At 48.8% G+C, this 56,100-nt stretch carries 58 protein-coding genes (2 of these 58 only partly in view); 36 read left to right on the top strand and 22 right to left on the bottom strand.

What is annotated here, in order from left to right:
• Window positions 1-112, bottom strand: the beginning of a protein-coding gene (locus ACZ520_RS09715) for a hypothetical protein (RefSeq protein ID WP_464125235.1). The gene continues 857 nt to the left of window position 1, outside the view; only the first 112 of its 969 coding nucleotides appear in the window; its start codon is at window positions 110-112; the stop codon falls past the left edge of the window.
• A 73-nt stretch (window positions 113-185) separates the two neighbouring features.
• On the opposite strand from ACZ520_RS09715, the gene ACZ520_RS09710 reads away from it, so the two are divergent.
• The 3 genes from ACZ520_RS09710 (at window position 186) to ACZ520_RS09700 (ending at window position 3,458) form a co-directional block, all read left to right on the top strand.
• A complete protein-coding gene (locus ACZ520_RS09710; protein ID WP_088565198.1) occupies window positions 186-920 on the top strand; it encodes a PilZ domain-containing protein in 735 nt (244 codons plus the stop codon).
• A 63-nt stretch (window positions 921-983) separates the two neighbouring features.
• The gene (locus tag ACZ520_RS09705) at window positions 984-2,810 is read left to right on the top strand and encodes a hypothetical protein (RefSeq protein WP_374033130.1); all 1,827 of its coding nucleotides are present in this window, start codon (window positions 984-986) and stop codon (window positions 2,808-2,810) included.
• A gap of 78 nt (window positions 2,811-2,888) precedes the next feature.
• Complete coding sequence (locus ACZ520_RS09700) at window positions 2,889-3,458, top strand: RDD family protein (RefSeq protein WP_232469298.1); 570 nt, start codon at window positions 2,889-2,891, stop codon at window positions 3,456-3,458.
• On the opposite strand, the gene ACZ520_RS09695 is transcribed toward ACZ520_RS09700, so the two are convergent.
• The gene (locus tag ACZ520_RS09695; protein WP_464125232.1) at window positions 3,435-4,601 is read right to left on the bottom strand and encodes a class I SAM-dependent RNA methyltransferase; all 1,167 of its coding nucleotides are present in this window, start codon (window positions 4,599-4,601) and stop codon (window positions 3,435-3,437) included. The genes ACZ520_RS09700 and ACZ520_RS09695 overlap by 24 nt on opposite strands.
• A 65-nt stretch (window positions 4,602-4,666) precedes the next feature.
• Between ACZ520_RS09695 and ACZ520_RS09690 the strand changes: the two genes are divergently transcribed.
• Window positions 4,667-5,104 (top strand): hypothetical protein, encoded by a 438-nt coding sequence (locus ACZ520_RS09690; RefSeq protein WP_416480598.1) that lies wholly within the window; start codon window positions 4,667-4,669, stop codon window positions 5,102-5,104.
• Here the strand turns inward: ACZ520_RS09690 and ACZ520_RS09685 are convergent.
• Complete coding sequence (locus tag ACZ520_RS09685) at window positions 5,101-5,733, bottom strand: hypothetical protein (RefSeq protein ID WP_464125230.1); 633 nt, start codon at window positions 5,731-5,733, stop codon at window positions 5,101-5,103. The two genes, ACZ520_RS09690 and ACZ520_RS09685, sit on opposite strands and share 4 nt — an antisense overlap.
• Window positions 5,734-5,796: 63 nt before the next feature.
• Here ACZ520_RS09685 and ACZ520_RS09680 point away from each other — a divergent pair, with 63 nt between their 5' ends.
• A complete protein-coding gene (locus tag ACZ520_RS09680) occupies window positions 5,797-8,721 on the top strand; it encodes a M28 family peptidase (protein ID WP_464125228.1) in 2,925 nt (974 codons plus the stop codon).
• Between the two features lie 128 nt (window positions 8,722-8,849).
• Here ACZ520_RS09680 and ACZ520_RS09675 read toward each other — a convergent pair whose 3' ends face one another.
• The gene (locus ACZ520_RS09675) at window positions 8,850-9,551 is read right to left on the bottom strand and encodes a hypothetical protein (RefSeq protein WP_088565204.1); all 702 of its coding nucleotides are present in this window, start codon (window positions 9,549-9,551) and stop codon (window positions 8,850-8,852) included.
• Between the two features lie 151 nt (window positions 9,552-9,702).
• On the opposite strand from ACZ520_RS09675, the gene ACZ520_RS09670 reads away from it, so the two are divergent.
• The 5 genes from ACZ520_RS09670 (at window position 9,703) to ACZ520_RS09650 (ending at window position 13,281) form a co-directional block, all read left to right on the top strand.
• Window positions 9,703-10,101 carry a hypothetical protein gene (locus ACZ520_RS09670; RefSeq protein ID WP_374030279.1) on the top strand — a complete coding sequence of 133 codons (399 nt, stop codon included), beginning with the start codon at window positions 9,703-9,705 and terminating at the stop codon, window positions 10,099-10,101.
• Between the two features lie 48 nt (window positions 10,102-10,149).
• Entirely contained in the window at window positions 10,150-11,055 is a 906-nt protein-coding gene (locus ACZ520_RS09665; protein ID WP_464125225.1) for an alpha/beta hydrolase-fold protein, read from the top strand.
• A gap of 5 nt (window positions 11,056-11,060) precedes the next feature.
• Window positions 11,061-11,372: a KH domain-containing protein gene (locus tag ACZ520_RS09660; protein WP_015091142.1), complete on the top strand. Its 312-nt coding sequence runs from the start codon at window positions 11,061-11,063 to the stop codon at window positions 11,370-11,372.
• Window positions 11,373-11,438: 66 nt separating this feature from the next.
• The gene (locus ACZ520_RS09655; RefSeq protein WP_464125223.1) at window positions 11,439-12,407 is read left to right on the top strand and encodes a phosphotransferase enzyme family protein; all 969 of its coding nucleotides are present in this window, start codon (window positions 11,439-11,441) and stop codon (window positions 12,405-12,407) included.
• A 28-nt stretch (window positions 12,408-12,435) separates the two neighbouring features.
• Entirely contained in the window at window positions 12,436-13,281 is an 846-nt protein-coding gene (locus tag ACZ520_RS09650; RefSeq protein ID WP_464125221.1) for a D-alanyl-D-alanine carboxypeptidase family protein, read from the top strand.
• Here the strand turns inward: ACZ520_RS09650 and ACZ520_RS09645 are convergent.
• Window positions 13,278-13,847 carry a hypothetical protein gene (locus ACZ520_RS09645; RefSeq protein WP_464125219.1) on the bottom strand — a complete coding sequence of 190 codons (570 nt, stop codon included), beginning with the start codon at window positions 13,845-13,847 and terminating at the stop codon, window positions 13,278-13,280. The two genes, ACZ520_RS09650 and ACZ520_RS09645, sit on opposite strands and share 4 nt — an antisense overlap.
• Window positions 13,848-14,011: 164 nt before the next feature.
• On the opposite strand from ACZ520_RS09645, the gene ACZ520_RS09640 reads away from it, so the two are divergent.
• Both ACZ520_RS09640 and ACZ520_RS09635 read left to right on the top strand, forming a co-directional pair.
• Window positions 14,012-14,698, top strand: a complete 687-nt coding sequence (locus ACZ520_RS09640; RefSeq protein ID WP_464125217.1) for a YjjG family noncanonical pyrimidine nucleotidase — start codon at window positions 14,012-14,014, stop codon at window positions 14,696-14,698.
• A gap of 147 nt (window positions 14,699-14,845) precedes the next feature.
• Window positions 14,846-15,565 carry a substrate-binding periplasmic protein gene (locus ACZ520_RS09635; RefSeq protein WP_464125215.1) on the top strand — a complete coding sequence of 240 codons (720 nt, stop codon included), beginning with the start codon at window positions 14,846-14,848 and terminating at the stop codon, window positions 15,563-15,565.
• A gap of 46 nt (window positions 15,566-15,611) precedes the next feature.
• Here the strand turns inward: ACZ520_RS09635 and ACZ520_RS09630 are convergent, their stop codons facing one another.
• A complete protein-coding gene (locus ACZ520_RS09630) occupies window positions 15,612-16,196 on the bottom strand; it encodes a hypothetical protein (protein ID WP_464125213.1) in 585 nt (194 codons plus the stop codon).
• Window positions 16,197-16,417: 221 nt separating this feature from the next.
• Complete coding sequence (locus tag ACZ520_RS09625; RefSeq protein WP_374033120.1) at window positions 16,418-17,776, bottom strand: MBL fold metallo-hydrolase RNA specificity domain-containing protein; 1,359 nt, start codon at window positions 17,774-17,776, stop codon at window positions 16,418-16,420.
• A gap of 135 nt (window positions 17,777-17,911) precedes the next feature.
• On the opposite strand from ACZ520_RS09625, the gene ACZ520_RS09620 reads away from it, so the two are divergent.
• Both ACZ520_RS09620 and ACZ520_RS09615 read left to right on the top strand, forming a co-directional pair.
• Window positions 17,912-18,688, top strand: coding sequence for an NADAR family protein (locus tag ACZ520_RS09620; RefSeq protein WP_464125210.1), 777 nt, complete (start codon window positions 17,912-17,914; stop codon window positions 18,686-18,688).
• A gap of 2 nt (window positions 18,689-18,690) precedes the next feature.
• Window positions 18,691-19,875, top strand: a complete 1,185-nt coding sequence (locus ACZ520_RS09615; RefSeq protein ID WP_464125208.1) for an aminotransferase class V-fold PLP-dependent enzyme — start codon at window positions 18,691-18,693, stop codon at window positions 19,873-19,875.
• Here the strand turns inward: ACZ520_RS09615 and ACZ520_RS09610 are convergent.
• Window positions 19,872-20,876, bottom strand: a complete 1,005-nt coding sequence (locus ACZ520_RS09610; RefSeq protein ID WP_464128411.1) for an NADP-dependent oxidoreductase — start codon at window positions 20,874-20,876, stop codon at window positions 19,872-19,874. The two genes, ACZ520_RS09615 and ACZ520_RS09610, sit on opposite strands and share 4 nt — an antisense overlap.
• Window positions 20,877-21,109: 233 nt before the next feature.
• Here ACZ520_RS09610 and ACZ520_RS09605 point away from each other — a divergent pair, with 233 nt between their 5' ends.
• Window positions 21,110-23,419, top strand: a complete 2,310-nt coding sequence (locus ACZ520_RS09605) for a Fic family protein (RefSeq protein ID WP_464125206.1) — start codon at window positions 21,110-21,112, stop codon at window positions 23,417-23,419.
• On the opposite strand, the gene ACZ520_RS09600 is transcribed toward ACZ520_RS09605, so the two are convergent.
• The 6 genes from ACZ520_RS09600 to ACZ520_RS09575 all read right to left on the bottom strand — a co-directional run bounded on the left by ACZ520_RS09600 (window position 23,397) and on the right by ACZ520_RS09575 (window position 29,513).
• The gene (locus ACZ520_RS09600) at window positions 23,397-23,777 is read right to left on the bottom strand and encodes a hypothetical protein (protein ID WP_088565215.1); all 381 of its coding nucleotides are present in this window, start codon (window positions 23,775-23,777) and stop codon (window positions 23,397-23,399) included. The genes ACZ520_RS09605 and ACZ520_RS09600 overlap by 23 nt on opposite strands.
• 9 nt (window positions 23,778-23,786) lie before the next feature.
• On the bottom strand, window positions 23,787-24,935 hold the full coding sequence (locus ACZ520_RS09595) for an outer membrane protein assembly factor BamB family protein (RefSeq protein WP_464125204.1): 1,149 nt from the start codon (window positions 24,933-24,935) through the stop codon (window positions 23,787-23,789).
• Between the two features lie 12 nt (window positions 24,936-24,947).
• Window positions 24,948-25,754, bottom strand: a complete 807-nt coding sequence (locus ACZ520_RS09590; RefSeq protein WP_374033115.1) for a tetratricopeptide repeat protein — start codon at window positions 25,752-25,754, stop codon at window positions 24,948-24,950.
• A 134-nt stretch (window positions 25,755-25,888) separates the two neighbouring features.
• Entirely contained in the window at window positions 25,889-27,019 is a 1,131-nt protein-coding gene (locus tag ACZ520_RS09585; protein ID WP_088565218.1) for a Glu/Leu/Phe/Val family dehydrogenase, read from the bottom strand.
• 113 nt (window positions 27,020-27,132) lie between these two features.
• A complete protein-coding gene (gene argS / locus ACZ520_RS09580; RefSeq protein WP_088565219.1) occupies window positions 27,133-28,875 on the bottom strand; it encodes an arginine--tRNA ligase in 1,743 nt (580 codons plus the stop codon).
• Complete coding sequence (locus ACZ520_RS09575) at window positions 28,872-29,513, bottom strand: hypothetical protein (protein WP_416480606.1); 642 nt, start codon at window positions 29,511-29,513, stop codon at window positions 28,872-28,874. The genes argS and ACZ520_RS09575 overlap by 4 nt, the downstream gene beginning before the upstream one ends.
• Before the next feature lie 398 nt (window positions 29,514-29,911).
• On the opposite strand from ACZ520_RS09575, the gene ACZ520_RS09570 reads away from it, so the two are divergent.
• Window positions 29,912-30,379, top strand: a complete 468-nt coding sequence (locus tag ACZ520_RS09570) for a tyrosine-type recombinase/integrase (protein ID WP_374033112.1) — start codon at window positions 29,912-29,914, stop codon at window positions 30,377-30,379.
• On the opposite strand, the gene ACZ520_RS09565 is transcribed toward ACZ520_RS09570, so the two are convergent.
• The gene (locus ACZ520_RS09565) at window positions 30,380-30,712 is read right to left on the bottom strand and encodes a hypothetical protein (protein WP_088565221.1); all 333 of its coding nucleotides are present in this window, start codon (window positions 30,710-30,712) and stop codon (window positions 30,380-30,382) included.
• A gap of 192 nt (window positions 30,713-30,904) precedes the next feature.
• On the opposite strand from ACZ520_RS09565, the gene ACZ520_RS09560 reads away from it, so the two are divergent.
• Genes ACZ520_RS09560 through ACZ520_RS09545 form a run of 4 tightly spaced genes read left to right on the top strand, consistent with a single transcriptional unit; the run spans window position 30,905 to window position 33,951 of the window.
• A complete protein-coding gene (locus tag ACZ520_RS09560; RefSeq protein ID WP_088565222.1) occupies window positions 30,905-31,516 on the top strand; it encodes a 2OG-Fe(II) oxygenase family protein in 612 nt (203 codons plus the stop codon).
• A 1-nt stretch (window position 31,517) separates the two neighbouring features.
• Complete coding sequence (locus ACZ520_RS09555) at window positions 31,518-32,264, top strand: ABC transporter ATP-binding protein (protein ID WP_464125199.1); 747 nt, start codon at window positions 31,518-31,520, stop codon at window positions 32,262-32,264.
• The gene (locus ACZ520_RS09550; RefSeq protein ID WP_417869160.1) at window positions 32,261-33,022 is read left to right on the top strand and encodes an ABC transporter permease; all 762 of its coding nucleotides are present in this window, start codon (window positions 32,261-32,263) and stop codon (window positions 33,020-33,022) included. The genes ACZ520_RS09555 and ACZ520_RS09550 overlap by 4 nt, the downstream gene beginning before the upstream one ends.
• Window positions 33,019-33,951, top strand: a complete 933-nt coding sequence (locus ACZ520_RS09545; RefSeq protein ID WP_464125196.1) for an ABC transporter substrate-binding protein — start codon at window positions 33,019-33,021, stop codon at window positions 33,949-33,951. The genes ACZ520_RS09550 and ACZ520_RS09545 overlap by 4 nt, the downstream gene beginning before the upstream one ends.
• A 42-nt stretch (window positions 33,952-33,993) precedes the next feature.
• Here ACZ520_RS09545 and ACZ520_RS09540 read toward each other — a convergent pair whose 3' ends face one another.
• Window positions 33,994-34,857: an alpha/beta fold hydrolase gene (locus ACZ520_RS09540; protein WP_416480610.1), complete on the bottom strand. Its 864-nt coding sequence runs from the start codon at window positions 34,855-34,857 to the stop codon at window positions 33,994-33,996.
• Window positions 34,858-35,030: 173 nt separating this feature from the next.
• Here ACZ520_RS09540 and ACZ520_RS09535 point away from each other — a divergent pair, with 173 nt between their 5' ends.
• The 10 genes from ACZ520_RS09535 (at window position 35,031) to ACZ520_RS09490 (ending at window position 42,852) form a co-directional block, all read left to right on the top strand.
• Window positions 35,031-35,588, top strand: a complete 558-nt coding sequence (locus tag ACZ520_RS09535) for a YceD family protein (protein WP_374030258.1) — start codon at window positions 35,031-35,033, stop codon at window positions 35,586-35,588.
• A gap of 72 nt (window positions 35,589-35,660) precedes the next feature.
• Complete coding sequence (rpmF, locus tag ACZ520_RS09530) at window positions 35,661-35,846, top strand: 50S ribosomal protein L32 (protein WP_011164465.1); 186 nt, start codon at window positions 35,661-35,663, stop codon at window positions 35,844-35,846.
• A 30-nt stretch (window positions 35,847-35,876) separates the two neighbouring features.
• Entirely contained in the window at window positions 35,877-36,872 is a 996-nt protein-coding gene (locus tag ACZ520_RS09525) for a beta-ketoacyl-ACP synthase III (RefSeq protein WP_464125193.1), read from the top strand.
• Window positions 36,873-36,875: 3 nt separating this feature from the next.
• The gene (fabD, locus tag ACZ520_RS09520; protein ID WP_416480611.1) at window positions 36,876-37,850 is read left to right on the top strand and encodes an ACP S-malonyltransferase; all 975 of its coding nucleotides are present in this window, start codon (window positions 36,876-36,878) and stop codon (window positions 37,848-37,850) included.
• A gap of 78 nt (window positions 37,851-37,928) precedes the next feature.
• On the top strand, window positions 37,929-38,678 hold the full coding sequence (gene fabG, locus ACZ520_RS09515; protein ID WP_041583536.1) for a 3-oxoacyl-[acyl-carrier-protein] reductase: 750 nt from the start codon (window positions 37,929-37,931) through the stop codon (window positions 38,676-38,678).
• Window positions 38,679-38,794: 116 nt separating this feature from the next.
• Window positions 38,795-39,031 carry an acyl carrier protein gene (acpP, locus tag ACZ520_RS09510; RefSeq protein ID WP_011164461.1) on the top strand — a complete coding sequence of 79 codons (237 nt, stop codon included), beginning with the start codon at window positions 38,795-38,797 and terminating at the stop codon, window positions 39,029-39,031.
• A 6-nt stretch (window positions 39,032-39,037) separates the two neighbouring features.
• Complete coding sequence (gene fabF, locus ACZ520_RS09505; RefSeq protein WP_088565230.1) at window positions 39,038-40,309, top strand: beta-ketoacyl-ACP synthase II; 1,272 nt, start codon at window positions 39,038-39,040, stop codon at window positions 40,307-40,309.
• A gap of 3 nt (window positions 40,310-40,312) precedes the next feature.
• Complete coding sequence (locus ACZ520_RS09500; protein WP_374030253.1) at window positions 40,313-40,789, top strand: RpiB/LacA/LacB family sugar-phosphate isomerase; 477 nt, start codon at window positions 40,313-40,315, stop codon at window positions 40,787-40,789.
• A gap of 98 nt (window positions 40,790-40,887) precedes the next feature.
• Window positions 40,888-42,135: a serine hydroxymethyltransferase gene (glyA, locus tag ACZ520_RS09495; protein WP_416480613.1), complete on the top strand. Its 1,248-nt coding sequence runs from the start codon at window positions 40,888-40,890 to the stop codon at window positions 42,133-42,135.
• A gap of 150 nt (window positions 42,136-42,285) precedes the next feature.
• On the top strand, window positions 42,286-42,852 hold the full coding sequence (locus ACZ520_RS09490; RefSeq protein ID WP_416480614.1) for a M23 family metallopeptidase: 567 nt from the start codon (window positions 42,286-42,288) through the stop codon (window positions 42,850-42,852).
• 139 nt (window positions 42,853-42,991) lie between these two features.
• On the opposite strand, the gene ACZ520_RS09485 is transcribed toward ACZ520_RS09490, so the two are convergent.
• Window positions 42,992-43,969, bottom strand: coding sequence for a hypothetical protein (locus tag ACZ520_RS09485; RefSeq protein WP_088565234.1), 978 nt, complete (start codon window positions 43,967-43,969; stop codon window positions 42,992-42,994).
• A 428-nt stretch (window positions 43,970-44,397) separates the two neighbouring features.
• On the opposite strand from ACZ520_RS09485, the gene ACZ520_RS09480 reads away from it, so the two are divergent.
• Window positions 44,398-44,688: a hypothetical protein gene (locus tag ACZ520_RS09480; protein ID WP_088565235.1), complete on the top strand. Its 291-nt coding sequence runs from the start codon at window positions 44,398-44,400 to the stop codon at window positions 44,686-44,688.
• A gap of 16 nt (window positions 44,689-44,704) precedes the next feature.
• On the opposite strand, the gene ACZ520_RS09475 is transcribed toward ACZ520_RS09480, so the two are convergent.
• Window positions 44,705-45,313, bottom strand: coding sequence for a hypothetical protein (locus ACZ520_RS09475; protein WP_088565236.1), 609 nt, complete (start codon window positions 45,311-45,313; stop codon window positions 44,705-44,707).
• 217 nt (window positions 45,314-45,530) lie between these two features.
• Between ACZ520_RS09475 and ACZ520_RS09470 the strand changes: the two genes are divergently transcribed.
• Window positions 45,531-46,448 carry a bestrophin family protein gene (locus ACZ520_RS09470; protein WP_464125188.1) on the top strand — a complete coding sequence of 306 codons (918 nt, stop codon included), beginning with the start codon at window positions 45,531-45,533 and terminating at the stop codon, window positions 46,446-46,448.
• 60 nt (window positions 46,449-46,508) lie between these two features.
• Here ACZ520_RS09470 and ACZ520_RS09465 read toward each other — a convergent pair whose 3' ends face one another.
• Complete coding sequence (locus ACZ520_RS09465; protein WP_088565238.1) at window positions 46,509-47,099, bottom strand: YceI family protein; 591 nt, start codon at window positions 47,097-47,099, stop codon at window positions 46,509-46,511.
• 437 nt (window positions 47,100-47,536) lie between these two features.
• Here ACZ520_RS09465 and ACZ520_RS09460 point away from each other — a divergent pair, with 437 nt between their 5' ends.
• Window positions 47,537-48,676 carry a patatin-like phospholipase family protein gene (locus tag ACZ520_RS09460; protein WP_416480615.1) on the top strand — a complete coding sequence of 380 codons (1,140 nt, stop codon included), beginning with the start codon at window positions 47,537-47,539 and terminating at the stop codon, window positions 48,674-48,676.
• On the opposite strand, the gene ACZ520_RS09455 is transcribed toward ACZ520_RS09460, so the two are convergent.
• Complete coding sequence (locus ACZ520_RS09455) at window positions 48,673-50,538, bottom strand: potassium transporter Kup (RefSeq protein WP_464125185.1); 1,866 nt, start codon at window positions 50,536-50,538, stop codon at window positions 48,673-48,675. The genes ACZ520_RS09460 and ACZ520_RS09455 overlap by 4 nt on opposite strands.
• A gap of 306 nt (window positions 50,539-50,844) precedes the next feature.
• Window positions 50,845-51,426, bottom strand: coding sequence for an NADPH-dependent FMN reductase (locus ACZ520_RS09450; RefSeq protein WP_464125183.1), 582 nt, complete (start codon window positions 51,424-51,426; stop codon window positions 50,845-50,847).
• 75 nt (window positions 51,427-51,501) lie between these two features.
• On the opposite strand from ACZ520_RS09450, the gene ACZ520_RS09445 reads away from it, so the two are divergent.
• Window positions 51,502-52,185 (top strand): PilZ domain-containing protein, encoded by a 684-nt coding sequence (locus tag ACZ520_RS09445; RefSeq protein WP_464125181.1) that lies wholly within the window; start codon window positions 51,502-51,504, stop codon window positions 52,183-52,185.
• Window positions 52,186-52,247: 62 nt separating this feature from the next.
• Window positions 52,248-53,558, top strand: a complete 1,311-nt coding sequence (locus ACZ520_RS09440; protein ID WP_464125179.1) for a hypothetical protein — start codon at window positions 52,248-52,250, stop codon at window positions 53,556-53,558.
• 2 nt (window positions 53,559-53,560) lie between these two features.
• Here ACZ520_RS09440 and ACZ520_RS09435 read toward each other — a convergent pair whose 3' ends face one another.
• Window positions 53,561-54,970, bottom strand: coding sequence for a hypothetical protein (locus ACZ520_RS09435; protein WP_464125177.1), 1,410 nt, complete (start codon window positions 54,968-54,970; stop codon window positions 53,561-53,563).
• Window positions 54,971-55,300: 330 nt separating this feature from the next.
• On the opposite strand from ACZ520_RS09435, the gene ACZ520_RS09430 reads away from it, so the two are divergent.
• Window positions 55,301-56,100, top strand: the beginning of a protein-coding gene (locus ACZ520_RS09430; protein ID WP_464125175.1) for an outer membrane lipoprotein-sorting protein. The gene runs 2,107 nt beyond the window's last position; the window shows 800 of its 2,907 coding nt (coding positions 1-800); the start codon lies at window positions 55,301-55,303; the stop codon falls past the right edge of the window.

The following is a 56,100-nucleotide window of genomic DNA, read 5'->3' as shown; positions in this document are numbered from 1 at the left end:
AAGCCAGATTTTCCACCAGGGAGTCCGAGATTTTTCGGGTCGGAGTGGCAAAGCTTTGGGTTGATAAAAGGGACACCAATAAAATGAGTATTTGTTTTGCTGTTTTTGTCATAACTAAGGTCCAGAGATCGCAAGAAGTGATGCCCCGTCAAGTTGCTTTCGTTTAACATACTGGAGGGGGTTTCATGGGGGAAGAACAGTTGAAAAGGCCAACGGGAATGTACCTGATGGCGATTCTTTTTATTCTGGCTCCATTGGGAAATCTTCTGATCAGTTTTGTAAGCTCTGAATTTGTCAATTCGCAAAGCGGGTTTCTTTCTTTCGCGCAATCTGTTTCGAATCTTGATTGGATGTGGCTGGGTCTTTTGTTTCTGACCGGGGTTTTGTTGTTGCGCGCGCATAAGGCCACATGGACTCTGGCGATTGGCTCGTTGATGCTGGTGCTTTTTATCAATCTCTATCGTTGGGGCAATGGCGAGTTTTCAGACAGCGGCCTGTTCGTTCATGGACAGCTTTTCATGTCCTGCCTGATCACGGCTTTTGTTTTGTTGCTGGCTTTTTACTTCCGTTTTCCTTATCTGGATCGACGCGCGCAGTGGTTGTTCCCGGCGGCGGCTCGTTATGAGTTCCGCACTCCCGTGAATGTGGTGGCTCAGGATATTTTTGAAGGGGTTACTGAGTCCATTTCCGCCAGCGGGGCGAGGGTTCGTTTGCAGCGGGATCTTGAGGGGTCCCAAGGATTGCGGTTTGTGGATGTGATCTTTCCCGACATTCGTAATATGAAGGTCAAAAGTCGAGTCGTGGAATATCGCGATAACGTGCTTCGCCTGAAGTTTAAAGAACTTACAGAGCGGGACCGGTTATATTTGCAGGAGTGGTTGCGGTCTCAGATTGAGACAGGAACAGAAAAGTTAAGTTAAGTCCGGGTTCTTTTTAAGTTTTTTAGAATGTGTACCGAAAAGACTCAAAAGCATGAGGTCGTTATGAGATGGAAGTTGAAACCGAAGTCATTGATGAAAAGTCTTGCAGCCAGCGCATCTGCATTCACGATGTGTATGGCGCCAGTCGCACAGGGTGCGGCGGCACAGGATCAGAAGAAGCTGATCAATCAATACCTGAAAGAAACAGGGCTCACGACAAAGAAAATGACCGTCGGTGAATTCTACCGCATGGTTCGCCACGTTTATCCTCACAAACTGCAAAAGCAGATGGATCAATGGGTGGAGTTGAATCGTCATGAAATGATGCCGGCGGTGGAAGCATCCACTTACAAAGGCGCAGACGGTAAAGAACAAGTGCGTTTGACTTTGACTCATGCTGGTCAGACTTCCACTTTGACTTTCACTGGTGATGACGAAAATCCACTGAAGGTCAACGGCGTCAACTTCAAGCGCAAAGAGCTGATGAATTATAACAACTTCAACGCCATCGCCGGTAAAATGGTGAAGCTGGATCCGGTTGTTGCCAAGTCCCTGAAAACGGGCAAACAAAAGCCTCTAAGCAAAAACTTCGTTTTGACTTACAAAGAATACACGCGTCTGACTCCGCGTCAGAAAGCAGAGTACTTTGTGCGTATGCGTGCGGCTCTTGAATCCGCTCAGAAAGTTTATACTAAAATCTATGGTGTTCAGGCGTTGAATGAACTCAATAAACGTCATGAGTGGGCGGCTTCATTCTTCTTTGGGGAAGAGGCTGAAGCAGCAAGTCTTGTTGGTAAGCCATGTATCGTGGCGGGTTATCTGTCCATTTATGGCGAGAACAATTCCTGCGGCGGCAGCAAGCAGGGTGCGGTCGATCTGAAGAACAAAATGGAAGTCAACAGCGCAACGTGCTTGAATAACGGTGTTTCCTGTAACCCGATGGTTTATGGTTTCAGCGCGAACGGCGCTCCTCACTGTGTGTCTCGTTCTGAAGTGAAGTATGCAACCCGCGTTTGCAATAGCAAATCCCCGTTGCGTACAAATGATCCTAAAGCCGAAGGCGAAGATAAAAAGCGCATTATTGAATCCTATCTTAAGAAAGTTGAGAAGCAGGATATCAATCTGGTGTTGAATGAAGAAGGTAAGATCTCTCAAGAGCAGTACAATCAGATCTCTGCTTATCTGGGAGGCCTGCAAAACTTCATCAACTCTGCAGTTGCAGAGTGTGGTCAGTTGCCATTGCAAAAAATTGCACAGCAGCGTGATGACCAGGCGTCAGCTTGTAACGAGATCAAAACCCGTGCGTTCTCCCTGCAGTCTTTCGTGGTGTCTCCAGAGCCGCCACCTCCTCCAGGTCCGATCGCGGGTGATTGTTCTGTTGAAAAACCAGGTTCCGTTCCGGGTGAAGGCGGCAAAGGCTGCGTATGTCCTGAGGGAACTAAAGAAAGTGAACCAAGTGAAAGTGAATCCCGTCCAAGCTGTCTAGTGATCGAAGCTGGTGGCGAGGGTGATCTGCCAGGTGGTAAAACAGAAGTCGGCAAAGACGACAGCTGTGGCTTCTGGTGCCGTAATAAAAACTGGATCATTCCAGTCGGTATCGGTTTGCTGGCCCTGGGTGCTTTCTGGTGGTTGTTCAGCAAGAAGTCCAAATCCGACTCCAAGTCTCCAGAGTACGTGCCACCAGCACCTGCTCCAGAACCAGAGCCGACGGCGACAACAACTGTGACGACACCTCCGGTGGTCGATCCTCCGCCAACGGCTCCTTGCCCGGCTCCGAACCAGTTGATCAACAACGTGTGTGTGCCGGTCGTGGTGGTGCCTCCGCCGACTCCGGATTCCGAGGGCGGAACAACTACTGACACCTCCATCCGTGCGGGTGGGGTTCGTTAGGAAACTTAAAAAGTGAATATCGACAAGCATCAAGAGAAAAACAATCCACAGCGGGCTCCCCAGAAAAGGGAAGCCCCTGTGCCGTTAAGGGGTCCAGCCCCGCGTCGTCGAGGTCCGGTGACTCCGGCTCCGTCACGCGTGAACGGCTTGTTCAAGGATCGTCGAGATCTGAATTTTGAGCAGGGAACCGGTTTTCATGGCGGGCCATCGGCGCGTCGCAAGGGTTACAAACTTGCGCTGTGGTCGTGGCTGGCGTCTTTCATTGATGCTTTGATTCTGATTGCTGTCAGTTGCGTGTTCATGCTGATGTTTTCCATGATCGTGAAAACGCCGGTCGGTTCGTTGATGAATCGTATGTTCCACAGCCAGCATCAGCTGACTTTCTTTGCTGAAGTTTTTGTGATGTTTGCCTGGGTGTACATGATCACGATCCGCAGCCTGATGGGTTCCACCATTGGTGAGTGGGCGTGTGATCTGCGTTTGGGGCAACCTCATGAGCGTCTGCAAATCAGTTATATCTTCCGTGTGGCTTTGCGCAGTTCCTTGATTTTAATCACTGGGATTGTGACCTTGCCGTTGCTTTCGCTATTGGCCGGGAAAGATCTGGCCGGTGCGCTTTCAGGCTTACGCCTTTTCTCTTTGAAGTAATCCCAGAACCTCATAGTGATCCGTCTGCGGGAATTGGTCGACGATAAAGACCTCCTGCATGCGGTATCCGCATTCCTGCAGGGTCACCAGATCCCGGGCCATGGATTCAGGATAACAGGACATATAAATAAAGAACTCGGGCCGCTGTTCAGGCGCAAGGTTTTGTAGCGGATTCAAAAAGCCCATCAAACCTGATCTTGGCGGATTTGCCAGCACCCCGTCGAACTGGGAAAAGTCCTGCGTCAGTTTTTTCTGGAAGTCCCCGCGATAAATCGTCACGCGATCTTTCAGGTGTGACAGGCTTGCAGGAAGCTCGTTTAAAGAGCGCTCCAGGCCTTGCAGTGACAGGTCGTCGATTTCACACGCCAGAATACTCTCTGCCCCCGCCAAAGCCGGGAAGGTCAGATTGCCGATGCCAGAGCCGAACTCGATCAGGCGCTGAGCTTTGTACCGTTTCACCCAATCATAAATCACATCACAGATGACCTTGTTCGCCTTGTGGCTGGGCTGAGTGAAGCTCGCCACCTGACAATACAGGTTCACCGGTGTGTCGTTCATCCAGGACTGGAACCACACATGATGTTCAGGATCGCGCAGCTTAAATTCATTTCCAGTCCAAACCGGAACTTTGCGGCGCTGGCCGATTTCAACGAAAGACTGCTGTTGTAGGGAGTGCAGGATGCTTTGTTCATCCAGCAGGGTTTTGATGTCGATATTGGCCAAATCAATCCACACTCCGCGCTGTCCGGCCGGTCCGACGCGAAGTCGGAAGGATCCGCGCTTAAAAGGCCACTGAATCTTTCTAAAGTCCGAGAGCCATTCTTGCAATGCGGGGCTCAACTGGGCGCAGACTTCGATATCGAGAATTTCATGACGATCCGTGCGGTAAAGTCCCAAGCGGCCGTCCTGAAGGCTGAAATCCAGTCGGTCCCGCAGATGGGCGGGGCCGGCGGAAAGAACTTTGAGGGGCTGTGGAAACGCCACCGATGCCGCCGTAAACAAGCCTGAAAGGTCGTTTATTTTGTTTTGAGCCTGGTCACCATAAGGCACGCCGATATGCTGACAGCCGCCACAGTCCGGGGCGTAGGGACAAGGCACAGTGGTCAGTTTGTCAAAGGTTTCGAATTTCTGAAAGTTCGGCATTGAGTGCTTGCCCCGGCAATTTCGCTGTTATAAGAAAAACCTATCTTATCAAAACTAATGGGGGAATGGTGAGAATTTTATTGCTTGCTGGCATGATCATCTTTGCGGGAGTTTCCTCCTTTGCTGCCAACAACAACCCTTGGATGCGCGCTTGCCGTATTGAGGCGGGGCAGTTCTGGGTTCTAAAAGCCGGTTCGGAGGAATACTCCATGTGTTTCTTCGGCGAATCCGCAGTGGGGGCTGAAGCCCTTTTCCAGTTTAAATCCAAATCAGCGACTCCAGAGGCCGTTGTGGCCTATAAGAACCGCAATGCCTCTTCGGCTCGCGGCGGGATCTGTGGATCTTTTGATGCGGAAGTTCTGCAAGGCAAGGATACGGACGGTCAGACGTTCAACGTCTGCAAGTTTTCTGATGGTTCTTTGATTGAGGAAACCACGCTGTGGCTGGGCCCTGGCGCCGGTACAACTCAGGGCTTGGACAAAGCTCTTTCAAGCACTTACTAGTTTTTTACTGATTCAGACGGGCGCAGGGAATAGATACAAGAACTTGCGTCCTTGATCACACCATCTTCCAGGTGCAGATCCTTCTTCGTAAAACCCAATGTCACATGCGGATAGTACAGATCAGGATTGAAGTCTTCGGCTTTACCGCCTTTTTGCGTGTAAAGAACGTGCACGGCTTTTCTGATCTGGAACAGGCGGTCTGATTCCACCACGGCGTAATAGGTGGCATCCTCATTCACTGCCCCTTTGCCCACACACAGCAGGTGATAAGAGCTTTTATTCATGTCCATGCGTTCAGCCAGGGCGTTGATCTCTTTCATCGAGATTTTCTTTTTCAACTTGGTGAACTCGACAGGTGAAATCACGGTGATGTGCGCTTCGCCGCGATGCTGAAGCTGCACGTTCTGGTTTTTTTCCACATCAACGCGCATTTTTTCAAAGGCCGCATAAGGCAAATCCAAAGACAGATAGGACTTTTCTTTTTTATGCTCAACCGAGGCGATGCCGCGCGTGGCTTTCGGCTTCAGCTCTTCTTCAGAATAGCTCAGGCTTGAAAGTTTATACGGTGATGAGGTGGCGCAGGCGGTCAGTGAAAGTGAGATGAGAGCCAAGTGAAACGTGCGGCGCATGAGTTTCTCTTTTCTTCGCTTGGGTTTGACTTAAGATGGTCCTGCTTTTAGCCTACACAGACTATGAAAAAAGTGAAAGTTCTTCTTACAAGTGCCTGCATTTTCTCGCTAATTTCCGGCCTGGTGGCGTGCCAGATGAAGGACACCAAGTCCGCTGTTTCCAAATCTGAGACTGCCGCCACGGGTGCCTTTTCCAATGAGCCGCACACTCTGTTGGGTGAAGCCCGTCAATTGACCTTCACAGGCCCTAAGTCAGGGGAGGGTTATTTCAGTCCTGACGGCAAAAAGATGATCTTTCAAAGTGAGCGCGAGCCGGGGAATCCCTTCTATCAGATGTACATTCTGGACCTGATCAGTGGTGACACGACACGGGTTTCGCCGGGGCATGGGAAAACCACCTGCGGCTGGATTCATCCGTCCATGAAGAAGGTTCTGTATTCGTCCACTCATCTGGATCCGGAAACGAAAAAGAAAACCCAGGAAGAATACGACAACCGCAAAAAAGCCGTTAAAGCCCGCTATTCCTGGAGCTTTGATGATAACTACGACATCTTCAGTTCTGATCTGAATGGCAAAAGCATCCAGCGCCTGACCCGCGAAAAAGGCTATGACGCTGAAGGGTCTTATTCTCCGGATGGACAATGGATTGCCTTTGCTTCCAACCGTGCCGGTTACACGGAAAAACTGGAAGGGGAGGATAAAAAACTTTTTGAGCAGGACCCTTCCTATATGATGGACATTTACATCATGAAGGCTGATGGCACCGAGGTGAAGCGCCTGACGGATTCCAAAGGTTATGATGGCGGTCCGTTCTTCAGTGCGGATGGCAAGAAAATCACCTGGCGTCGATTCTCTCCGAATGGTTCCACGGCGGAAATCTTCACCATGAATGTCGATGGCTCTGACCAGAAACAAGTTACAAAATTAAAGTCCATGTCCTGGGCTCCTTATTTCCATCCATCAGGGGATTACATCATCTTTGGTTCCAGCGTTCTGGGTTATCACAACTTTGAACTTTTCATTGTCGATGCGGAAGGCAAGAAAGCGCCGGTGCGGGTAACCTCGGATGAGGGCTTTGACGGACTTCCGGTGTTCACTCCGGATGGCAACAGCCTGTCCTGGACTCACCGAAATGAAAAAGGGGATTCGCAGATCTTTATCGCGAAATGGGATGATGCTCAGGCCAGAAAGCTTTTGGGTCTTTCGGCGCAGGATCCGGGGGCGGGGTCTTTGACTCCGGAAGTGAAAGTCGAAGACATCAAAAAATGGGTTTACTATCTGGCCTCCTCCGAGCTTCAGGGCCGCGGCACAGGCACGGGCGAGGAAAAGATTTACACCGCAAAGCTCGCGCAGCTCTTAAAGTCCTGGGGTTTGACAGGCGCAGGTCCCAATGGATCTTTCTTTGAAACCTTCGAATTTACTTCAGGTGTGGGTCTGGGTGCTGCGAACTCACTTGAAGTGGTGGGTTCATTTAAAAAGAAATACACTGTTTCCAAGGATTTTGAACCGGTGTCATTCTCTAAAACCGGAGACTTTCGTGAAGCACCGGTGGTGTTTGCGGGTTATGGTATTAAAGCTCCGGCCAGCGACAAAGAAGCTGAATACAACTCTTACAAAGGTCTGGATGTTAAAGGCAAGTGGGTGATGGTGCTGTCGGATTTGCCGGCGAACGTGTCGCCGCAACGTCGTCATTACCTGAATCTGTATTCTCGTTTGCAGCACAAAGTGACCGTGGCGAAAAACGAAGGGGCTGTTGGTATTATTGTGACCAACGGACCAGAGAGCGGTTTGCCGGAAAAGTTCGGCAAGATCAAATTCGAAGGCTCTTTGTCTGAAAGCACGCTGGGGGTTTTGCGCCTGTCGACATCAGCCGCTCAGGAAATGATTCGTTATGCAGGTCAGGATCTGATCAAGCTGCAAATGAAACTGGATAAAGGCGAAATGCTTGAGGGTTTTGTGATTCCTTCGGCGTATATCAAGGCGCAGGTGGATTTGCAGTTCCAGAAAGCTCAAGGCATCAATGTCGTTGCGAAACTGGCTGTCGTCGGTGCTGATTCTGCGGTGATGATCGGCGCCCATGGGGATCACCTGGGACACGGTCAATTCGGCAGCAGCCTGGCTAAAACCGGCGAAGCTGGTAAAGCCCATGTGGGTGCTGATGACAATGCCTCAGGGGTCGCCGGTGTGATGGAGCTTGCGCATTACTATGCGAACCTGAAGGCTTCCAAGCCCGGTCTGCTGAAAAAGAATATCTATTTCGGCATCTGGTCCGGCGAGGAATTGGGAAATCTGGGATCGTCTCATTTCACCAAAAACATGGCGAAACATAATATTACCGCCTATATCAACATGGACATGATCGGTCGATTCAAAGATCGCGTCTTTGTTCAGGGTTTGGGATCTGCTGACAACTGGACCCGTCTGGCTGAGGAAGTGGGCGTGCGCAGTGCGGTTCCGATGATTGTTCAAGAAGACCCCTATCTGCCGACAGATTCTTTGGCGTTCTATCTGGCTGGAGTTCCCACGGCGAACTTCTTCACCGGGTCCCACGCTGAATACCACAGTCCTCGCGACATTCCTGAAATGGTAAACTATGAAGGTGTTGCCCGTGTTCTGACGGCCGTAAGAAGCCTGACGGATCTTTTGGTCGATTCCAAACTTCCGATGGTCAAATATGTGAAAGTGGCCGGTGCCCAGAACCGCCTGGAAGGCCGCAGCTTCCGCGTTTACCTGGGCACAGTTCCGGATTATTCCCAGGAAGGTGTCAAAGGGGTGCGTATCTCGGGGGCGTCCAAAGACAGCCCTGCTGAAAAAGCCGGATTGAAAGACAAGGATATCATCACCGAGTTCGGTGGAACCAAGATTGAAAACCTGTATGACTATGTTTACACGCTTCAATCGGTGAAACCCAATCAAGAGACCATTATGAAGATTCTTCGTGATGGCAAACCACTGGAGCTGAAGATCACTCCGAAGCTGAAAGAATAGATAATAAAAAAAAGCCAGTCAGGATTCCCGGACTGGCTTTTTAGTTTTTAAAGCGCAGCGATTTAGCGCTTCAAGCGGAGCGATTTAGCGCTTCAAGCGGAGCGATTTAGCGCTTCAAGCGGAGCGATTTAGAAAGTCAGTGAAGAGCAACGGCTTTTCAAGAATGTCTTCAAACCACTGTCAGAGAATTTGAAACGCACATCCCCGTCGGACGTATATTTGAACAGCTCATAGTTTTTCACACTGCAGGTCTTGCCGTTTTTGTCAGTGAATACCGAGCTGTTTCCGGAAACTGCCGTGGGAGCCGAACCCAGCTTAAATCCTGAGTCCAGTTTCAAACCCTGATATTTATTGATCTCCACGCCTCCACGGTTGTCCGGGCGGATTTCTGCGGCTCTTCTGATTTCAGCGCCCGTCATTTCAACCAGTTCGGCGTCTTCGTAGTCAAAGGAAGCTTTGTTGCCGTTCACGGTTGTCACCGTCAGGCGGCGGGTTTCATCATTCCATTCAAAAGTCGGAACCGGATTGATACGCGGGAAGAGGAAGAATTCGCGGGCTCCTGTGGTTGAGGACTCATCCCCGTACCCCAAAGAGTTAAACACCATCAGTTCGCCGTCAGCGGTGAACAGGTAGTCACGATAAACCAGACCCTCGGCCTTGCGGTTGTGAACAGAGACATAGCAGTTGTCGCCGTCATTGGAGGAAATCATCTGGACCTGGATGCTGCCACGTCTCTCAACGATATCCTGACAAACTGCCTGGGAGTCGAAAGCCATTGCGGAAGCCGATCCAACGGTGGAAAGAAGAAGAACGTTCAAAAACAGTTTCATGTGCACCTCTTTGTTGTAAGCAGAACCCAGTCAAAACAGGCTGTCAGCTGGGGAGGCAGAGCGGCAAGGAAAATAACAGAATCTGGACTCGATCTGTACTAACCGATTGTGATTGTATAAGGGTCTCTTTGAGGAGCGAGGTTTCCTGCACATGTCCTCTTTTGTGGAAGAATTCAAAAAATACCAAAGACAAGAACGCCTTCTGACGGGAGCCCTGGTGCTGCTTTCGGTGATGGCACCGGTGTCGTTCACATGGCTGATGGATGAAAAGGTTCATTGGGCAGTGGCGCTGGGCGCGGCATTCGTGTTTGTCTGTGGTGCCATTTTGATCCATGTTCTGCGGGCGCGTGTGGCGGGAAAACTTTTAAGCAAGTACGAAAATTTGGATGTGGGATCGGTTCTTGCCAAAAAGATATCTCCCGCCCAACCCCGCCGTTTTGTGGTAACCAACAGGGGTTTCAATCACTTCTATTTGCGCTGCTTGAACACGGGAGAACAAGTTCTCGTGTCTAAGCACAGAGTTCGCGAAGATTTCGATATTGCAAATTGATTTTTCATAGACCTCAAGGGACCCTTTCCTCTGTGTAGAGGGGGGTCTATGAAGAGGTTGACTCTAGCTTTTCTCCTTCTGTGCGTTTCACTGTGGGCTCAGGGCTATGATGACGTGACCGACGACTATATGCTTGCAGAAGCAGATGTCCCGGAAGCTGAGTTTGGGCGCGGACGATTTATCTGTGATTCGGAAGAATTGCAGGGCGTCCGGTTTAAGTATTGTTACCGGGATCCAGACAGCGCGAACAACAACGATATCGTCTATTTCTTCCATGGACTGAACGGTTCAGAGAAAACCTGGCACCGTCAATTTCTGGGAACCCGGACGATTCAGGACTGGTGGGAGCTTCGCGGTTATCGTCCTCGGATCGTATCGGTTTCATTCGGCCCCCAGTGGCTCTTGGTTAATAACAAGCGATACCCTTTGTTGCCGGCTTTCACCAGGGTGATTATGCCTTATATGGAAAAGAAGGTCGGGGGCCTGAAAGATGGACAGCGCCACATTATTGGCCAGTCCATGGGGGGATTCAATGCTGCTGAAATATCTCTGAAGAACCCGGGGATGTTTTCAAAGGTGGCCTTGTTATGTCCGGCTCTTGCGACGATCAGTCCGTTTGCCAGTGATCGAGAAATCGACGCTTACATCCAGCGCACCGGAGCTCTTCGTTGTCAGGTGGAAAAAATGCAGCGCATTTCGCAATCCGTGTTCGTGGATAAAAAGGACTGGGATGATCATGATCCGCTGAAGTTGATCAAGAGATATCCCAAAGGCAAAAAACCAAGGTTCTATGTTTCCATCGGACGCAATGACGGTTATGGATTCCAGGAAGGTTCGGCCGCCTTTATCAAAGGGGCCCAGGCGTTTTCCTTCCTGTTTAGCTGGGTGCCAGTCCCGGGACCGCATTGCAACTTTAAGCGTATCGGCACAGCCAATTTCATCATGGGGGACTAGGTTCTATGAACGACATCGAAGCCTTTAAGTATGAAGAACGTAAAGTCAAAGGCGCAGATATTGACCAGGAAAAGTACCGCGAAGAGATTCGCCAGTTGATTGAGCACATGGTGCGTCTGCTGGTGGATCACCCCGACACGGTGACGGTCAGTACCTATGTGGGCCCCAAAACCACCGTGTACCGGGTGAATTGTGCCAAAGAAAACCTGGGACAGGTGATTGGCACTCAAGGAAAGACCATCATGGGGTTGCGGGCTGTGGTTCACGCGATGACGGCACGAACCGGGATTCGTTCAATCGTGGAAATTCCGGTTTAAGTATTCCGATAAGTTTTCAATTTTACTTGGAGTTTGCCTGGAACCCTAGGTATCCTTGTTTTATTGATGAAACCAGCTGAGATCGAGCGACTGCATTCCATTTTGAACCTATGGCCCTTGGGGGTCATCCAGTCCGTTGAGGAAATCCTTAACGGCGCCGTCAATCAGGTCTATCGGGTGCAGGCCAGTCTGGGGAACTTTTACCTTCGTCTGTATAAAACCAGCGAGCGAGCCCGTGTAGAGCGAGAGCACGCTTTGCTGGAATACGTCGCCTCTTACAATCTGCCTGCAGTTCAAACTCTGCCGTCGCGTTATGGCACCTCGTTGATCGAACACGACGGAAAATTTGGTGCCCTGTATTTTGAATCGCCCGGCCATCAGGTGAAAAAAACGGATCTGACGGTAGTCCATGCGCGGGCTGCAGGTTCCATGTTAGCTCGTCTGCATAAAGTATTAAAACCACTGCCGGATGTGGGGTATCGCAAGTATTCCTTGAACTGGGATGCCAAAGAGTGGATTGCTCGCCTGGATAAAATTGAAGCGGTCATTTTGCAGAAGCCCCATCTTTCCGAAGCGGATCAATGGGTTTTGTACCGCCTGAAAGATCAGCGTGAGTGGATGCGAAATCCTGCTTGCCTGCATTCTTATGTTCCAAAGTTCTCAGCCCAGGTTCTGCATGGGGACTATCATCAGGGAAATCTGTTTTTTCAAAAAGAAACTGTCTGTGGTGTGATTGACTGGGATCAGGCCGTGTATATGCCCCGGGGGTTTGAAGTGGCCCGTGTGGCGTCTTACATGTTTGACCTGAAACCAGATCTAACTATGGCCTTTCTTGAAGCCTACATGGCTTTAAATCCATTGCCTCAGGAAGAACTTGAAGATGGCGCGGCCGCCTGGGGCTGCCACTGTGATCACTATGTGTGGGCTCAGGAAGAAATCTATCTGCATGGCAATGAACGTGCTCGTGTGTTTATCCCGGACACCGCTTATAAGCCCTTCTCTGAAGTCTGGGCTCAACTGACAAAGAAGCTTTAAAATAATCCGCAAGGTGTATGATGGCTTTATGGAATACCTGAAGGGGTTGCTTCTTCTTTTGGTGTGTCTGTTCAGCGGGAAGGCGCAAGCCCTGCCTTCGGTGAACGCTTTGTCGTGGGTGTTGCTGGATGCCTCCAGCGGTCAGATTCTGGCGGAACTTAATAAAGATCAACCGCTTCCGCCGGCCTCTTTAACCAAAGTGATGACGGCTTATATGGTTCTGTCTGCAATCCGCGAAGGGCGGCTGTCCCGCATGGACCGGGCCAGGGTTTCAGCCAGCGCCGTCATTCTCCGCCCGGAAGAGTCCAGTATGTATTTGAAGGTCGGGGAGTCGGTGACGGTGGATGAACTTCTGCGTGGCCTTATCGTGGCTTCGGCGAATGATGCCGCCCTTGTTCTTGCTGAAGTGGTTTCCGGCAGCCAGAAGGCTTTTGCCGAGCAAATGAACAAGACGGCGAAGAGTTTAGGAATGACTCAAAGTCTTTTTGCCAACGCTTCAGGGCTTTATACCGAAAAACACTATTCAACAGCGCAGGATCTGGGGCTTCTCGCGGTGCGGATTTCCCAGGAGTTTCCCGAATACTTTGAATACTCGTCCAGCAAAGAGCTGACCTTTCGCGATTTTCAAAAGAAAAATACCAATGACTTGTTGTTTTCAAAACTGCCCGTGGACGGCATGAAGACCGGACATATTAAAGCAGCAGGCTGGTGTGTGATGGTCAGCGCGCGAAAAAACAAACGCCCGGATAAAAAGTCCGGGCGTTATATAGCCGTTGTTTTGGGGGCGCCCAGCAATCACGATCGATTTGCTGCGGGCCGGACTCTGCTGGAGTTTGCTTTCAGTCAACCCCGAATCATCAAAGAGACCTTTTAGTAACCCACTCCAAAAGACAGTGTGTGCTGCACATCGTTTTTAGACAGGTCGGAATAGTCCCTGAAGACCATCGTGGCGCTTAAATTCACTGAAAACACACCGAGCTTCACACCCACTTGGGCACCGGCATAGGGGTTGTATTTCAGATCCTTGTCTTTTCTTGTAACCACGCCACCGGACGTGGATTCTTCAAAGCCTTTGGTGGCTTGTGCTCCCAAACGCGCGGAAGAAAAGAAATACTGATTGAATCTGTAAGTGGAGCGAATACCGAGCTTGTAGTTTTCGTCCTCGTGATAAACCTTTTCCGGGGTGCCAGAGAAAGTTTCGGTATCAGAGGCACGGGAATACTCAGCTTCGCCGGAAAGCAAATCCACACCGGCCGACAGGCGCACACCGTACATCGCGCGGGTTGCTAAATGCGGGCTGGGGCTGCTGCGATAAACGGTTTCATAACCATAAAGTGGCTCAATCGCGTAACCGGAGCCTTTCACCAAAGTGAATTGGCGGGCGGATGCCACGGAGGTTGCCATCAACATCGCCAGAACTGTCAGGAATTGAATTTTCATAAGGCCCCCTTGTTGGACTTGTCTTGCATTTGTTTAATCGGCTTATTGGGCGGGAAGTTTTACAGGACGTTATGACAGGAGACGGCTTTTGATACAGACTTGGGTATGGCTTTACGGCTGGTAAACGAGTATCGTGATGTTCTGGAGTAATTTAAGATCAGATTATGAAATACGATTTGTTCCTTTTTGATTTGGATGACACTTTGTTGGACTTTAAAGCGTCGGAAAAGCTGTCCTTTGTTTCGGCGATGCATTCGGTGGGTCTGACGACAGATCTGGACAACCTTTTTCGCACCTATCAAATTGAAAATGCCGCTTTGTGGAAGCAGTTTGAACAGGGAAAAACCACCAAGGATCTTTTAAAAGTCGAACGCTTTCGCAAGTTGTTTGAAATCCACGCCATCGAAATCGACCCGGTTCTGACTGCGAACAGATACCTAGATGCTTTGCCAGAAGCTGTTGTGTTGATCGATCACGCGGTTGAGCTGTGTGAATATTTAAGTGGCAAAGGGGAGCTTGGAATTATCACCAACGGGATTCAAGCTACTCAAGTTCAACGTCTTAGTCGCTCGAAGCTTGCTCCGTATGTCAGCTTTATGGCTGTGTCGGAAGAAGCCGGATTTGCGAAGCCCGATGTTCGATTCTTTGAATACACCGTTAAACAAGCCCGTAAGTTTGATAAAAGCTCGACCTTGATGGTGGGCGACAAACTGGAAACAGACATCCTGGGGGCGCATCATTTCGGTATTGATTCCTGCTGGTTTAATCCGGCAAAAGTCAAAATCGAACCCCATGAGGTTCCCCCGCAAATGGAAATTACGCATCTTTCTGAACTGAAGAAAATGGTTTAAGGCCCGGAGTTGCAATCAGGAACAAGGTTTTAAAGTCGTTGATCAAGGCTGGATGAAGGTGAGCATAAGTTAAATTGTAATGTTGCAAAGATGAATATTTCTTCAACGAATAGAGGTTCAGAGAGATAATGAAATCTGGAGGTCTTCTTGAAGACCGTTTTATTCGTTGCAGTTTTATGCTTTTCATCATGGGGCTGGGCTTTACCTGGTGTCCGTGTCGCATTTTCTCTTGATAAACCACCCTATGTCATTCACGAGACGTCCAGTGGACTTGAAGTCGAGCTTCTACGACGGGTTTTTCTGGATATGGGATATGAAATGATACCGGTATTTCAACCACCGGCTCGATCCGTGCGCAGTTTGGAGCTGGGTCATGTTGAGGCCATGGCGACTATCAACAATACACCCAAATTTTATTTGTCTGATTCGTATATTACTTTTCAGAACTTTGCCTGGACTTTAAAGTCCAAGAGCCATCAGTTGAATGGCCTTGGCGATCTTTCTAAAAAAAGTGTGATCGCCTTTCAAAATGCGCGGTCCTTTCTGGGGCCGGAGTTCAGTTCCGCCATCAGTAAAAATTCGGACTATCATGAATATGCCGAACAGAGCCGGCAGATTAAAATGCTGCTGATGGATCGCGTGGATGTGATCATATGTGAAGAGCGGACTTTCAGGATGCAGAAAGATAAAATTCAGAGAAAATCCGCCCATCCTTTACCGGAAATCGCAAAGCATGCCCTGTTTCCAAAATCCCAGTACTCAGTGGCATTCCATGATAAAAGAATGCGTGATTCGTTTAACAAATCATTGAAAAGAATCCGTGAAAAAGGGGAGCTTAAGACCGTTTTCAATCAGTACGCTGATTGATCCGGACGGGGAGAGATGTTTTTCACTATCCCCGTTTGATACAACACTATTTTTTGCGGCTGTTGAACTCTTCCATGAAAGCTTCGAAGTCCTCATAGATGTCTTTTTCGATCCCAGCATGCATAATAGTCAGATCTTGTTCTTGTTCCAGTTGCTGAATCAAAGACTTCGCAGGCAATGGACGCTGATCTGTGATCAGGAAGAAATGATAACCCAAAATGCAGCATTCCGTGGCGTTTAAACCTTCAATACGGGTTCGCACCGGAGCTGAAATAGTCTCGATATGCTCCGGATTGAATGCCGCCCAAAGGTGATAGTCGTTTTCTTCGATGAAACGGCCATTAAAGTCCTGCGCCAAACGATCAAAACTGCCACCTAAAAGGTCTTCGCCTTGATTTGCCAGGATCAAATGCTGTTTCAAATTCAGACCCACCAGGAAATACAACAAAGCGATGCGGGATCTTTTAAGATGAAGTTCAGATCCATAGAAAGTGTCGTAATAATCAGGCTCATTGGTTTTCTTCAAGAAAGCGCGCTCTTTGAAAAACTCCATCGTGAAGGCGGCATTTCGTTCAAAGCGTGTCTGACAGGTCCCACAGATATTCAAAGTCGGGTTTTCAGAAGCATTCATCCAAGCCGGAAATAATGGTTCGGAATGGAGCTGGGATTGATTCGAACAAAGCGGGCAAGATTCCATATTAATTAAGCCTTTAAAGAGATGCTTTTGAATGTAAATCCGGAACCAGTTCAGGGTCAATTCGATGAAAAGCCCACGGTTGACGTGGGATATATAGTCTTCTGATAAGTTATATTATGTAACGATAGCTATAGGGGTTTATTTGCTTATAAGCCCTAGGTCTTAATAAATTGATTCATTCTAGGCACAGAAACGTTCCATTTTAAGTCTTTATCGATGCGTTTCCGAAGCTCATCTGCAGCGGTTGATTCTCCATGCACCAGGAACGTTCTTTTTGGTGCCTCTGGAGCCTGCTTTAACCAGGTCATTAAATCACTTCTATCTGCATGGGCTGAAAATGAATCTGATGGAACCACTTTGCAGTTAATCTCCACATAAAGACCATGGATTTTGATCTCTTTTGCGCCATTCAACAAGCTGTGTCCACGGGTTCCGGGGCTTTGAAATCCTGCCAACAGAACAATATTTCTTGGATCCGGTCCGAAAGCTTTCAAATGATGCAAGATCCGGCCACCAGTTAGCATTCCGCTGGCGGCGATGATGATTTTGGGCCCGGATTTATCATCGTTCAAAGCCCGGGATTCTTCGGCGGTTTTAACGGAATGAACTTCAGACATGATCTCAGCGAACTGTCCCGAAGCCAGACGTTGGAACGGGTGATAGTGTTCGTATAGTTTTGCGACCTCATGACCCATGGGAGAGTTAAAATAAACGGGGATATGGGCGGGGACCTCCCCGTCTCTTTTTAGTTCCGTGATTTCATACAGCAGATTCTGCGCGCGGCCCACGGCAAAACTAGGAATCAGCAAGACTCCCCGTGTTTTTGCGATCTCTAAAATGCATTGTTTTAAGACTTCTTTAGAGCTGATTTTAGAGTGATCGCGATCCCCATAAGTGGACTCCATCACCATATAATCGGATTGCACCGGAGGTTCTGGAGGTGGCATCAAGGGGTCATTATAACGACCTAAATCACCGGAAAATTGGATGCTGGTTTCACCGTTTGAAATCCATGCCGAAGCAGCCCCCAGGATGTGTCCGCTGCTGGTGAAATAAACCTTCAAAGTCCCGATATCAAATTCGGTGTGCAGATCTACCGGCGTTAAAAGAGGCAAAGTTTTTTCGGCATCTTCAATGGTGTACAAAGCCAGCGCGGGACTGTGTTTGGAGAAACCTTTCTTGTTCGCGTATGCAGCGTCTTCTTCCTGGATCTTGGCTGAATCCAGCAAGATGATTTTAGTCAGCTCCAACGTCGGTTCGGTGCAGTAAATTCGCCCCTTAAAACCCCGTTTCACCAACAACGGTAAAGCTCCGCAGTGATCCAGATGTGCGTGAGTTAAAACCACAGCATCGATATCACGGGCCTCAAACGGAAAGTCTTCCCAGTTGAGCTCGCGAAGTTCTTTAAAACCCTGGAACATGCCGCAATCGACAAGAATTCGGGTGCTGTTATTATGTACCAGAAACTTGGACCCTGTAACGGTGCCGGCTGCGCCTAAAAATCCAATTTCCATGAACTCCCCTTTGTCGATTTCTTTAAGAATAGCCCTAAATCTGACCGTATTTTGACCTTTTATGCGCGCGGTCAGAATTGTATTCACGCGGAAGGTCCGCTAGTCTTTGCGGGCGTTTTTGCGTAAGGGGGATTTATGGCTAAAACGACGTTCGTTTCATTGTTTGTGCTTCTGGCAGCATTTCTGGTTTCTTGTTCGGAATCCAGCAATAAAAAGCCCACCCAAGGTGTAAAACCTGCCACCAGATCAGGCGACTCCTGGAAAGCTCCTTATCCTGCGCACTGGTGGAAAGAAGTTCCGCGTGAAGAAGCCAAATCCTGGGAGATCCTTCCGCAAGATGCTGGCCGTATGGAAGTTGTTTTAAGCAAACGAAATGAACTGGGTCTGCTTTCAAATTTTGCGGAAGCCTCTTTTGTCTTTCACGGTGTTTGTTATCCAACGGTTGAAGCCTTCTGGCAGATGATGAAATATCCAGAGACTGAAAATGATCCGCGCTGGGCTTGGGCCAAGAACTGGAAATACACGCGCGAACAAGTTTCCCAGATGAATGGCTATGCCGCTAAAAGTGCGGGTGGCTATGCCAACTTCTTAATGGAAAAAAACGACGCCAACTGGGTGACCTTTGAAGGCAAAGTGTTTCCGTTTGCAACCAAGGAACCTGCCGAGCATTACAACCTGATCTTTGCAGCCCTGATCGAAAAGCTGCGCCAGAATCCTGAAGTTTTGGATGTTCTGGTAAAGACAAATGATCTGAAACTTCTCCCCGACCATGGTGTTTCGGAAAAATCCCCCCGTGAATGGCATTACTATCTGCTGTGGATGGATATCCGCGAACAACTGAAAAACAATCAGTTGTCTTTGGTGACCAGCGAAGATCTGTCTTTGAAAACCTGCAAAGGTCTTAATAAGTAATTATGTTTCAGGATTTTTCCGCCGCTTTTGAGAAGTACAAAGACACATCTTTAGTGAATCTCAATAACGGAACCCTGGGATTGTGTCCATCGGTCGTGATTGATCAGCAAAAGGCCGAGCTTGGGACTTTTGAACACAACACATCTACTGGGTATGGTGCGGCCTGGGCTCGTCTGTGGGCCCTGCAAGAGCGTCTGGGGAAATTCATCAAAGCCCGACCTCAGGATCTGTTTCTGCGCCCCAATGTCACTTTGGCATTAAATGAAATTATCATGGGTTTGCAACTGCCTGCAGACTCCGAAATTCTCTCCACCAGCTTTGAATACGGTGCGGTTGTTAATATCCTGCATTTCAAAGCCCGCAAAGACCGTCTTTCTGTGCGCTTTATCAACGCGGATTTTATGTATGATGAAATCTCGGCGGATGAAGCGGTTTCAAAGATCGTTTCCCAAATCTCTGATAAAACCCGCGTCTTCGTTGTCAGCCACGTCTTTACCGGCAATGGCCTGACCATGCCTTTGGCAAAGCTGGCGGCCGCGTTAAGAGCTAAAAACGTTTTGCTGGTGGTTGATGGGGCTCATGCTCCAGGTTTATTGGATTTAAACTTCACAAACGAGCTTCAGAACGTCGATTATTACGCCGGGAATCTGCATAAATGGTTTATGGGCCCCAAAGGCACCGCGTTTGGCTGGGTGAATCCATTGCTTCAGGATCAGATGCAGCCAGCTTATGGATCTTGGACCACCGAAGAAAAGATTCTGCCTGGTATGGGTGCTTATTGTGATCATCCATTTGCAGCTCGCATGCTGTGGTCACATTCCATGAGCTATGCAAGTCTGTATGGATTGGAATCGTGCTTTGATTTCTGGGATCAGACCGGACCTGACCTTATCAGAACCGAAATTCAAAAACGTATGAACTATCTTGAAGACGGCTTAAATCAATTCAAGATCAAATCACTTAAAGACCGTCATTCAGATATTGCTTCAAGTCTATTATGTTACAAGGTCGGAAGTTTCCCCGGGATCGAGTTTGACGGCCTGTTTGTCCGTCATTCGAAACCACAGCTGCAGGTCGGCCTGCCAAGAGTTCCGGGCTTTCCTGTTCTAAGACTGACCCCGCATATTCATAACACCAAGGATGAGCTCGACAGTGCCATCCAGGTGCTTGCAGGCTTTAAATCCTAATCGCAAATCTTTACGATCACTTTACCCCGGCTGCGACCTTTCTCTAAATATTCCATGGCTTGCTGGGCTTCAGAGAACGAAAAGACCTTGTCTATGACGGGCTTGATAATTCCCGCCTCAACAAGCCGGGTGATTTCCGCCAGCTGTTTTCCTGAAGAATGCATGAATATAAATCGATAGTGAGCCTTGGCTTTTTTAGCAAGACCATTGGCTTTACGTCCTACGATTCGCAGGATCTCGCGCTTTATAAAGTTCAACTTCATATCATCAGCAAGGTGCTGATCCGGATCGCCAGAGATTGAAACCACCCAGCCTCCAGGGCGAAGAATCTGGAATGACTTATACAAAGCATCGCCGCCAAGAGTATCAAAAACGATATCCACGTTCTTTAAAACGTCTTCAAATTTCCGCGTGGTATAGTCGATAACCTCATCAGCACCCAGACTGCGCACGAATTCAACATTGCGACTGCTGGTGGTCGTAATAACATGGACGCCGACGTGCTTGGCATATTGAATGGCAAAACTTCCAACCCCGCCAGAGCCTGCCTGAATGAAAACACGATCACCCTTTTTCATGCCGGCGATATCGACCAAGGCCTGCATGCTTGTAAGTCCCACCAAAGGCAGGCTTGCCGCTTCTTCAAAGGTGGCATCCTTCGGCATAAGCGCCAGCTCGTTTTCATCAATGGCGATCATTTGAGCCAGACTTCCGGTGCGGCCGTTACGTGGTCGAGAATACACCCGGTCGCCCTTTTTAAACCCGGTAACTTTGCTTCCCACGGCAACAACGATACCAGCCACATCATGCCCCAGTATCAGCGGAAATGAATATGCCCGCAGGAACTTGATCTTGCCATCCCTGATTTTAAAGTCGATGGGGTTTAAACTTGTTGCGTGAATCTCAACCAGAACGTCGGTGTCGCCACAAACGGGAGCTTGAAGGTCTCCGAAAACAAGCTTCTGATCATGTCCATACTTCGTGATGAATGCAGCTTTCATAGTGGTCATATCAAAATGATGCAGACAGGGTCCTGTAATGACAAGTGTATTTCAATTCTACTCACCACTGACAAGAGCGACATTGTTTAAAGCCTTAACAGCCGTCGACGCAAATTGCTTCTTTCTCAGAATGAGACGGGGAGTACCCTCCCCCTCCCCGTTTAAGTCCAACGTAGTGCTTATGACCTAGCACGGGCATTGCTTTAGTAATCTTCTGAATAAGAGGAGTTATTATGCCTGTGCATAACATGTTTAAGTTCATCCTGTCCCTGTTGCTGACAATCAGCTTCATGAGCCCGGCGCAAGCCGCTCAGATGTGTGAGTATGTCTTTACAGATCCTCAGGTCAAAGCCCGCGGTGTGGACTTCGGTCTGCGTTCCGAAGTGAAGCAGCCGGAAACACCACGTGAACTCCTTCAATTTAAATCCATCAAATCCGAGCTTTGGGCCACCCTGGAAAAAATCCCAGCCCAGCGTAAGAGCCAAATCGAACACCTTTTGGCTTCCGTTGAGTTCTTCGATTACACGCACACCGCTGAAAAGCTTTTGCCGAACTTCCTTGAAGGAAAACGCGAAGCTATGGATTTCTCCAAGATCTACGATCGCGGCGAAGCTGAGGCAGCTCCATTCAAAGGCTTCCTGAGTGCCCGTGATAACTTCCTAAGAAAAGAACAACCAGCCCTTACCGCAGACCTTCTGCCAGAGATTCATAAGCGTATTATGGAAAACGGCGTTGAAGGCATCCGCCCGGATCAACTGGGTGTATGGCGCAACGGTCACTGGATGGGGAACGTCGCTGGCGCATTCAAAATGACGCCGAAAGAAGCTCAAGTCGTCCTGGAAAATCCCTACCTGAACTTTGTTGAAACGGCCCGCGAAGGCAGCACTTTGAATGAAGGTGTCTGGAAGAATGTAAAAATCTGGGGCTCCAAACGCAACATGGTTGTGGAAAATGGCGACACCACTTTGGTCAGTGGCCGTATTCACTATCCATACGTGACAACTCCAAAGCAAGCCACTGTTGATATTATCAAAAACTCCCACCCGGAGCTTTATAAAGAGATCATGGCGTACCGTGAACAAAACGGCACGTCCCTGAATGGCCAAGCCACTCCAGCCTTGGAACAAGCCTTCACCAAAGCCCTGGTTGAACAGCGTTTCGAAAGATTCAATGCTGAGCGCGCGGCTTTGGGCGAAGTTAAAATCGGCATTAATGAACACAGATATATCGACATCGTGGCGGACCTTCAGCGCGATCTGGTGGCTATCCACCCGGTTCTGAATGGTAACGGCCGCACGACTCGTTTGTTGATGAACTATCTTCTGACGAAAGAAGGCTTGCCGCCGGTTCGCCTGGTGGATCCTTTCCTGGATGTTCAGGTTTCCCAGAAAGAATGGCGTGAATACGTTCACAAAGGTGTTGTTAACAACGCCCAGTTGCAAGCCGATGTTCTGTTCCGTGTGAAAAACGGTCTGACTGTAGAGCATTCTCCAGAATTGCTGTACCCAGGTCTGCCAGAGATGGTGAACATTTCCCTGAAACAACAGGGTAAAACCAAAGTCGTTGAAAACTACACTCAAGCTAAAGTTGACAGTGAACAGTTCAACGCCTTCATTAAAACCCTGGTTCAGGCCCACCCTGAACTGAAAATCGAGATCCAGAACAACCGTCTGCGTGCAATGTCCCGTATTGCGGACCTGTTTGTTGAATACTACAGATCAAAAACTGTCCGCTACATCCACGATAAAGATGGCGAACGCCAGATCGGTCTGCGCCTGGTTGATCCTGACTTTATCGATATGTTCGGTGTAAATCGTTCCGGTTCCAAAGCCCTTTGGGATGCAAAAATGAACCGTTGGTATGACAAAGAAATGCTTGTATGGCGCGGTCTTTCCAACAGAACCAAAGAACCGACTCGTCAGGAGCTGTTGGATTACTTCAAGAAACCAACGTCTCACCTTGTGTCCAACAGTGTTTTGAGAGCACTTCGTTCCGGCACTCCACTGGTCGAGGCCATCAAGGCGGACTTTGCTCTGTATAATAAAGAATCCCTGAATGGTGACATGGTTGAAATGGCCATCGACCACCACAGAAGCGGACCAAAATATGGAGTTTCTTACGGTTATTCCACTTCCAAACGTGAAGTGGTTGGTAAAGCCTTCGCCATGGGTGCGATGGTTGTTGGTGAGTACGGTAAACACATGGATCCAGCTCTTCAGGCTCAGTTGAAGTCCCGCATTAACGTGGCTTCTTACAGAGCGATGAAAGACGTGGACCTGGGTCGTCTGAAAGCGTTTGACCCTGAATTCGCCTACACTTACGGCCGTCAGGCAGAAGTTATGGGTATTGGTGGTACCGATCCTGATGCGGTGATGCTGATCCAAAGACTGGATGCCGCTGGAAAAGTCATGGAAACGCTTCTAAGAAACGTAGAGAAGCCAAATGAAGTGATGGTGATCGAAGGTCGCTATGTGCCGGGAGAAGGTCCTCTCCCGACAGAAAGAATCAAAGAGCGTTTGCTTATTCAGCCAACCACTCTTTAAAGCCCAGCTTCAGGGCAGCGTCCAGGTCCTTACGATCGATCTCGTAGACATTGGCGTTGCCTGTAGGGCTTCCACAAAGTTGAATACGCATCATCCCGTCGTTCTGATTGGATGAAGAAAAGACCTCAATACCCTTGAGGTCTTTTTGCATTTCAGCCGGGGCGATTTTTTTCCCCTGACCGCACTGCAAAGATCCGTCGTACTTAAACACCTTCACACGATCCGTGGCTTTGGATTTTTCCACAACAACCTCGCTTTTAGGGGCGTTTTTCTGAGCTTCCTTCTGGGCACGACAGTTCCCGTGACTGCACGCTGCCAAAGTTCCCATGACTGACAAAACCAACAAAAGCTTTTTCATGACTTACTCCTAAAAGTAAGGGGTTCTGATCCAACCGGCGTCAATCGCATAAAGATTCGCTTCACCGGAAATAAAGTAAACTCGACCCCCCTTTTCATCCACTTGCGGGGAGGAAAGGATTCCACGGCCTGGCTCGAAAGATCCCACTTCCGTGCCGGCATTGGCATCCAGGAAGCGCAAAGAACCCTGGGATTCGCCGAACACCAGCACCCCTTTATAGGTCCTTACTTGCGTCGCAATGCCGTCCTTCAGCTTATAAGACCACAGCTTATCACCAGACGCTTTATTCAAAGCCTGAACTTCGCCATTGGTCGTTGGATAGATCAGTTTATCGCCCACAATAGTGACGCCGCTATAGCCGCCACCATCAATACGCCAAACGACTTCACCTTTGTCTGCAGAAAGGCAGTAAAGTTTGTCGTCATAACCAGCCACATAAAGCTGATTGCCTTCAACCACCGGGGTCGCATCAATATCGCGGAAGCGTTTGTTGCGGTTCAATTGCACTTCCCACAGGGAAGAACCCGTTTTCGCATTCAAAGCCACCACGGAACCGTCAGAGAAGCCCACGTACAAAGTGCCGTTGTTTAAAGCCGCCTGACTGCCGCCACGGATAGAGAACTGGGAGGTGTCCTGGCGAGAATACAACCAGACCTGATGCCCTGTGGAGGCATCCAGTGCATAAAACACGCTGTTGCCCGCAAGGAAGTACACAATGCCGTCTTCCAACAAAGGAGCGGCCAGGTTTTCAGACTTGGTATTGAAGGTCCATTGGACTTTGCCGGTGCTGGCTTCGATAGAATAGAAGTTTCCATCACTCGCACCCACAAACAGACGATCCCGGATCAGCGTTGCGCTGGGTTCAGCGCCATTTTCAATCGGCAGTCTCCAGCGCTCCTGGCCATTGTCGCGGCTGTACGCCACAATGCCGTCCAGACCATTCCCCTGAATCACCAGATCGCCGGCCAAAACCGGCGTCATACGGTTGATCTTGCGGAAGCCCAGATTGTCTTTTTCAGTGGTGCGACGGATCCACGCGGCCTTGACCTCGTACTCACGCTTGCTGTTGTTTAAAGAGCTCCATTTCTCCAAACCAGAGTTCAAAGTGGTGCATCCCACCAGCGTCAGCAATAGAGTTCCGAACAGGACAATCTTCATGAATTCCCCGGATTAAAGGTTCTTCTTGGCTTTAAGCAAGCGCAGGTATTTTTGCGCTTCTTTGGCTGCCGCGAAGTCAGTTGTGTTCATGTCTTCTTTTTTAGCGATCTCAGTGTAAAGCGCTTCCGCTTTTGCCAGATCGTTCATGGACTCAAAGCAAAGACCCATGCGCAATTTTGCTTCGTCGTGAGCAAATGCCAAAGCCTTGGTGTCAGCCAGTTTCTGCCATTTTTCAACAGCCGCTTTGCAATCACCTTTGTCAGCCTGAACATTTCCAGTCTGCATCAGCACCAAAGCCGTCAGAACGTCACCGCTTTTCAAGCCCGGCTCGACTTTCGCCAATACCGCAGCAGCTTCATCATTCTTTTTGTAAGTCAGATAGATTTCGCTCAGGTTCAAAGCAGCCATTTGCGCAGCCTTGGTTTTAGGAGCGTCATTGATGAAGGACTCAAAGTTCGCCACGATGGTGCCGTAGTCCTTTTGCAGGTCACCGGACGCTTTTTTAGCCGGATCGAATGCAGGAACATTCTTTTTGTCTTTGCTTTGCGCATTGATCTGCTCCGCGCGAGCTGCTTCCTCAAAGCCTTGCTTTTTCGCGCTATAAGCTTTTTCCAGAAGGAAGTACTTTTCCTGTTGAGCAGTTTCTTTCTTTTCAGACAGGTGGCTGGCGATGGAATAACCCACACCCAACACGATGAAGGCAGCAACGGCTGCGATTACAATTTTGGAGTGACCAGTGGTCCAGACAAAACCTTTTCTCAAAGTTTGAGTGACCTGATCCGGGGACTTCAAATCGTCTTTAGAAATTTTAGTGCTCAAGATAATTCCTCGCTGTTAATAAATACTTACGAGGAAAGATTGTTCTTTGGTCCAGAGGGGATGTCAAGAAAACGGGCCGTAATGAATGCTATCACTCGGCGCATAAAAAAAGGGGTCTTTCGACCCCTTTAAAACTATCTGTTGTGCACTTCACGCAGCGTGGTGAACGCGCGGGAAGATTTGCCTGGGTGGCGCTGTTTTAGGCGACCAATTGTGTTGATACGCTCTTCAGCCAGACGGTCCGCAGCGGTGTGTGTACCGATGCCGTCACGTTTTGCGATTTCGTAAACTTTAAGGATGTTGTCGTAAACGCGTTTTGTCTTTTCGAAGGCGCGCTCTGGAGAGTAGCCCTCAAGCTCAACGAATACGTTCATCAGACCACCGGCGTTGATTACGTAGTCTGGAGCATACAGGATGCCCAGTTCTTTCAACTGGTCACCGTGACGTGCTTCAGCCAATACGTTGTTCGCGCCACCAGCGATAACTTTGGTTCTCAATTTAGTGATGGACTGATCGTTCACGATCGCGCCCAATGCACAAGGAGCCAGGATGTCACATTCTGTGAATAGAATGTCATCAGAGCTCACAGCTTTCGCGCCGAACTTGTCAGCCACGTTTTTAGTGCGGTTCATGTCGATATCAGCCACTGTGATCACAGCGCCTTCTTCAACCAGGTATTTTACCAGATTGGAACCCACGTTACCCAGACCTTGAACGGCGATATGCAGGCCTTTCAAAGAGTCTGTACCGAACTTTTCTTTAGCGGAAGCCTTGATACCCATCAAGACACCGTGTGCAGTGTATGGAGATGGATCGCCGGAACCACCGAAGTCCTTAGGGATACCAGTCACCCAAGGAGTCTCCATGTAGATGTGCTCCATGTCCTGAACAGACGTACCAACGTCTTCAGCAGTGATGTATTTACCATTCAGAGAGTTCACGAACTGACCGAAAGCACGGAACAGACCTTCAGACTTTTGTGTCTTGGGATCGCCGATGATAACTGCTTTACCGCCGCCCAGATTCAGGCCGGAAGCAGCTGCTTTATAAGTCATACCTTTGGACAAACGAAGAACGTCAACAAGAGCCTCGTCTTCATTCTTATAGTTCCACATACGGGTGCCGCCAAGTGCAGGCCCCAAAGAGGTGTTGTGAATAGCGATGATCGCTTTCAAACCAACATGAGGGTCGTTACAGAAAACAACCTGCTCATGATCACCATGCTTAGAGATAATCTCAAAAGTTCCCAATGTAGGCTCCTTCATTTTTGAATTGCCGAAAGATCATGGGTCCAATTGAGTAAAAAGACTAGCGTTAATGCGGGGTATTAGCTCAGGCCTCCAAATTTTCATTTAGAGGCCCTTTTTCTCAATTATATCTACATTTTTTCCGGTGCTGGCATACCAAGAACCGCCAGACCATTTTTCAGAGTCAAACCGACAGCTTCACTCAAAGCCAGACGGGCTTCACGTGTTGCCACGTCAGCCTCGGTACCGATCGGGCACTCGTGATAAAAGACGTTAAAGCTCTTCGCCAGATCATACAAATAAGTGCAAATCGCCGAAGGCTTGAAGTTTTCCGCCGCCGCCGCAACCGCCGTATTGAAACCGCCCAAAGACTGCATCAACTGTCTTTCTGAAGCATGATTCAAACGACTCCAGTCGATTTTTGCACCTGCAGTGCGTGGGAACTTGCGCCCCAGGCTGGAGATACGTGCGTAAGAATATTGCACAAACGGCCCGGACTCCCCATCCAGTTTCAGCCATTCATTCATATCAAAGACAATCTTCTTGTTTGTATCCATACGAAGCATGCCATAGAAAATAGCCCCTTTAGCCACCTGGCCGGCAATTTTCTCGATATCGGCTTCCGACCATTCGCCTTTATAGCGGCTCAGGTATGTGGTCTTCACGTGATCTTCCATGCGGTGAACCAGTTCACGCAGCGGCACGATATTGCCCTTACGGGAACTCATGGCACCATCCGGAAGCTCGACATAGTTGTACTGAAGGTGGAAGCAATTTTTCGCCTGCTCAAAACCCAGGATTTCCAGAACGCGGAAGACCTGTTTAAAGTGCAAAGCCTGGCGCATGTCGACGACATAAACGCTCTTTTCAATCTTCACATCTTCAAACTTGTGCTTCGCCAACAACAAATCTTTCGTCGCGTAAAGACCGGTGCCATCGGATTTCAAAAGCATACAGAAGCCCAATTTCTCAGACTCAAGATCCTTACCGATGGCGCCTTGAGACATCTCAAGCTTGCCCTCAGCATAAAGTTGCTTCACCCATGCCGCAGACGGAGAATCCATTTCAGATTCAAAGTACCATTCATCAAAAGTCACATCAGCCCAGGCATAGACCTTTTTCATCAGATCGATGGACCATTCACGGGTCTCAAGCCACAGATCATAGTAGGGACCGGTCTTGCCTTCCAGTTGATGCAAAATCGCCGTCAGCTCCTGGCGGTTGATGTCTTCCTGAGGGGTGCCGTTTTGATCTTCCAGCAGCAGGTTGGCCTTGGAATACATGCGCCCCAGCCATTCACCTTTTTCAGTTTCAGGCACTGGCTCTTGATTGTGTTTTTTCATGTACCACAGACACTTCGCCACGTGCGTGCCCATGTCACCCGGGAACGTCGAAGAAACAATCTCGCGGCCGCTGTAACGAAGCATGCGAACAATCGCGTCGCCAAGGCACAGGTTGCGCATATGACCCACGTGAAGTTCTTTGTGGGTATTTGGCTGGGAATATTCGATCATGGTTTTCGGGGATTTTTCCATCAGCGGCTTTTTGAAATAGCTGCCATCCAGGATTGTTGCCAGAACCTGTTCACCATGAGTTTGTTCGTCAAAACGAATATTAATATAAGGACCCGCCGCAACCGCGGTGGCCCCTTTCATTTGAGCCGCCACTGCCGTGGCCACTTGCGGAGGAGCAGCTTTCAAAGCCTTCGCCAAAATAAAACAACCAAAAGCCAAGTCACCCAGATCTGATTTTGGGGGATTTACCAAAGCCTTATAAATATCGTCTTCAGAAGCAGAAAAATCCGGATAAGCGCGGCCAATCGCATCTTTAAGTAAGTTCGTCGCAAGCAATCGAATGGAGTCGTGTTTAATCATAGACCTTTCCAGAAGAAAAATACGCCAGCCCAAGCCAGACCAATAAGAAGGACAACTATACTGATATTTCTGTGGAATTTCAGGTCTTTTTTCAATTCCTGAAGCTCTGATTTGAGCTTTTCCCGTTCAGAAAACACCCCACGAAGCTCTAAAGACAGCTTTTCAATCTCTTCGCGGCGGGCCTGGCGTTCCAAATCGACTTCCTGAAGGGCTTTTTGATGCAGAACCTGAGGGTTTGAACCCAGGAAATAATTGGGCGTGAGACCTGGGATCTTTTCCCGCAAAGCCAAATACCATTGCAAAGCTCTCCAAATATGCGGGGGAGCTTCATCGCCCTGTTTTACCCAGCGGGTCCAACTGGATGGATCGACCATTAAAAGCTGCGAAATTTTGCGCTGGGAAAGCCCCAAATCACCCCGAATTTGTTCCAGATTGCCGATCTGTCTTTGGATGACCGCGACCTGAGCTTCGTAATTCATACGCAAAGACGTCTTGGATCGGGGGTTCAAATCATCCTCGATAAACCCCTCGTCAAACGCCCCCTTTTGAAGCTGATCCTGATCTGGACCCTGAACCTCACCCTGCATACAAACCCCTTCTGGACCGTTGTATTTCGCAATATTTGTGTTGTTATTCACAATAAATAGCGTTGTATAATACAGATATCTTTCCAGAAGGGTCTTTATGGGGTCAAGCTAAGTCATTGAAACCACAAAAGAATCTTTCCAAGGGTACCCTGGGCACCCCTTTTTCAAATTCGCCTAAAGCTTATAGTTATAAGCTTTAGTGCTAAATATATGTTATTATTGATGTTTTATAATCGAAATATGGCAGCCTTTTATACTGACGCGCTGCATATATTATTGATGCATCGTAACTAAACACAAATTATTTACATATCACCACTTTGGATGCGACGCGTTGCGAATATCCCCTTGTCAAAGCCATCTCGACTTTTGAATGATGAGTTATGGCCACGGCACCTCGGTATCAACTTAATAAAAACAAATATCTTCTCGCACCCGAATCAGAACGTTTGCGAAAAATCCTCACGGATTTTCAGGATAAGGATCCCCGCAATTGTTTGATGATTTGGACGGCTTTGCGAACCGGGGCCCGGGCTCAGGAAGTTTTAAACATTCAGCGGGCGGATTTGAATCCCTACGATGAAAGCATATTCATTAGAGGTCTAAAGGGGTCGAATGACCGCGAAATTCCAGTCCACTCGGACCTTTTCAGCCGCCTTCATCGCTTCGCCGAAAATCAGGGCGGAACGTCGGTTTTTCCTATTTCGTACAATCGGCTTTATCAGGTCTGGGAAATGTATCGCCCCGTACCAAAGAAGTTTCACGCTTTAAGGCACACGTTTGCGATTGAGCTGTATCAGAAAACGAAGGATTTGCGACTGGTCCAGGTGGCGTTGGGACATCGAAACATCACCAACACCATGGTTTATGCAGATTACGTATATTCTCAGCAAGAGCTACGTAAGTTGATTCTTTAATTACTCTTCCATACCGCGGATTTCAGAAGCCAGGCGGTCAAACTGCTTTTCTTCTGAAGCACGGTGGCTGATCTTTTCCTTTTTAAAGGCCAAAAGGTCTTTTCTGGTTGGAGCATTGTAAGAAGAGCCGGAGTTTTCAACCACCACGATACGCTCACGCACTTCCGCCGCTGCGGCTTGTTCGCGGGACGCTTCCAAGTTGTGTTGAACCGTATTATGAAGCTCGTTTTGCGCTTTGGAATTCTCGCTGATCAAAGCGTTGAAATCCGATATCTTGGCAAAACTGATTGCTGGGATCAGGGTCATTACGGCGATAACTACTTGCTTCTTCATACTTAGCTCCTTGCTGATACAGACTAATAAAGCAAGGGGGATGCCACCCGGGCAGCAATTCTATTGCTTTAGAGCGCCTCCTTGCGCAAAAGTCCCTTACAACTGTCAAAGAAGTAGTTATCAATTCTTGTAATGACACAGATTTAGACCTATGGTGAAAACACGCAATTACAAGCATTTAGGTGTCTCAAAATGATAAAAACACTCTTCCCCACCTTCGTTTACTATGCTCCCTTGGCGAGCAAAGACAAATCCCTGAACAAGGACCTTAAGCAAGAGTCCCTGAAAATTGCCGAAGTCGATGAAGAAGGTCAGATCTGGTCACAGAAGAACTACAAAGGCGGCTTCACTTCTTACGGTTCCATGAGCCAGTTGCATCAGTTTTCCTCCACCTTTGGGGATCTGGAAAAGGAAATCAACAAGCACGTTCGCAAGTTCGTAAAACATCTAGAAATGGACATCGACCCGAAAGAACTGCGCATGTCTTCGTGCTGGGTGAACATCATGCCCACGGACGTGATTCACACCATGCATTTGCATCCACTGTCTGTGATCAGCGGGACTTATTATGTTCAGACGCCGAAAAACTGTTCGGCGATCAAGTTCGAGGACCCACGTCTGGATTCATTCATGGCGTCCCCACCACGCAAACACAACGCCAAGGTTCATAATCAGCGCTATCATTCGCTGGAGCCTCAGGAAGGCCACGTGGTGCTGTTTGAATCCTGGCTGCGCCACGAAGTTCCCAAAAATGATTCCGACAAAGAGCGTATCAGCATCAGCTTTAACTACGACTGGGTGTAAAGTGAACGGAGCCCAGGGGATTCAAATTGAAAAACTGAACAAAAGCTTCGGCAAAAGATCCGTGATTGAGAACATGGATCTTGCAGTCGAACCTGGCTCCTTCATTTCAATTGTCGGGCCTTCGGGATGCGGCAAGTCCACACTGTTAAGACTTATGGCAGGACTTGAATCCGCCAGCTCTGGCAGTGTGAAACTGACTTTGTCTGACGCCCCCTCCAGTTTTGTCTTTCAGGAACCCAACTTGCTGGCCTGGCGAACCGTTTATGAAAACGTGCATCTGCCGTTTGAGCTGAATCATGCCTTTAAAAACCTGCCGGATGAAGAACGCAAAATCAAAGTCCAGGCGGCACTGAAGAAAGTCCACCTGACAGAGGCCCAGCATCTTTTCCCGCATCAATTGTCCGGTGGGATGAAAATGCGTGTGTCTTTGGCGCGTGCGCTGGTGAATTCACCAAAGCTTTTGCTGATGGACGAGCCCTTTGCGGCTTTGGATGAAAGCACCCGCTTTGAAATGCAAAACCAGCTTCATGAACTTTGGCATTCCGAACGCATGACGGTCGTGTTTGTGACGCATTCCTTGTTTGAATCTGCGTTTTTGTCGGAACGAGTGGTGATGTTAAAGGGGCAGGGAGCGCCCATCGTCTTTGATCAAAAACTGGCGCTGCCAGAAAGACGGCAGGAACACTTAAGAACCTCAGAAGGGTTCAACAAGATCGTTGAAGGTCTTTCTGAAAGGCTGCGCGCATGAAACGTTTTCTGCCGGCCTTTGTCAGTTTTGTCGTCTTGACCTTAAGTCTTGAAATCCTGATTCGTGGCGGGTGGGTGAGTGAGACTCTGCTGCCCTCCCCTTCCACCATTGTTGCAACTTTGCAAGAGCTTCGCGCTGACTTTGCGGTCGCCTTCAAGGAAACCCTGATCAATGTTCTTGCGGGATTGGGTTTAAGTGTTCTTGTGGGTGGTTTGATTTCCTTTGTGTTTTCATTGTCGGAAACATTGAAGCGGGCCATTTTGCCGTTTGCAGTGTTTTTCCAAACGGTGCCGATCATTGCGATTGCGCCTTTGCTGGTGATCTATTTCGGCTTTGGTGCGCCCACCGTTATTGCTTCAAGTTTTATTGTTTCATTGTTCCCGATCATCGCCAACACCCTGATGGGTCTTGAAAGTGTCAGCGAATCACAAAAAGACCTCTTCAGAATCTATCGCGCCACCCGTTTACAGACTTTGTGGAAGCTAAAACTTCCCCATGCGTATAGCTATATCTATTCCGGCCTTAAAATCTCGACGGGCTTGTCGATTATCGGCGCCATCGCCGGGGAGTTTGTGGCTGGCGGGGGCCTGGGGGCCTTGATTGATTCCGCGCGCACCCAGCAGCGGGTCGATATTGTTTTTGGCGCTCTTTTATTATTGTCCCTGATGGGTCTTCTGTTAATGGGCTCATGGGCTTTGCTTCACAAATTAATACTCAGCCGCCGTCCGCTGGCTTCCGCCACACAAGGAGATTTATGAAAACCATGATCACCCTTTTAATTTCTGTATTTCTGACTTCAGCAGCTTTTGCCGCCAACACGCCTGTGACTTTGGCCTTAAACTGGAAAGCAGAGCCTGAGTTTGGCGGCTTCTATGCAGCCTCTTTGCAGGGGTTCTATAAAGCACAAGGTCTGGATGTAAAAGTGCTTGAAGGTGGCTCTGGAACGCCGACAGTTCAAATGCTGGCGAACAATAAAGTGGATTTCGCCATCGTCAGCGCGGATGAGCTGATTATTTCCCAGGACAAAAACAAAGTGAACAAGGTCAAGGCCCTGTTCGCGGTTTATCAAAAGTCCCCCTACATTGTAATGACCCACGCGGAAAGAAACTTTAAAAGTCTGAAGGATGTTTTCACTAATGAAGGCTTCTTATCCATGCAATCAGGCCTGCCCTATTATCAGTTCCTGGTGCAGAAATTCGGAAAGCCGAAAGTCCGTGTCGTGCCTTACTTGGGTGGCGTCAGCAACTTTGTGAATGACATGACTTTTTCCCAGCAGGGCTTTATCACCATTGAGCCTTTAAGCGCGGAAAAAGCCGGCGCCAAAGTGAAAAACTTCCTGATTGCGGATGAAGGTTTTAATCCTTATCTGGTGGTTCTGGCGACCACCGAAGAGACCTTGAAGAACAAACCCGAACTGGTGCAAAAAGTTCTGACCGCCACTCGTGAAGGGTGGGCCCAGTACCTGAAAGATCCCAAAGCCACCAATGAACACATGGCCAAATTAAACAAAGCCATTGATCTGGAAACTTTCAACAAGGCCGCTGATATTCAAAAGCCTTTGATTGAAACAGCCGGCGTCACGGTGGGCTCCATGAGCGATGAACGCTGGGACACTCTGGTTCAGCAAATGAAAAAACTGAAGCTGATCAAGTCCACGCCAAAAGCCGCTGACTTGTACGTTAAATAAGAAAAAGCCACCGGATAAAGGTGGCTTTTTCATTTCAGAGACTCACATCGCACGGGCACCATAGTCCCGTGGAGCCTGCTTGAATTGATGTTTCAGATGACGTTCCACCTTACCCACGAAGGTGCGGATGTTTTCGGCGACCTCTTCAGGTTGTTCGATCACAAGGGCAAAGCCTGCGTGGTGGATGGTTTTGTATTCACCGGCTGGAAGAGCTTTCGCCATTCGGCGGTAAGCTTCCAGATTGGAAGGTGAATCCTCATCACCCGCCAGAATCAGAACCGCACAATGGACTTTATTCAGTTCTTCGCTCATGTCGGTGCGACGGAAGATTTGCAAAGCAGAGTCCATTTCCTCTGGTTTCATGTGTTTGATGTGACTCAGCCATTTTTCGCGACGGCTGACTTGAATTGGATCTTTGGTGGCGCGGAAGGTGTCTCCGAACCACATTTTAGCGAAGTCATTGACTCCGGCTTTCATGCCTTCTTTCTTGATATTGGCGACAAAGCCTTCCATGGCTTTGATTGTTTCATCGCTTTCACCCTCAGCGACCGCACCCATCAAAGTGCAGCTTTTCAGCAGATCAGATCGACGGATGGCCAGTTGCAGTCCGATATAGGCTCCCAGACAGTTTCCCACAAAGTGGCAGGGTCCAACACCCAGTTGTTCAATAAGTGCCGCCACGTCCTTGGCGCCGCTTTCCAGGCTGGGACTGACAGTGTGTTCACTGCGACCCAAGCCGCGGTGATCATAGGTGATCACACGATAATCGTCCGCCAGGATGCGGGCGATGGGCTCATAAACAGTGGTGTCTGTATAAACAAGAGGACTCAGCACAATGCAGGGGGCGTCTTTGGGGCCATGATCTTCATAGTAATACTCATGTCCATGCAGTTTTAAAGTAGCCATACAGACCCCCTTTTGCTTCCAATTAAAGCCTACTCCCGCTGTGGAAGCCCGCAAGACCCACTGGACGAAATCAGTCCTTGACCAACCGCTTCAAATTCACTACAAAGTCCCGTTCCCCTATTACAATGCACTATGGGCCCGAAGAGGCTTTTTGGGGAACCTGAGGAGTTTCTATGAAGATCAAATTGACTGAAGTCCCTGAAGAAGGCCGTTCCTATCATTGGACGACCCAGTCCGGCGAAGCCAATGCCGTTTTGGCCGATATCGTGGGTAAGAATGCCTACGATACTGAGTTTTTTATTAAACCTCTGAATTCCAAGGACTTTGAGCTGACTGGCAGAATCAAGACGAAATCCCCGGAAGTCTGCTCCCGTTGCGGAAATGATATTAATTTCCCGGTGAACGAACGCTTCCATGAGATCCTGATCCCGAAACAGTCCCAACCCCGTGCCAGCAAGTATTCCAAGGTCAACCACGTCAGCGATCTGCCAGAGGGTGGACCTGAGGTTTCTGAATACGAAAACATGGCTTTTGATATGGGCGAGTTCCTGCACGAAGTGGTGGCTCTTGCTGCGCCTTTTAATCCGGCATGTCCGGAAATTGGTGAAGATGGAAAACCCTCAGATTGCAGAATTCCCGAGTCAGGACAGGGTCTTATCTACGACGAAGAAATGCCTGTGGAAAAGCCCCAGAATCCATTTGCAGCTCTAAAGAATTTAAAACTCAATTAAATTGTTGATTTTTATTGTTCTTTGGTTAAATTAACGTGCTTTGCTAAATACTAGTTTAAAACGAGGTTTGAAATGCCAACTCCTAAGAAGAAAACATCCCGCTCCAAGCGTGACATGCGCCGCTCTCACGACGGTCTTACTGCTCCAGCTATCGCTGTAGAAAAAAAGACTGGTGAACTTGTTCGCCCTCACCGCGCACACAAAGGTGCTGACGGTGCTTTGTACTACAAAGGCAAACAAATCAGCGCAGCGAAGTAATCTCGCTTCATAACAGAATAGGTTGACTCCATGGCAGGAATGTATCGATCTCGAGTTTCAGGGATAGGCTCCTATCTACCGGAAAAGATTCTTTCAAATAAGGATCTGGAAAAAATGGTAGAAACCAACGATCAGTGGATCGTTGAAAGAACCGGGATCGAACGCCGCCATATCGCCTCTGAAGATCAGGCCACGTCTGATCTTTGTGTCATCGCCGCCAAGCGCGCTCTGGAAGACGCTCATCTCAAAGTCGAAGATATCGATATGATTCTGGTGGGCACCGTAACAGGTGACCATCAAATGCCGTCCACTGCGTGCTTTGTTCAAGCAAAACTTGGAGCTAAAAACATCATGGCTGTGGATTTAAACGCAGCCTGCTCCGGTTTCCTTTACGGCGTCAGCATTGCCGACCAATTCATCCGCACAGGCATGTACAAAAACATCCTGGTTATCGGTGCGGAAGTCCTTTCCCGCTACATGAACTACAAAGACCGCGAAACCTGCATTCTTTTCGGAGATGGTGCCGGTGCGTGGGTCGTGTCTCGTGCTGCTGAAGGCGAAACCAATGTTGTCGAAAGCTCTCACCTGCGTGCCGACGGCACTTTGGCGGATCTTCTGATCCTTCCTGCAGGTGGCAGTAAAATCCCGCAATCCCATGAAGCCATCGACAAAGGTCTGAACTTTATGACCATGAAGGGCCGCGATATCTTTAAGAACGCGGTACGTACGATGGCTTCCTGCTGCCAGGAGGCTCTGGAGCACAATAAAGTTGCCCCTGAACAGGTCGACTGGATTGTTCCTCACCAGGCCAACAAGCGCATCATCGAGGCGGTTGCTGATCAATTTAAATTCCCTATGGAACGCGTGATTGTCTACCTTCAGGAAACTGGTAACACATCAGCGGCTTCCATCCCTCTTGCATTCGACTGGGCCGTTAAAAACGGCAAGATCAAACGAGGTCAGACTATTTTGCTTACCGCTTTCGGGGCAGGTCTTACTTCCGGCAGTATTCTATTGAGGTACTAAAAAATGTTTACACTTGTATTCCCAGGACAAGGCAGCCAGCAACCTGGCATGGGCCGTTTTTTGTTTGAAAACTTCAAGATCGCTCAGGAAACTTTCGAAGAAGGTTCCGAAGCCTTGAAACAGGACATGAAAAAGCTGTGCTTTGAAGGTTCTGAAGCAGACCTGGCTTTGACTGAGAACACGCAGCCCGCTTTGCTGTTGGTTTCCACGGCCACTCAAAGAGTTCTGACCAAAGAATTCGGCGTGAAAGCGGCGGCGGCGGCTGGTCACTCTATCGGTGAATATGCGGCGATGGTTGCAGCAGGCGTGACTCGTTTCGACGAATCCATGCGTGCCGTAAAAACCCGTGGACAGGCAATGCAGTCTGCCGTTCCTGTGGGTCAAGGCGGAATGGTCGCGGTCCTGGGGCTTGAACCTGATCAGGTTGAAACTCTTTGCAACTACGTGGTGAAAAACTCTGGCGTGGGTCCGCTGTCAGCTGCCAACTTCAATTCTCCAGGACAAATCGTTATTTCTGGTTCACAAAAGGCCATCAACTGGCTGAAAGACAACTTCAAGCCAGAAGCGATTTTTGCGGAAGCTCCAAAACGCGCAAAGCTGATCCCATTGACAGTTTCAGCGCCTTTCCACTGTGAAATGATGAAGCCGGCCGAAGACAAGATGAGAGAAGTCCTGACCGCGATGAAATTTGAAACAGCGGCCTTCCCGATCATTCAAAACTTCCACGCCAAAGCTGAAACCGATGGCTCCATCTTGCGCGAAAATCTGATTCGCCAAGTGTCAGCCCCTGTGCGCTGGACTCAGAGCATGGAAGTCCTTAAGGGTATGGGTCACTCTCAAGTTATCGAGTGTGGCGCAGGAAAAGTCCTTCAAGGTCTGCTGAAAAAGATCGACGGAGATTTCTTCAAAGTCATGACCACAACTTCCATCGAAGATGTGAAAATTATTGAAGAATTTCTGAAAGCTACGAGTCATTAAAATTTCTTGAGCTTTATTCGGAGTTCGGTCAAAGTGTGCTGAAAACAACACAGGTTATTGCTTAAAAGGATTTTGCACATGAGCGGAAAGTCGCTTCAAGGAAAGAAAATTGTTGTCACTGGTGGCAGCCGCGGAATTGGCGCTGCTATCGTTAAGCTTCTTGCTGATGAAGGCGCTCAAGTCGCCTTCACTTACTCTTCCCGCGAAGAGGCCGCTCAACAGGTGGCTCACTCTTTGACCGGTGAAGGTCACTTTTACATCAAAATGGATATCGCGAACGAAGAATCTGTGAACTCTGCTGTAGATCACATTCTGGAAAAATGGAGCGATATCGACGGCGTTGTGAACAATGCCGGCATCACCAAAGACGGCTTGCTTCTGCGCATGAAATCAGAAGATTTCGATTCCGTGGTGAACACCAATCTGCGCGGCACCTTCCTGGTGACGAAAGCTTTCACCAAACCCATGATGAAAGCCCGCAAAGGCTCCATCGTAAATATCGTTTCTATCATTGGCGAAACTGGCAATGCCGGTCAGGCGAACTATGCCGCCTCCAAAGCCGGCACGATTGCTTTCAGCAAATCCGTGGCGCTGGAGCTGGGTTCCCGCAACGTGCGCGTGAACAACGTGGCCCCTGGATATATCGCAACAGAAATGACAGATGTTCTTTCTGAAGACGTAAAATCCAAAATGATGGAGAAAATTCCCTTGGCAAAAATCGGCGAAGGATCCGACGTGGCGCAAGCCGTGCGCTTCCTTTTGAGCGATGAATCCAAGTACATCACCGGTCACACACTGGACGTGAACGGTGGAATGCATATGAACTAAGTTCGCGAATAAACTCGCGAAAAACTTCATCTCGCCTAAGAGCGACATGATAGAGTTCTAACACTAGACTAGACTTGTAATTTAAGTAATATTGAACGCACTATTAGGAGGCATAAATGGCTATTCATCCAAAGGTTAAAGATATCATCGTTGAACAACTTGGCGTAGATCCAGATAAAGTTAAAGCGGAAGCTTCTTTCATCGACGATCTGGGCGCAGACAGCTTGGATATCGTTGAACTTGTGATGGCAATGGAAGAAGAATTCGATCTTGAAATCCCTGACGAAGACGCTGAAAAGCTGAAGACAGTTCAAGACGTAGCTTCTTACCTTGAGAAAAAAGGAAAAGCTTAATTCATTATGAACTCCCGATTTGAACGTCCATCCAAACCACAGAGAAGAGTTGTCGTCACCGGAGTAGGCGCAGTCACTCCCCTTGGTAACACCATTGAGGAGAGCTGGGCAGCTGCAACCCGTGGTCAATCTGGGATCGCCAAGATCACCAAATTCGACACGACAGGCTTTGATGTGACTTTTGCCGGCGAAGTAAAAGGTTTTAATACAGACCAATACATCGAGAAAAAAGAGCAAAAGAAAATGGACGAGTTCATTCACTACTCGATCGCTGCTTCCAAAATGGCCGTGGAAATGGCCAAGCTGGAACTGACCGAAGAAGTGAAGAATCAAGCGGGAGTGATTATTGGTGTCGGTATCGGTGGTCTTGCGAACATCGAAGAAACCGCCATCAAAATGAAGGAAAGAGGACCGGGCCGTATCAGTCCGTTCTTCATCCCTTCTGTGATCACGAACCTGGCCGCGGGTCAGGTGACGATCTCACTGGGACTGAAAGGTCCTAACTATTCTGTGACTTCCGCGTGCGCTTCAGGCGTTCACTCTATCGGGGATGCAGTTCGCTATATTCGCGACGGTGTGACTGATGTGATGCTTGCAGGTGGCGCAGAAAGCACAATCTGCGGACTGGCTGTTGGAGGCTTTGCTTCCATGCGCGCCCTGTCCACCCGCAACGATGCTCCTGAAAAAGCCAGCCGTCCTTGGGATAAAGACCGTGACGGATTTGTTTTGGCAGAGGGTGCGGCGGTTCTTTGCATCGAATCCCTTGAGCACGCCGTAAAACGTGGCGCCAATATTCTTTGCGAAATCACAGGCTACGGAGTTTCCTCCGATGCTTATCACATGACTTCTCCGGCTCCGGAAGGTGCTGGTGGTTATGCGGCGATGTCCATGGCTTTGAAAGACTCTGGTCTGAAAGCGGAAGACATCAACTATATCAACGCTCACGGCACAAGCACGCCGGTGGGTGATGGCCTTGAAACCGCAGCAATCAAACGCTTGTTGGGTGATCATGCGAAAAAGGTCTGGGTTTCCAGTACCAAGTCCATGATGGGTCACGCGTTGGGTGCCGCTGGTGCGATTGAATCTGCTTTCTGTGTGATGGCAATTCGAGACCAGGTGGCTCCGCCAACGATCAACTTGGAAAACCCAAGTGAAGACTGTGATTTGGATTACGTTCCTAATGAGGCTCGTAAAGGTAAAATCACCAATGTCATTAATAACAGCTTTGGTTTCGGTGGAACCAACGCTTCCATGATCTTCTCGAAATACGAAGGATAGAAAATGATTGTCTATGTTGGCTGCGATCACGCTGGGTTGGATTTAAAACTTAAAGTGATGGCGGCTCTTCCAGAAATTCAATGGAAGGACATGGGCACTCACTCCGCTGATTCTGTCGACTATCCGGACTATGCCGATCAGGTGTGCCGTGAAGTTGTTAAAGTGGAACTTCAAAATCAAAAGAACAATCTGACTGATTCTCAAAAAGGCCCGGCTTTGGGTCTTTTGATTTGCGGCTCTGGTCAGGGCATGGCTATTCGCGCCAACAAGTTCCCACAAATTCGTGCGGCTCTTTGCTGGAATAACGATATCGCCCGCCTGTCCCGCGAACACAATAATGCGAACATTATTTGCCTGAGCGAACGCTTCACCTCCCCTGATGATGCCGTGAAGATGGTCCAGACGTTCCTTTCAACATCCTTCGCCGGTGGACGCCACCAGCAACGTGTTGCCAAGCTTTCAAGCGACACTGGTTGTTGAGACTTTTAAATTCCTGTCTTTCAAGGGATACTTTCATCATCTGATTTAACATCACGACTAAAATCAAAGCACACGAACCTGTGCTAAGGAGTCCGTCTATGCATTCAACTTCACTCAGCTTAGCCCAAGTGGATCCGGAAATTCTGGCAGCCATCAACAAAGAATCTGAACGTCAGCAGTTCGGCCTGGAAATGATCGCCTCAGAAAACTACACCTCCAAAGCCGTGATGGAAGCACAAGGATCTATCCTGACAAACAAGTATGCCGAAGGTTACCCGGGCAAACGTTACTATGGTGGCTGTGTGAATGTGGACACCGTCGAGTCTTTGGCAATTGAAAGAGCGAAAAAGCTTTTCGGCGTTCAATATGCCAACGTACAACCGCACTCAGGTTCTCAGGCCAATATGGGTGTTTATCTGGCAGCATGCAAAGCGGGCGATACCATTCTGGGAATGGATTTGTCCCACGGTGGTCACTTGACCCACGGATCTCCGGTGAACTTTAGTGGCTTGCTTTTCAAGGCGGCTTCTTACAAGTTGGACCAGGAAACGGGTCGTTTGAATTATGATACGATCCGCGCCACTGCGAAAGAGACTCAGCCAAAATTGATCATCGCAGGCTACAGCGCTTATCCGCGCACTTTGGACTTTGCGAAATTCAAAGAAATCGCAGATGAAGTCGGCGCTCAGTTGCTGGTGGACATGGCGCACTTTGCGGGCCTTGTGGCCACGGGTCATCACCCGTCCCCGGTTCCTTACGCTGACTACATCACTACGACAACTCACAAAACTTTGCGTGGCCCCCGTGGCGGCATGATTCTGACGAACTCTGAAGAAAAAGCCAAGATCATGAATTCCCGCATCTTCCCTGGCATCCAGGGCGGCCCGCTAGAGCACGTGATTGCCGGCAAAGCTGTGGCTTTCGGCGAAGCACTTAAACCAGAGTTTAAAGATTATTCCGGCAAAGTTATCAGCAATGCCAAGGTTCTGGCTGAAGAACTTCTGTCTGCAGGCTTCAAACTTGTGACTGGCGGTACGGACAATCATTTGATCTTGATGGATCTAAGCGACCGTGAAATCACCGGGAAGCTTGCAGAAAATTCTTTGGATGAAGCTGGCATCACTGTGAACAAAAACACTGTGCCAAATGAAAAGCGCTCTCCATTTGTCACAAGTGGTGTGCGTATTGGAACCCCAGCATTGACCACGCGTGGAATGGGTCCTGCAGAAATGAAGCAAATCGCGAAGTGGATCGGCCAAGTTCTGAATAATGCTGAAGATGTTGCGCTGAAAAATCGCGTGCATGAAGAAGTAAAAGAGCTTTGCAAGCAGTTCCCGATTTACTAAATTCAGTCTCAAGCTGACAAAGTGTTACGAAGCCCTCAGAAAACTGGGGGCTTTTTTTGTGGTTTTCACCAGTGAAAATGCCTTTATTTTAAGCTGGCCTTTGGTCAAAAAATTCTTTGGATCCAAGGGCTTATGTCGTATACTCAATCCATGACACCAGGATGGAATCAGCTCGTTAAAATTGCAGGATGCATTGCCACGTTGGGAACTTTGGGTTCCTGTACGACTTTTCACACACCCCTTTCACGCGAATATCTGGCGCCCAACGGGTCTAACACCCGGGTAGCAGCCTCCGACCACAACCCGCGCTTGATTGAATCGTCTTCTTTGACGTTTGATTGGCCTGTGGATCGCGCACGTATGACCCGTGGTTTTTTACCTAACAAACGCCGCCCGCATCTGGGTATTGATCTGGCAGCACCTAAAGGAACGCCTATTTTGGCTTCTCAGGCTGGCACCGTGATCTATGCGGGTCGTGAGTTCCGGGGATATGGAAAAATGGTTCTGATCGAGTCTGGCAACGGCTGGGCAACGCTGTATGCCCACTTTGACAAGATCCTGGTCTCTGAAGGACAGAAGGTTCGCCAGGGCGAGGTTGTCGGCGCCATGGGCCGCACAGGACGCGCCACCGGGGTCCACCTGCACTTTGAAGTCAGAAAGGACCGGGGTCCCATTGACCCGCTTCCACTTCTGCCCACTGTCACTGCTCAACTATAAATCATAAAAAAACAAAACCCGCTCACAAAGGCGGGTTTTTTATTTTCCGAAACGTCCAAGATGAACGTCTTTATGTTTAAGAAATAAAAAAGGCCACCCCGAGGGGCAGCCTTTTAGTTTTCCTAATTTCCGTGGGGAATTAGAACAAGTTCAAGTTAGCAGAAACTGCTACGTTTGTTCTGTCAGCACGAACATCTTTAGGAGTGAACTGTACGTTTGGATAAACGTAGATGTCACGAGTAACGGAGATACCAACACCAACAGACTGGTATGGTTCCATTTGGATCAAATCGCCGCTGTCTTCGTACTTAGCAAATTGGAAGTAACCAAATACTGTTCTGAAAGAGTAGTCGTCGTTGAAAGCGTACTCAGCAAATGGGAACAAGCCCACGCCGTAGTCATAGCGCAAATCGCCTGGAACGTTGAAAGAACCTTTAGCGATATCTTTATCTAGAGACAAAGACAAACCACCTTGCCATTTGGAATCACCGAAGTCAGCAAGCACAGTTTGGCTTACAGACAGGTTGCCCATCAGGTTGTAGTAATCAGTTTGATCTTCTTCAGTGTAGTGAGAGTAAGTCACGCTGGAGATCATCTGCATGTCCATTGCACGGTAACCGTGGCTGTAGTCCATGTATGGAGTGGACACTTGAGTACGTTTTACATCAGCACCTTTTCTGGAAGCGCGTGGATCTTGGAAATCCTTAGTGATGTCACCTTCAAGTGGAGCCATGATAACTACACCAGTACCGAAAGAAAGGTTACCACCTTTGGATACACGGTAGTTCACACCCACGTTACCGGACAAAGCAGTCAAAGACTCGATTGTCGCAGAAGCGCGGTAGTTAGGACGGATAGAATCGAAAGGTTTTTGCAAAGAGCCGCCGTTGTAACCAAGGCTGGATTTGAAAGACCATTGAGACTTGGAACCAAGCTCAGAACGCATACGAGCATTCGTGATCTCCTGATCGATGTCTTCTTTTTTCTCTTCAGACTTTTGAACATCAGACACTTTTACAGTGCTAGTGTTTGCATTTTGGTTTTGTTCTTCTGCCTGAGCAGCAACAGAAACCAAAGACCCCGCCAAAATCAGTGACATCAAAATTTGTGTTTTCACTGTTTTCCCTTTCAATATGGTTAATTATGTTTCTTTTTTCTTTTCCGTCTTTCGACGTTTAATTTTTAAACTCTAATTTCGAATCACTATCTGTTTCGGACCCCGGACTATCCCCCCAGATCCTTTTTGCCAAAAATGGTCCCAATTTGGAGCCACATAGGCCAATAAGCAAGTAAGGTGCCACGTCTTTGGTCGAGCGGCAAAGCAAATCTTGACTGATATTTAAAAAATCTTTCCATCAGTATCGCTTAATTTTGATTTGAGGACATTTTTGCCATTATGAGGTGGTATCCTTTTGTATCATTACACTTTCATCTTGTTCAAATGACAGCGGCCCCTGAAGAAAATTCAGTGCCACTTTGGCCCATGTAAACCTACAAGTTGCAGCCCTCATCCGAGATTTGAATACTCTTATGAAGGAGGTTTTTATGGCCGATGCTCAAGAACTCACCCGGGAACGGGCTTTTCTGCATGATGTCGGAGTCAACCTCAATGGGGCTCTTTTTATCGTCGAGCGTCTAATTGAAGAGATCAAAGAAGAGGAAGGCCGATTGGAAAACGATTCCGAGATCGAACGGCTGTTTAACAACCTCGCCACCCGTCTGGCCAAGATCGACAGCCAGGTGAAAAGCCGCCATAACCTTTTATCGGAACTGCTGGATCTGGAGATTCAAAACGAAAAAAGGAAGAGTGCCTTGCGCGACTCTTCCTATAAATAGTCTGTTCTTCGAGTTCTTATTTGATCAGGCTGGAAGAACTGCCACCGGTGACGGCCTGATTAAGATACCCCACCATCCCGCGAGGATCTGTCTGACTTGAGCCCAACAAAGGAAGCTCATTGCCCGGAGACAGCCACTGATAAAGATCCTGATGCTCAGGCTTGGTCTTATCAAAGTAAATACGGATGCCCTCCTGAATCACGATGCGCCCGTTCTGATAGACCTCCATCGCGGCATAGTAAGGATTGCACTCGTCATTTCCACACATGGCGTGATAGCGAATGTTGTATCCATTCACATCCACACTGCCATCCACGATTTCGGTGCTATAGTGATGACTGGTCACAGGGAACTCGGTGTTGTTGATCAGGATGGTGGCCATGACCACGCGGGGACCTGGCTGTCCTTGTGGAGTCCAGTATCTTTTGACTCCGACGATGTCGGCCTCCAGGCCCTGAGCCGCAGCCTGCTCTCCGGCCTCCTGGGTTTTGGCGCCATCAACAACACTTGCACCCATTTTGTTTTTCGCATAGCGCGCGGCAAATTCAGAATCCTTCTTCGCACAGGCGGTCATCATCAGACTGCCTGCGAGCAAAGCTGCAAAGATCATTTTTGTTTTCGTCATAAGCCACTCCTTGTTCGCTGAACAAACGATGAAAGTGCAAAGCCTTCGCCACAATCAAGAACCGCAGAACTGCGGGAAATCCTTCCTTATTCTCACCTTGAAACGCGTCTCAGGATAAAACACTCCACCCCGGTTCGAACACTTTGCGCTCCCTGTCGCCCAGCTCTTTGACAGATAATCCCCGGAGGCCTAGGCTTATTCCATCGAGGTGCTCACAATGGTCATTCGGCCCAAATACAACTGGTTTAAAATGCTGCTGGTGTGGAAGGGTTCGGTTCTGCCCGAAATCCTGCCACGTCTGATTTTTATTTTCATTCTTTCAGCTCTGGTGATTTACTTCCATGGCGTGTTCTTTTCGGTGAAGGTTTCACTGAATCCCACACCTTTTACTTTGATGGGGATCGCGCTGGCGATCTTTCTTGGCTTTCGCAATTCGGCGGCCTATGACCGCTTCTGGGAGGGTCGCAAGCTGTGGGGAGCCCTGCTGAATGTGTCCCGTTCCTTAAGCCGGCAGGCGCTGACATTCACAGGTCTTGACGCCAATCACGCGGAAAGCCGCAAGTTTCTTCAGTTGCTCATCGCTTTTGCTTATTGCACAAAACACCAGTTGCGAAAAACAGACGCCACCGCCGATCTGAAACGCCTGGTTCCCCAGTTGGCCAACGAATTGTCACAGGCTGAATACAAGGCGGCGATCCTGCTTCGTCATCTGGGACAGTGGGTTCAGGATCAAAAGGAGGCCGGACGGCTGGACAGCATCACGGCCGGGATGTTTGATAAGAATCTGAATGACATGTCGGACATTGTCGGGGGATGCGAGCGCATTGCCAACACGCCCATTCCTTATCCTTACGCTGTGCTTTTGCACCGCACTGTCTACATTTACTGTGTGCTTTTGCCCTTTGGACTGATGGACAGCATTGGCTGGATGACCCCGGCGATCTGCACCTTTGTGGCTTATACGTTCATGGCTTTGGATGCGATCGTGAATCAGATCGAAGAGCCCTTTGGCACCGAAGACAATGATCTGGCATTAAATCAGATGTGTGAAACCATAGAAGTCAGCGTACAGGAAATGCGCGGAGAAAAAGTGCCCCACAAAAAGCACGAGGCCGGTCAGTTCGTGTTCAACTGATAAAAAAAAGGCATCACGGGTTTCGTGATGCCTTTTTACGTTTGTCTTTATTAAAGAAAACTATTTTTTCGCAACAAGTTTCAAAGTCAGTTCGAACTCGTCGTTGATGATCTTGTCACCAGCAAGTTCTTTGAAGAAGTTGCCAGAACCGTATTTCAGACCCCATTTAGTGCGGTCGATTTTCACAACAGCTTCACCAGTTGCAACACCTTTATCAACAGTCACTTTCGCAGGGAACTCAATCGGGTGTGTGCCACCGATCATTGTGAAATCACCTTTTACCAGTACTTCACCTTTGTTTTTGGATGGAGTTACGGAAGTGATTTTGAAAGTGGACGTCGGGAACTTGCCTGCGTTGAAGAAATCTTCAGTGGACAAGTGACCTACAAGCTTTTTGTTGTAGCCTGCATCTTTCACGTCTTCGTTTGTAATCGTCGTCATATCAACAACCACGTTACCACCCGTCAATTGACCTTTATCAACCGTCACCTGGCCTTCTTTCACAGAAATGCCACCATTGTGGGCGTCGCCCATTTTTTTGGTGCCTTTCCATGCCACAGTGCTGGCCTTAGTATCAATTTTATAAACATCTGCCGCTTGTGCATGAGCAGCAGCTACCAATACGAACGCAGCAAAAACAGTTTTAAACATTGCATTTTCTCCTTCGCAATTCCCGTTGTTTAACATCACTGTTAACCATCAAAACTTTCCCGCATAATGTAACAGAGATCAACACAGAAAAGAAAACCCCTCCCAAAATCCAATCGGCAGGACTTTTGGAGCCCCCTGCATTCAATGCAGTCCTTAGTATTCGGGAAATATTCAAGGTGGAGTTTTCAGTTAAATTTCATTTGGAATTTTATGGGATCTTTATGAATTTCTTTGAATGCAGAAATTAGAAAGGGAGTCGCTCTGACTCCCTTTTACAAGGCAGGTTTCCCTTCAATGGGACCAGCAACCGAATAAAGATTACTGTGGCCTTGTTCGAGTTCAGTATCGCTTATCTGTATTTTTCTGCAAGTCCAGAAAACGTCTGTCCGCGCCCCCTAATGTCTCTTAAAATCAAAGACAAAAGAAAGGGGGCCCCCTTGTCATCCCTCGGTCTTGTTTTATCCGGAGGCGGAGCACGCGGAGCCTATCAAGCCGGAGTCATCAATGCCCTGGCAGAGATCAGTCGCCAGGAGGGCATCGCCTATCCGTTTTCCTATTACACCGGCGTCAGCGCAGGTGCTATCAACACGGCCTTTTTAACCACCGCCGACAACTGCCATATCGGCAGCGCCACCGCCAAGCTGACTGAACTCTGGACAGGCATCAGTGCGGAGCAGGTTTATGTCAGCGATATTTTTTCTTTATCCAAAGGGGGCATACAATGGTTGATGGATCTGTCCCTGGGGGGAATGAAAAAGTCCTCTCCTCATCGCTCGCTGCTGGAAACCAAGCCTCTGTATGAGTTGATCCGAAAAAATTGTGATTTCAATAACATTCAAAAAAACATCGACGCCAAAAGATTCCGGGCCGTGGCGGTTTCGGCTTTGGACTATTTCACCACTTCCACAGTCACTTTTATTCAAGGAGAGGAAAAGATCCCCACCTGGACCCGCGTGCGCAAAGTGGGCCTTGCCGGAAAAATCACCGCCGATCATGTGATGGCATCAGCGTCCATCCCCCTGCTGTTTCCGCCCACGACAGTGGATGGACGGTTTTTTGGGGATGGCAGCATACGCAATCAGTCCCCATGCGCACCAGCCATCTACATGGGAGCGCGAAAACTGATCGCCATTGGTGTGCGCAAGAAACAAGATATTTGTTACGCCTCAAAACAGGTGAACACCAAAGAAGCCCCCTCCATCGCCCGGATTGTCAGCGTGATTCTGAACACCGTCATGATGGATGGTCTGGAGGCCGACATCGAGCGACTTGAAAGGATTAATTTAAACCTGCAGAAAATCTCTGCCAGTGAGCTTGAACATGTGTCGGTAAAGCCCGTGAAACACTTATGGATTTCACCATCGGTGGATCTGGGCGAGGTCGCCTCAATGAAAACCGAAAAACTGCCACCCATGATCCGTTATCTTCTGCGGGGCCTGGGGACTTTGCAGGAAGCCAGCGAGATCGCAAGCTTTCTGCTGTTTGAAAAATCCTATTCCGCTGACCTGATTGAAATTGGTTATAAGGACGGCATGAATGTCCGGGAGCAGGTGGTGCGTCTGCTCCATGAGGATTAGATCTCGACCTGAATTCCCACTTCGATCACCTGATTTGGCGGAATGCGGAAGAACGCTGTCGGGCGCTGGGCATTCTTGGACATGATTGCAAACAGACGTTCACGCCAGTGCGCCATACCTGTTTCGCCCGGACGGTTCGGTCCTTTTTCCGCGATGATAGTTTCTCGCCCCAGCACAAATGTCGTTTCATTCACATTGAAGTTGATATCACGCTGACGGCAGGCCTCAAGAATATGTTTCATCTTGGGGATTTCCATAAAGCCGTAGTTCGCAATAATGCGGTAGATATTTGGAATGACTTCCTGAATGGAAATACGATCGCGCTTGGAAACAAACGGCACTTCTTTGGTCTGAATCGTCAAAATGGCCACGCGCTGATGCAGGACCTTGTTATGTTTCATGTTGTGAAGCAATGGCGCAGGCACACCCCACGGGTCACCCGCCATATATATCGCCGTCCCCGGAGCACGCAATGGCGGTTCACGCAGAAGCTTCTGACAGAAGTCCTCAATCGGCATCGAGCGCTCTTTAAGACGTCGGAACAGAATCTGGCGCCCTTTTTGCCAGGTCGTCATCAACAGGTAAATGATCGCACCAATCACCAGCGGCACCCAACCACCGTGCGGGATCTTATGAACGTTAGCACCAAAGAATGCCAAGTCCATCACCAGGAAGCTGCCAAAGATTGCGGAAGATTTCAAAAGACTCCACTTCCATTTTTGACGAGCCACTTCGAAGGCCAGGATCGTAGTGATCGTTGTCGCTCCGGTCACAGCAATTCCGTACGCCGCTGCCAGATTGCTGGAGGTTTTAAAGGTCAAGACCAGCCAGATCACCCCGATAAACATCGCCCAGTTCACGATAGGAATATAGATCTGTCCGATCTCCTGACTGGAGGTGTGAATGATGTTCACACGCGGACAGAACCCCAACTGGATTGCCTGACGAGTGATGGAAAACACGCCGGTGATCAACGCCTGAGACGCAATAACCGTAGCCATCGTGGAAAGCAAGACCATCGGCAACAAAGCCCACTTTGGCGCCAACATATAGAAGGGATTCGAAACCGCTTCCGGATTATTCAGAAGCAAAGCCCCCTGGCCGAAATAATTCAGCACCAACGCCGGCAAAGCCACGAAGAACCACGCCAGACGAATCGGGCGTTTTCCGAAGTGCCCCATATCCGCATACAAAGCCTCGCCCCCGGTCACAACCAGGAACACAGAGCCCAGTACCAGGAAACCTGCCATGCCATTGTTCATCAGGAACTCAACTCCATGATGAGGCAACAAAGCTTCAAAGACATGCAGGTTTTTCGCCATTCCGCGAATACCCAAAAGCCCCAGCACCGTGAACCAGATCAAAAGAATCGGACCAAAGATGACGCCAATACGAGCCGTGCCGTATTTCTGCATCAGAAACAGGGCATTCATCACAAAAATAGTCAGCGGAATGATGTAAGGACCAAACTGGGGGGCAACCAAGGTCAGACCTTCCATCGCCGACAGCACCGAGATCGCCGGGGTGATGATACCATCACCGTAAAGCAAGGCCGCTCCGAACAAACCGATGATGGTCATAGTCCAGCGCCTGCGTGAAACGTCTTTAGAGTGTTGACTGCGCACCGCCAAGGCCATCAAGGAAAGAATTCCTCCTTCGCCTTTATTGTCCGCTCTTAAGACAAACGCCATGTACTTGATGCAGATTGCAAGAACCAGCGTCCAGAAGATCAAAGACAGGATGCCGATCACGTTCTCTGGCGTGGGCGCCAGACCATAGTGACCGAAACACTCTTTCAATGCATACAGAGGACTCGTACCGATATCCCCAAACACCACACCAAGGGCGCCTAAAGCGAGCATTAAAACATTGGAATTATTTTTTTGATGACCCGGATTTTCGATAGAAAAGACCCCGTCTAAGTTGTCGAAACAAGGTTTTAGTCTAGATAAGATCCCTACCGTTGTCAGCAGTCCCCATGAAGATTTGACGCGCATCGACTACATTACAGGAAGTTCAGTTGCCTTTATTTTGGGCTTTTTGAGACCATAGAAGCATGGCACGGAATGCGCTTTTTCGCTCGAAATGGTTTTTGGCAGCCCTCTTGATCTTAGGATTGATCTATTTTGAGGGCCGCGTTCATGACAGATTGATCGCCAGCCGACAACCTACGTCGACTTCTTACTCTCAATAAACGAGTTCGCATCCAGTTTATAGGCTTTTAGGGCCGCTGCGAACTTCTGGAATCCTTTGGCTTGCTTGACCAACAAGGACATCATCAGCTCGTCCGTCAGCTTGCCTTCGGCATTGATGATCTTAAAGACATTCATCATAAACACACGCTCTGGGAAGATAAAAGCATTGCGGTATCCGAAAACACCTTGCAAATGCTCCACCGGACGAAGGGCTCCAAACATCGCACCCAAACCCACAAAACAAACCGGACGGTACTCGAAAGACTCTGGGAACTTCAAGTGATCAATGAAGTACTTCAGAATGCCCGGCATAGAGCCATTGTATTCCGGACACACTACAATCAGGCCGTCGCTGCCAAGAACCTTGTTCAAGTATGGCTGCAAAGCTTCAGAAGGTTTTCCATAGTGAATGTCGTCATGCAGATGCTGCTTTAGTTCTTTCAGATCGATGATTTCAACAGCCTCGCCCAAATCCTTGTAGATTCCCTGGATGATTTTGGAAACTTTAAGTGTGTTGGAATCGGGACGGTCTGTGCCGGCGATGATATATTTCATGAGTAATTCTCCTAGACAAAGTCATATACCTTTCGCTGTAATAAAACACAAGACTCAACTGCGAGGAGCTTCATCGTGAATCCAAAAAACTGGTTCGTGCTTACGGATGGACAGGTCAACGGCCCTTTCGATGTTCAGGAAGTGGAATCCCGTGTGGCCTCTGCCAAAGAAGCCCAGATCTGGGGTCGCGGTCAAAGCGAATGGATGACTCCGATCAAGTGGCGTCAGTCACTGAAGGATTCAAGTCAGGTGGCAATTGCCGCCAACGAACCCGAAGCACTTTGGAAAGTTCGCGTGGAAGGCAAGGACCATCCGCCGATGAAGTACTCCGCCCTGATTTCATTCCTTAAAGGCATGACTGACTATTCCGCCGTTGATGTCTGTTCTGATAACTCGAATGTGTGGAAGGAAATCTATTCCATCCCCCGCATTGTTGACGATCTGGGCATCAGCCGCAGATCGCATCCCCGCGTACCGATGGTGGGAACCCTTGCTTGTGAAAGCCCCAAAGGCGAATTCAGTTGCCGGGTTATTTCCATCAGCGAAGGGGGCTTGGGAGTGAATGATGCCCAAAACCTGCAAATTGGCGAACGCTTCAAAGGCACTCTGACCAGTCCGAACCTGTTTGTGACTATCAACACGACTTGCGAAGTCGTCTATGTCGGAAACGACGGTTACGCCGGCCTGCGCTTCGTGGGGCTGCCGGAAGAATTCAAAAGCTCGATCATCGAATACGTGCGCAAGTTTGCCATGGTTTAAACTGCCATCTATCAAGACTCTTTAAATAGAAAAAAGACCGGTGCTATGATGATCTATCAGGAATGTCATGGCTTCTTTCCCTTCTTGCTATTTTCATCCTGCCCTGTTCTGTCTTTGCCGCCCGCAAGACAGAGTGGAGTCTGCATTTGGATTCCAAACTTGAGGCCACGGTTTACCCTGAAGAGTACGGTGAAGACACCAATTCCGAACTTTATGATTTGGAACTGATCCCGATCTATCGCTGGAAATACCTCGAATCCTGGCGTTTTTTTCTGCGCCCGGTTTTTGTAGCCAATCCGAACAACAACTCCGAAGAAGAACGCTATTTCTTTGATCCATCAGAAGCCTATATCCGCTATCAAACCGACAGTTCCTCCCTGCAGGCAGGCTACAACCTTTTCACCTGGGGTGTGACCGACGGCTACAATCCGGTGGATATCGTAAACTCCAAACAGTATTTCGACCCTTTACGCAGCCGAAAGCTGGGGGCTTTGTCTTTGTTGTATTCACAAAGCCTGGGAAACTGGGAGCTGGAGTTGGTCTATATTCCACAAAATCGCGGTTCCATATTGCCCGGCACAGAAAGCCGCTGGCTGCCCAGGGAAATCTTTGTACCCCAGACTGCCGACAATGATCTGGTGTTGAACCTTCCCGAGAACCTTCGCTACGACTATTCATCAAGAAAGAATCTGGGAAATGCCCTGGATAACAACTATGCCTTCCGTCTGCAGCGTCGCGGGGAATTTATCGACGTCGCTCTGACGGGTTATGAAGGCGCCTCCAGCTTTCCTTTTGTGGAACCGGTGGTGACAGGCACCATCGTGCAGGTTTCACCAAAGACGGTGATCGATGTGGATCCGGACGTGCTGCTGAACACCTACAACTATCGCATTCGCCAGGGCGGTCTTTCATTGGTGATGAATCAATGGAATATGCTTTTTAAAGCCGTCGGCAGCTACACCCAAAGCCTGGAGGACAATCCCAACTTGCAGGAATGGACCAATGAGAATGTCCTGGGTCTTGAAAAGACTTTTAATCTGGGGGAAAGCGGACTTCTGATTGCCATACTTCAGTATTCTTTTGTGAACACAGAAAAAAAGAATGATTCCAACCTTTCCATCACAGAAATTTTCCGCAGCGCCTATATGGCTGGCGGACGACTGACTTGGAAAGAAGTCTGGGGATTTAATCTGTTAGGATTGTATGACAGCGTCCATGGAAGCACCTATCAGCAGTACTCCCTCAGTCGCCGTTTCTTTGATGCCTGGGTGCTGGCAGCCACGGCGGACCTTATTCAGGGATCCGCCGACACCCCCTTAGGGGTTTATGGAAAAAATGATTCCTATTCCCTGTCTCTCAGCCGTTCTTTCTGATTTTACGGCGTCAACTGCAGGACCAGATCAGAGGATCCTGTCGTCAGCAGTTTATTCACCTGCAAGGACAGACCTTCTGCCACGGGGATCTCCGGCAAAGTCATACGGACCGACTGCCCCCACAAAGAATCAATGATGCGATCGCGGATCGTCGAGGACTTAAAGCGACGGGACGGGCTGTACCGGGAAATATAGGTGGAATCGTAAGACCCCGTCATTCCCAGCGTCGGATTTACGAACTTCGCCTGCACCTTTCCGTCATCCAGCTTCAAGGTCACCTTGGAGGCGAAGGGCAAAGAAAAATTCATAAACGGCACATAGGTACCGGATTTTGGAGCCCGCATCTTTGCATACATGGAAGCTTTCACAGAATACTGCACACCTTCGCCCGTGATCTGCACATCTTTATCAGAATAAAGATCAAACATGAATTTTGCGGACTTGGAATAATTCATCAGCTCCGGCCAGATAAACAACTGCACAAAGCGTGAACCCATGATCGTGGAAAAACCCGGAAGTTTGCCGGAGCTGATCTGATGCAGCCACGTGTTTCCTTTATAAGCTTCGCTCAGCATCACATTAATAAAGTCCTTTGGCAGACGCAAAGAAGCTGAACTTGAAGCCGCCGCAGTTTCCTTGTCCAACTTCAATGTCTTGCGGGAGTCCTCAGTAACACGCGTGAATGTCACTTCCAGAATCCCCTTGGCAAGAAGCCCTTCTGTTCCCAGATCCTGAAAATCCTGAACGGACATTGTGACTTCTATGTCCGGACGAGCCATCACCAGCTTGCGACTGCCTGAGAAATCAAAATTCACACCTTCGAGGTATTTCTGCACATAGCTTTTGATAAGTTCTTTCTGAGGTTCAACGAAGCCGGCCGAGTCATTGGTGATCTTGGTCACCTCATTCATCAGGATGTCGGAAAAACCCTCGGCACCGGAGCATTGAACATTGCCAGCAACCACCCACGCCCCCGGGTTCCAGGAAAGCGCCACGGAATCAACATTGGCACCCGCCTGCGTGCTTCCCACATTCGGAGTCACCTTCATTGCAAACTGACCTTCGCCGGATTTCAGATTCAGGACAATGTCCTTGCACTGCGCCTGCACACGGAAGCGGCCAATGATGCCCCCGACGTTGCGCTCGACCACATGGTCCACCACGACCTCTGCAATCTTCAGCTCGGCTGCCAGACCTTTGGAGGACAGCTCCAGCGCGCTCTGAGATCCGCTTAAGGAGGGTTTTTCAAGGCGGGTCTTGATATTGATGGAAATGCCCTTAATGTCGACGGGGATCTCCTGACTTACGACTCGCTGATCAGGAAATTGCCAGTTTGCGGAGAACTCGCGAGTCGTGAGTGTTTTCCACTTTTCTTCAATTAAACTTTGTTGAAATTGTCTAGGTAGTTTCAACTCAAACTCTGATTCCACAACAGTTCTAGAAAGTGCGGGTACAGTTATTAAGAATGTGAGTAGCGTGGCCGATAGTTTTGTTGTCATCATAGAACTTCGTTTCCTCATCATGTCAGACATCATGTTTCTAAGTTACGGCTTCAACTGAAAAATCTAAAGGAACTTTTTTAAGCAGAATCGAAAGAAGACATTCCAATGATAAATACGACAATCGCCAAATTATTTTCAAAAGTTTCCGTCAAAACAGTCTGCATTTCTACTCTTCTTTTTGTTTTTTTCGCCACCATCCTTAGTCTGTTCGCGCTTCCGAATTTACAAACTCAATACAGTTTGAAGCAGTTCCTTCCCACAGATAACCCGCTTTTACAAAGAGACGAACACACCAAACAGGTCTTTCAGCTTTCTGAAGCTCAGCCCTTTATCATCACCGCCAAAGTGAAGGATGATGGCGAAACCTGGTTTGCCAAAGACAAGATTGAAAGCCTGAAAAATCTGACGGATCTGCTGGCAAACTTTCCTGGCGTGAAAGGGACACTGAGTCTGGCCACAGTCCAAGGTGCCGTAAACAACAAAGACGGCCTGAGCGTAGGTCCATTGCTGCAAAATCTGCCGGAAAAAAACTGGAAACGGGAAACCCTGGCCAATCCCCTGATTTCACCGACACTTATCTCCGAAGACGCGCGCACGGCCTCAGTCATTGTGAACATCAAGTCGATGAACACCAAAGAGCTGCAGCATCTTCGCCAGAATCTGGCGGTGACCGCCTCGGCCTCGGTGCCATTTGCTCACGTTGAAATCGGCGGAACCCCGGCCGTACAGACCGATGTGGGGGCCTTGCTGACCACAGAGATCCGCAACTTTGTTGTTCTGGGTTTTATTGCCTGTTTTCTGGTGCTGGGTCTGGTGTTTGCCAACTGGTCGCCTCTGATTATTTCTTTTGTGGTCATTCTTTGTGCCAACATTCTGGTCCTGGCCGCAATGGCACTTGCCGGATATCCGTTCTCTGTTCTTTCCAGCACCATTCCAATTCTGACCACCGTGGATGTGGTCTCTTTGGTTATTCATACTCTTTTAAGGTACGCCGAAGAACAAAAAAGCCAGCCGTTCCTGACACATCAGGAACGGGTCAT

It is taken from the genome of Bdellovibrio sp. BIS2 (genome assembly GCF_055398295.1).
Note: the sequence above shows the minus strand (reverse complement) of the source record. Positions and strands in the feature narration are given on the sequence as shown.

Excerpts from the sequence above, each read along its gene's own strand:
- ACZ520_RS09710 (WP_088565198.1), top strand. The coding sequence starts at position 186 with ATGGGGGAAGAACAGTTGAAAAGGCCAACGGGAATGTACCTGATGGCG.
- ACZ520_RS09705 (WP_374033130.1), top strand. The coding sequence starts at position 984 with ATGAGATGGAAGTTGAAACCGAAGTCATTGATGAAAAGTCTTGCAGCC.
- ACZ520_RS09695 (WP_464125232.1), bottom strand. The coding sequence starts at position 4,601 with ATGCCGAACTTTCAGAAATTCGAAACCTTTGACAAACTGACCACTGTG.
- ACZ520_RS09690 (WP_416480598.1), top strand. The coding sequence starts at position 4,667 with ATGGTGAGAATTTTATTGCTTGCTGGCATGATCATCTTTGCGGGAGTT.
- ACZ520_RS09685 (WP_464125230.1), bottom strand. The coding sequence starts at position 5,733 with ATGCGCCGCACGTTTCACTTGGCTCTCATCTCACTTTCACTGACCGCC.
- ACZ520_RS09680 (WP_464125228.1), top strand. The coding sequence starts at position 5,797 with ATGAAAAAAGTGAAAGTTCTTCTTACAAGTGCCTGCATTTTCTCGCTA.
- ACZ520_RS09675 (WP_088565204.1), bottom strand. The coding sequence starts at position 9,551 with ATGAAACTGTTTTTGAACGTTCTTCTTCTTTCCACCGTTGGATCGGCT.
- ACZ520_RS09670 (WP_374030279.1), top strand. The coding sequence starts at position 9,703 with ATGTCCTCTTTTGTGGAAGAATTCAAAAAATACCAAAGACAAGAACGC.
- ACZ520_RS09665 (WP_464125225.1), top strand. The coding sequence starts at position 10,150 with ATGAAGAGGTTGACTCTAGCTTTTCTCCTTCTGTGCGTTTCACTGTGG.
- ACZ520_RS09660 (WP_015091142.1), top strand. The coding sequence starts at position 11,061 with ATGAACGACATCGAAGCCTTTAAGTATGAAGAACGTAAAGTCAAAGGC.
- ACZ520_RS09655 (WP_464125223.1), top strand. The coding sequence starts at position 11,439 with ATGAAACCAGCTGAGATCGAGCGACTGCATTCCATTTTGAACCTATGG.
- ACZ520_RS09650 (WP_464125221.1), top strand. The coding sequence starts at position 12,436 with ATGGAATACCTGAAGGGGTTGCTTCTTCTTTTGGTGTGTCTGTTCAGC.
- ACZ520_RS09645 (WP_464125219.1), bottom strand. The coding sequence starts at position 13,847 with ATGAAAATTCAATTCCTGACAGTTCTGGCGATGTTGATGGCAACCTCC.
- ACZ520_RS09640 (WP_464125217.1), top strand. The coding sequence starts at position 14,012 with ATGAAATACGATTTGTTCCTTTTTGATTTGGATGACACTTTGTTGGAC.
- ACZ520_RS09630 (WP_464125213.1), bottom strand. The coding sequence starts at position 16,196 with ATGAATGCTTCTGAAAACCCGACTTTGAATATCTGTGGGACCTGTCAG.
- ACZ520_RS09625 (WP_374033120.1), bottom strand. The coding sequence starts at position 17,776 with ATGGAAATTGGATTTTTAGGCGCAGCCGGCACCGTTACAGGGTCCAAG.
- ACZ520_RS09620 (WP_464125210.1), top strand. The coding sequence starts at position 17,912 with ATGGCTAAAACGACGTTCGTTTCATTGTTTGTGCTTCTGGCAGCATTT.
- ACZ520_RS09615 (WP_464125208.1), top strand. The coding sequence starts at position 18,691 with ATGTTTCAGGATTTTTCCGCCGCTTTTGAGAAGTACAAAGACACATCT.
- ACZ520_RS09610 (WP_464128411.1), bottom strand. The coding sequence starts at position 20,876 with ATGAAAGCTGCATTCATCACGAAGTATGGACATGATCAGAAGCTTGTT.
- ACZ520_RS09605 (WP_464125206.1), top strand. The coding sequence starts at position 21,110 with ATGCCTGTGCATAACATGTTTAAGTTCATCCTGTCCCTGTTGCTGACA.
- ACZ520_RS09600 (WP_088565215.1), bottom strand. The coding sequence starts at position 23,777 with ATGAAAAAGCTTTTGTTGGTTTTGTCAGTCATGGGAACTTTGGCAGCG.
- ACZ520_RS09595 (WP_464125204.1), bottom strand. The coding sequence starts at position 24,935 with ATGAAGATTGTCCTGTTCGGAACTCTATTGCTGACGCTGGTGGGATGC.
- ACZ520_RS09585 (WP_088565218.1), bottom strand. The coding sequence starts at position 27,019 with ATGAAGGAGCCTACATTGGGAACTTTTGAGATTATCTCTAAGCATGGT.
- argS (WP_088565219.1), bottom strand. The coding sequence starts at position 28,875 with ATGATTAAACACGACTCCATTCGATTGCTTGCGACGAACTTACTTAAA.
- ACZ520_RS09565 (WP_088565221.1), bottom strand. The coding sequence starts at position 30,712 with ATGAAGAAGCAAGTAGTTATCGCCGTAATGACCCTGATCCCAGCAATC.
- ACZ520_RS09560 (WP_088565222.1), top strand. The coding sequence starts at position 30,905 with ATGATAAAAACACTCTTCCCCACCTTCGTTTACTATGCTCCCTTGGCG.
- ACZ520_RS09550 (WP_417869160.1), top strand. The coding sequence starts at position 32,261 with ATGAAACGTTTTCTGCCGGCCTTTGTCAGTTTTGTCGTCTTGACCTTA.
- ACZ520_RS09545 (WP_464125196.1), top strand. The coding sequence starts at position 33,019 with ATGAAAACCATGATCACCCTTTTAATTTCTGTATTTCTGACTTCAGCA.
- ACZ520_RS09540 (WP_416480610.1), bottom strand. The coding sequence starts at position 34,857 with ATGGCTACTTTAAAACTGCATGGACATGAGTATTACTATGAAGATCAT.
- ACZ520_RS09535 (WP_374030258.1), top strand. The coding sequence starts at position 35,031 with ATGAAGATCAAATTGACTGAAGTCCCTGAAGAAGGCCGTTCCTATCAT.
- rpmF (WP_011164465.1), top strand. The coding sequence starts at position 35,661 with ATGCCAACTCCTAAGAAGAAAACATCCCGCTCCAAGCGTGACATGCGC.
- ACZ520_RS09525 (WP_464125193.1), top strand. The coding sequence starts at position 35,877 with ATGGCAGGAATGTATCGATCTCGAGTTTCAGGGATAGGCTCCTATCTA.
- fabD (WP_416480611.1), top strand. The coding sequence starts at position 36,876 with ATGTTTACACTTGTATTCCCAGGACAAGGCAGCCAGCAACCTGGCATG.
- fabG (WP_041583536.1), top strand. The coding sequence starts at position 37,929 with ATGAGCGGAAAGTCGCTTCAAGGAAAGAAAATTGTTGTCACTGGTGGC.
- acpP (WP_011164461.1), top strand. The coding sequence starts at position 38,795 with ATGGCTATTCATCCAAAGGTTAAAGATATCATCGTTGAACAACTTGGC.
- fabF (WP_088565230.1), top strand. The coding sequence starts at position 39,038 with ATGAACTCCCGATTTGAACGTCCATCCAAACCACAGAGAAGAGTTGTC.
- ACZ520_RS09500 (WP_374030253.1), top strand. The coding sequence starts at position 40,313 with ATGATTGTCTATGTTGGCTGCGATCACGCTGGGTTGGATTTAAAACTT.
- glyA (WP_416480613.1), top strand. The coding sequence starts at position 40,888 with ATGCATTCAACTTCACTCAGCTTAGCCCAAGTGGATCCGGAAATTCTG.
- ACZ520_RS09490 (WP_416480614.1), top strand. The coding sequence starts at position 42,286 with ATGACACCAGGATGGAATCAGCTCGTTAAAATTGCAGGATGCATTGCC.
- ACZ520_RS09480 (WP_088565235.1), top strand. The coding sequence starts at position 44,398 with ATGGCCGATGCTCAAGAACTCACCCGGGAACGGGCTTTTCTGCATGAT.
- ACZ520_RS09475 (WP_088565236.1), bottom strand. The coding sequence starts at position 45,313 with ATGACGAAAACAAAAATGATCTTTGCAGCTTTGCTCGCAGGCAGTCTG.
- ACZ520_RS09470 (WP_464125188.1), top strand. The coding sequence starts at position 45,531 with ATGGTCATTCGGCCCAAATACAACTGGTTTAAAATGCTGCTGGTGTGG.
- ACZ520_RS09465 (WP_088565238.1), bottom strand. The coding sequence starts at position 47,099 with ATGTTTAAAACTGTTTTTGCTGCGTTCGTATTGGTAGCTGCTGCTCAT.
- ACZ520_RS09455 (WP_464125185.1), bottom strand. The coding sequence starts at position 50,538 with ATGCTCGCTTTAGGCGCCCTTGGTGTGGTGTTTGGGGATATCGGTACG.
- ACZ520_RS09450 (WP_464125183.1), bottom strand. The coding sequence starts at position 51,426 with ATGAAATATATCATCGCCGGCACAGACCGTCCCGATTCCAACACACTT.
- ACZ520_RS09440 (WP_464125179.1), top strand. The coding sequence starts at position 52,248 with ATGTCATGGCTTCTTTCCCTTCTTGCTATTTTCATCCTGCCCTGTTCT.